We start from the raw sequence: 56,675 nt of genomic DNA, 5'->3' as shown, positions 1-56,675 counted from the left end.
TTACATTCAAGATAGCATTAATGCTGTGGAATTTGATTTAATCTTGGGCGCATTTTTGGCTGTTTTTATTGTTTTTTTCTTTTTAAGGAATGAAAGAATTACTTTCATTTCAAGCCTTAGCATTCCTGCTTCAATTCTAGGAACTCTTGCTTGTATGCAGTTTTTTGGAATGACTTTAAATTTGGCTACGATGATTGCGCTTACTTTAGCCATTGGGATTATTATTGATGATGCTATTGTGGTTATTGAAAACATTTATAAAAAGTTAGAACTTGGGTTATCAAAGACAGAGGCAGCCTATCAGGGGGTAAAAGAAATTAGCTTTGCCTTGATTGCTATTTCTGCAATGCTCTTAGCGGTGTTTTTTCCTATTGCTAATATGAGTGGTGTAGTAGGAAGGTTTTTTACTTCTTTTAGTGTTACGCTAGTAGCGGCTATTCTTATTTCTTATTGTATTGTGATTACTTTTATCCCTATGCTTAGTGCTAGAATTGCTAATTCTAAAAGGAGTCTTTTTTATTACAAAAGCGAAAAATATTTTAAAGCTCTGGAATCTCTGTATGTGCGTCTTTTAAAATGGGTTTTAGCGCGATATATTTTTGTTATTTTTGTTATTTTTGGTCTTTTTTTGATTTCTTTGTTTTTAATTACAAGGCTTGGAGTAGAGTTTTTGCCTTCAGAAGATAAGGCGGAATTTGATATAAAAATTCTTGCAAAACCGGGAATTTCTATGGAGGAGATGCAAAGGCAAACTTTAGAGATTCAAGAGTTTTTAGAAAATATGGAAGAAGTCGAATATAGCCTTTTAAATATCGGCTTTACCGCAGAGAAAAAGGTCTATGAAGCAAAGATTTATGTGCGCTTACTGCCCTATAACAAAAGAGAGAGAACGCAAAAGCAAATCCTAGAATCGCTAAGGGATTCTTATAAAGCCTTTTCTGAAAAGTTTAATTTAGAGATTGCCTTGATTGAAATCCCTCAAATTAGCTTAGGAGAAGATGATTCACCCTTTCAAATGGCAATGTATTCTTTAGATGATGAAAAGCTTAAGGAGAGTTTAGAAAAGCTTTTGGAGTTTATGCGCTCTAGCGGAAAGTTTCGTGATATACATACGGATATTAAGGATAAAACACCCGAATATAAAATCTCTATTAATCGTGCAATAGCGAGTGAATATGGGTTTAGCGCAAAAGAAATAGCCCTTGCTTTTAATAGTGCTTTTAGCGGAACTCAAAGCATTTCTTATTATAGAGAAAATGGAAAGGAATATGCTATTGTTTTGCTTTCTCCGCAAAAAAATCAGATTTTAGATTTACAGACTTTGAGTTTGCGTAATGCTAGGGGTGAAAATGTATTTTTGAATGGTTTAGTGGAGATAGAAGAAACTAGCGGTGTTACTTCTATTAAGCATTATGATAGGCAAAGAAGTGTGATGGTTTATGCTAATTTAAGTGATAACATTAGTTTAGGGGAGGCAACAAAGGCTATTGAAGAGCAAAAGAAAGAGTGGTTGGGCAAGGGTGTAAATTATAAAATTGAAGGTTATGCCAAATATCTAAAAGAAACAAACTCTGCTTTTATTATCGCAAGTTTAACCGCTTTTATCCTCATTTATTTTATCTTAGCAGCTTTGTATGAATCTTTATTGCAACCTTTTATTGTTATGGTTACTTTGCCTCTAAGTTTTACGGGAGCGTTTTTGGCATTATTTTTAAGTCAAGAACCTTTAAGTCTTTTTAGCATTATGGGATTATTGCTTTTAATGGGATTGGTAGGGAAAAATGCGACTTTAATTATTGATGTGGCTAACCAAAAAAGGGCAGAAAAAATCGCATTAGAAGATTCTATTTTACAGGCGGGAGAATTGCGTTTGCGCCCTATTTTGATGACGACTTTTGCGATGATATTTGGAATGTTGCCCCTTGCTTTAGCAGCAGGAGCAGGAAGTGCGATAAAGTCTCCTATGGGAATTGCTATGATTGGTGGGCTATCCCTTTCTATGTTTTTAAGCTTACTTATTGTACCTGCATTTTATAAGCTTTTAGCACCCCTTGATGATAAAATGAGAAAATTTTATTAAAGAGTATTATTTTAGTTTAAGTTATAACTTATTGATATTTTTTATTAAGATATTTTTTACAAGAAAAGAAGTAATATTCCTGTCGATATTTAATTGAAAAAATAAGGAATTTTTATGTTCCCTATCAGCAAAAAGTTAAAACTTATTGGTAGTGTTCTTGGTATCTCTACTAATAAAACTTCTATTCTTTGTATTGATAATTTTTATAGTATTTCAACCTTTTTGCTAGAGAATAAAGTAATTGATAAATATTTACAGCTTTCAAAAAAGTTAGAACCCCTCCATCACTTTAGTAAAGCCGTTGCTATTTCTTATGAAACCTCTAGGATAGTCGTTGGTTTTGCTAAAAATAATGATGGCATTGTTTTAAAAGTAGGGAAAAATATTGCTCCCGTTACTTCTTTAACTTGGCAGAAATTACCAATTTCTAATATAGTCTTTTCTCCAAAAGATGGATATATTGCTGTTGGAGGAGAAGATGGAAGGGTATTGGTGTATTTTGGTGCGAATTGCCAATTACTTACTAGCTTCCCTCCTGTTTCTGATGGGACATCTTCCCTTAGTTTTAGTGATGATGAGATGCTATTATTTGCGGCTTCTTTTAACAAAAGTGCTTTTATTATTAATTTGTTAAAGAATGTGGAAATTGCTCATATAGATTTTGATTCTGTGATTGAAGATGCGGTATTTTATGATAATGATACGAAAATTTTCTGTATTACTAGGAATGGCAAGACTATTATTTATGATATTTTAAAAAAAGAAATTATTAATGAAAATTTCTTAGGCAAGTATTGGCTTACTATTGCTAGGAAGCTATCTAATGGGAAATTTGCTCTTGTGGGAGGAAAAGATAATATTTTACACATCGTGAGCCTTACTTCTAATACCTTAGTGGATAATGTTGTTTTAAAGCATACGGGTGTTACTTCTATGTTCGTTTCTGGCAATATCCTTTATGTGGGGTATAGTGATGGGGTGATTGAAATTGTTAATATAGATGAGGCAAAAGAAGAGATGTTAAAGGCATTAGAGGAGAATGACTTAAAAGCGGCTATTAAGATCATTCAAGAAAAAAATGTTTTTTTACAACTCTTAGAAGAATTTACCACAAAAGTTGAAACATTGTGGAAAGAGATTTTAGGACGAGCTATTGAATTGTTGGCTAAGGATAATATTGATGAAGCAACCAAACTTGTAGAACCTTTTATGTATGATAGAAAGAAAAGAGAGGAATTTGATTATTATTGGCAACAAAAGGAAAAGGTCGCAAAATTTATGGATAACATTGATGCAAAGAATTATGCGGGAGCTTATGTATTAGCGCAACAATATCCTTATATCAAAAACACGGTGGCTTATGAGGAGCTAGAAAGTCTGTGGGAGAAATGTTTTGCTGGAGCTAAGAAATTGCTTATTGCGGATCATAAATTAAACTTCCCTAAGGCTCAAGCTTTGCTAAAAATTTTTAGCAATGTTAAGCCCAAAAGAGACATTGTTGCGATGCTTTTAAATAATACGGATAAATTTTTAAAAGCTGAAGCAGAATATAAAGCAAGAAATTATGCAACCTATTTCAAGATTTGTGAAAAATTTATTTTTTTAAAAGAAACTTCTCTTTATAAAAATGCCTTGTATATAGGTGAGCAGATACTACAAAGAATTAATGCCTTAGAAAATCAAGCGAATTATAATAAGGCTTTAGAGCTTTGTGAATTACTTGCTTCTATGGTTCCATTTACAAATATTGCTAATGAAAAAATTAAAACGATTGAAAATAAAAATCATTTCACAGAGCTTTGCAAGGAAAGAAGACTCATAGAAGCTTTTGCTATGATAGAGGCTAATTATGAATTGTATTCTTTGCAAGAGTGTAAAAGTCTTTATAGTGATTTTAAAAGCGTTGCTAAAGTGGCTTTTGAATCTGCTGTTAATGGAGATGGAGAATCAGTGCTTCACACCTTAAGTGATTATCTTGGTATTGAGACTTTTCGCGATAAAATTGCTTCATTAATGAAGATAGCGTATTTAGCAGAGTTTAAATTACATGCTCCTAGTGATGAGAAAGAGGGACCAAATATTGATTGGAGGGAAACTTTTAGGCATTATATTCAACGTTATGGTAAAGATGAGGAGTTAAAGCAAGTGGCTGAAAGTTTGGGGCTTACAGATGTGCTTGAGAGTATCTCCGATGATGGAAACCCAAAGGGTTATTTAACGGTAATAGTTGCGATTTCTTTGCTTAGTATTGATAATACACCTTTGCAATCTTATGAGGAACAATATAGGATGAGTGAATAATGCAAACTTTTAATCGTTACCCTACTAGAGAAATACAAGTTGGAGGGGTTAAAATAGGTGGAGATTCGCCTATTTCTGTGCAAAGTATGACTTACTCTAAGACTGCTGATATAAAAGCGACTAAAGAGCAGATAGATCGCTTAATGTTTGCGGGTTGCGATATTGTTCGGGTGGCAGTGAGTGATGAAGAAGACGCTAAAGCCTTAAAGGAATTAAGGGCTTGTATTTCTCTTCCTTTAGTTGCCGATATTCATTTTCGTTATAAATTTGCGCTTATTGCCGCAGAGAGTGTAGATTGCATTCGTATAAATCCCGGAAATATTGGTTCAAAAGATAGAATAAAAGCGGTTGTGGATGCTTGTAGAGAGCGGGATATACCTATTAGAATAGGGGTAAATGCTGGGAGTTTGGAGAAAGTTTTTGAGAATAAATATGGCGCTACTCCTAAGGGAATGGTGGAATCTGCGCTTTATAATATTAAGCTTTTAGAGGATTTTGGTTTTAATAACCTTAAGGTTTCCCTTAAAGCAAGTGATGTAGAAAGAACCTTAGAGGCTTATAGAATGCTTCGTCCTCTTGTGGAGTATCCTTTTCATTTGGGGGTTACAGAGGCGGGAGATTTAGAATCTTCTATGATAAAAAGCTCTATGGCTCTTGGAGGTCTTTTGTTGGAGGGTATTGGTGATACGATGAGGGTTTCTATTACTGGAGAGTTAGAAAAAGAAGTTGAGGTAGCGCGTTCTATTTTGCGTTATAGTGGCAGACAAAAAGAGGGTATTACTTATATTTCTTGCCCAACTTGTGGGAGATTGCAAGCGGATTTAGTGCCTTTGCTTCAAGAGATTAAACAAAGAATGCCAATCATAAAAACACCTATGCAACTTTCTATTATGGGTTGTGCCGTGAATGCTTTAGGGGAGGCTAAACACGCTGATGTAGCTATTGCTTTTGGCAGTGGAGATGGGTTGATTATCAAAAGGGGTGAGATTGTTGGAAAATATAAAGAATCCGAGCTTATTGATGTTTTTATTCAAGAAGTTTTAGCAACAGAAAAGGAGTTAAAAAAGCTAGAGGCTTGAATTTATTGTTGTCTAATCGCTAATTTTAGGATTCTTCTATCCTTAGAGTTTCTGTAGTAATTGCTAAATGTTCGTTATAATTGTTTTTACTAAGTTTTAAAGGAAAATAGGGAGCAAAAATGCTTGAAGATTTAAAGCCTCATATACAAGATTTGCGTAAATGTCTTATTAATATCACCATTGCTTTAATTTTGACTTTTGGCGTTTCCTTTTATTTTTGGGAAATTATTTTAGAATGGATGATAGCCCCTCTTAGTGCATCACTTCCTAATGGACAAGAAAGTGTTATTTTCACGCAAGTAGGAGAAGCTTTTTTTACGGCTATAAAGGTGGCTTTTTTTAGTGGTTTTATTTTTGCTTTACCGGTTATCTTTTATCAAATTTGGGCATTTGTAGCACCGGGTCTTTATGAAAATGAGAAAAAAATGGTAGCCCCTTTTGTTGTCTTTGGGACTTTTTTCTTTTTATGTGGTTGTGCGTTTGCTTATTATGTCGCTTTTCCCATTGGGTTTGCTTATTTGATTAACTTTGGGACGCAGCTTTTTACAGCATTGCCTAGTATTGGGGAGTATGTGAGCTTTTTTGCTAAGCTTATGATGGGCTTTGGAATCTCTTTTGAGCTTCCTATCATAACTTTCTTTTTGGCAAAAATTGGACTAGTTACTGATAGAACCTTAAAGGAGTATTTTAAGTATGCCATTGTTTTTATCTTTGTTTTAGCGGCGATTCTAACGCCTCCTGATATACTCTCCCAATTTTTAATGGCGGTTCCTCTAACTTTACTTTATGGGTTATCTATATTGATTGCAAAAATTATTAATCCTTATAAGGAAACTCAAGAATAAGGTTAATGTAATGGATGTGTTATCTTTGCAAAGTTATGATTATACATTGCCCAAAGAGCTTATCGCTAAATATCCTGCAATTCCTAAAGAAAGTGCTAGGCTTTTGGTTTATAACCGCAGAGATAAAAGCATTATTCATAGCGATTTTTGGAATTTTGCTAGTTTTTTACCTAAGGATACACTCTTAGTTTTTAATGATACAAAAGTCATTCCTGCTAGATTCTATGGAAGAAAGATACTAAAAGATTCTAAAATGGGCAAGGGAGCAAAGATTGAAGCCCTCTTTCATAAGGAGTTAGAATATTCTTATTTATTGCAATGCAAGGGAAGACTTAAAGAGGGGGCAAGGATTGCTTTTGCAGGAGGCATTGTAGCAGAGATTATAAAAGATAGGGGAATGGGGTTTAAAGAGGTGAAGTTTTTTGAAGTGATAGATAATGTTTTTAACCCTTTAACAAAAGAAAAGTTTTTTGCCTTTTTAGAGCAGTATGGGGTTATTCCTCTGCCTCCTTATATCAAAAGAGAAACCAAAGAGCAAGATAGGGAGGACTATAATGCGGTTTTTGCTAGACATTTGGGAGCTATTGCAGCTCCAACGGCTTCTTTGCATTTTAGCCAAGAATCTTTTGAGGCTTTAACCCAAACATTTAACTATGCTTATGTAACCTTGCACATAGGGGCTGGAACTTTTATGGGTGTGAGTGTTGATAATATTTTAGAGCATAAAATCCATAAAGAATCTTTTTATCTCTCTCAAGAAAGTCAGCAAAAAATCTCTAAGGCTACCCATATTACAGCTATTGGCACGACTGCTACAAGGGTTGTAGAATATTTCGCTAGAACAGGATATATGTGTGGCGAATGTGATTTATTTTTGCACTTACTTAATAAGCCTATTTTAACCCAAGCAATTCTAACCAACTTTCATTTGCCTAAAACCACCCTTTTGATGCTTGTGGCTTCTTTTGTGGGCTTAGAAGAGATGCAGAGGATTTACAAAGAGGCTATTAAAAAGCAGTATCGCTTCTATTCTTATGGAGATGGAATGTTAATCTTATGAGCTTGGAATTATCTTTAGAGATGTTACAAAAGTTAGAATCTTATAGGGAGTTTTTGCATAAATGGAATAAGATTCATAATTTAAGTGGGGCTAAGGATTCTAAGGAGATTTTAAAAAATATAGAAGATTCTTTGTATCCTTTAAGCCTACAAGCACTCAATTTACAAGAAAAAAAAATACTTTTTGATGTAGGAAGTGGAAATGGCTTTCCTGCAGTTCCTCTTGGAATTGCCCTGCAAATTCCTGTGGTTTTGTGTGAGCCTAATGCCAAAAAGGCTGCCTTTTTACAAAATTTAAAAGCGCAATTAGCCTTAGAGAATTTTGAAGTTTTGCGTCAAAGGGTAGAGAGTGTTAAGTATCATAAAAAAATAGACTTCATAACTTCTAGGGCGACCTTTGAGCTTCCTTCCTTTTTAAAAAAGGTGAGGCATTTAATGCATAAGGAGACTTTGGTATTGCTTTATAAGGGAAGTAGTGTCCAAAGTGAAATGATTGCGTCTTTGGAAGTTCAACAATACAAAAGAGGTTTAAGGCATTATCTTGTATTTAAAGGAGAGGCATTATGCAATGGTTAATAGTCATAGTTTTAATTATGGGTGTTTATTATTTTTTTATCCGAAAATCTCCTAGAAAAGAAACACCAAAAAAGCAAGAAGAAATTATGATTGAGTGCGAAAAATGTGGGATTTATGTTTCTAACAAAGAAGCTATTATTCAAGATGGTAAATATTACTGCTCCAAAGAATGTTGCAAAGGAAAATAATGTTAATTTTAAACCATTTTCTTATTAAGCCCTTAGAGATTGTTTTAATAGAGAGTAAAGAGGATATTCAAAATTCTCTACCCACAGATTTTTTGGTATTGGAAGAAAATTTAGAGTTGGCAAAATTTTGTTTGGAATCTGGTGTGGAATATGCTTCTATAATAACTGATATTACAAAGGCTTTGTTATTAGTCAATTTAGGGGTAAAGTTTTTAATGGCTAGGGATTTAGAGATGGCAAAAGATTTGCAGCATTTAGCAGAAACTTATCTCTTTGATTCCAAAATTTTGCTAGTCATTACCAAAGATGAGGAGATAAAAGAGGCTGCAAAACAAGGTATTGATGGAGTAATTTTTTGGAAGCTTTAGAGAGTTTTTATCCTTTTTGCTCTCTATCTAAGGAAGAGATTCTAGCCTTAAAGGAGATTGTGTGGCTTAAAAAATACCAAAAAGGAGAATTGATTGTTTATGAAGAGGAGAAAATCTCCTCTCTTTATTTTTTATTGCAAGGTGAGGTTAAGCTTTATAAGGTTAATCGTTTTGATGGGGAGGTTTTTTTAGGGTTTTTAAAGCAAGGATTTTTGATTGATTATAAGCAAGGTTTTGATGCAAAATCCTTTGCTAATGCAGAATGCAAAACATCCTCTCTTGTTGCTTGTTTTGATGCGGAAAAATTTAATCTTCTTTTAGAGGCTTATCCAAAAATCTTACAAGTTTTCTTCAAGGAATTATTAAAAAAGATGGCTTTATATGAAGAGCTTATTCAAAGGGAATTAGTCTTTGATAGCACAGCTAAAATCGCCTATGTGTTAAAGTTTCATTTAAGAGATTTTAATATCCACAAAAAGAATGAAAATGCAGCTTTTTTAAATATCCAGCCAGAAACCCTCTCGCGAATCCTTAAAAAACTTCATCGTGAAGGAATTATAAGAACCAATAAAATAGGGAAAATTGAAGTCTTAGATGAGGATAAACTCCAAATGATTTTTAAACAGGATGCAAAATGACAAAAATTACGACGCGCCTTATTGTAATTGGCATACTTACTGCAGTTTTTGTGGGCGTTATGATTGTTTCTGTTGTATTTATTAATCAAAGAAGTCTTAATGATGGTTATTTGATTAACATAGCCGGACAAGAGAGAATGCTTACGCAAAAAATTGCCAAAGAAGTGTTTATGATAAACTCCCAAAATAGCAATGACTTTACGCATTTAAATGTTGCTTTAAAGGAATTTGAAGCTAATCTTAATATTTTGCGCTTTGGCGATAAAGAGAAGAATCTTAAACCCCCAAACAGAGCCATTATAAGCCGACAATTGGATTCTATTTTTGCTAAATGGGTGCATTTTAGAAGCTCCATAGAGGACTTTAAAACCTTATCAAATGAGCTTTATGATAATAAACATTTTTTAGAGGCTAATTATTCAAAAATATTGAAATTATCAGATGATATTGTTAAAGAAATGGTGCAAACTAAAGTATCTCCGGTGCTTATAGATGTTGCTGGTAATCAAAGAATGCTTATTCAAAGAATGGCTTACTTTTTAATACATTATGCTAATTGGTGGGATCTTGTATCTTATGATGAGTTTAAAGAAAGTTATCAGAAATATGACCACACATTAGTGGAGTTTTATCATAATCTAGCTTTTAAGCAATCTCCTAAGCTTTTTCAAAACATTAAAGAGACTTATGAGTTCTGGCAAATTTATAAGCAGCATATACAGGAGATTTTAGCCAAACAAGAAAAGATTGTAGAAGACTTAAAAAGCATTGCAGATAATAACACAGAGATTTTAAATGAGTTGGATTGGGTGGTGAATTTATATGCCGATATTTCTATACATTCTCGCTCTTACTTAGAAAAGTTTCAATATGTGGCAGCTTTTATTTTATGCTTTTTAGCCCTATATGCTATAAAAAATGTTTTAAGTATTAATACCCAACTGAAAAAATTTGTTAGAAAAACACAGATTCTAGCTCAAGCTGAAGCCCAAGAAAATTTGGCAACTATGATTGAATTAGAGGGTGAGAGCGAATTGTCTTTAGCGTCTCAAAACCTTTCAAAGTTTTTGCATAAAATTGATATTACCAAAGAAACTTCCAAACGCGCAAGGGAGTTAAGTGAGGCTATTAGTGAAGAAGTGGCGAACATTAGTGAAGAGATTTTAGCAAAATTAGAAATGACAGCTTTAAGTGAAGCTAAGAAAAAAAGCATCCTAAAAGCTATTAATTTAAGTGAAGATATTGCTACTCAATCTAGTGAGCAACTGATTGTAGCTGCACGATTATTGGAGAAACTGCATAAGATTTTAAAAGAAATTAAACTTGTAGAGAAGTTTTAGCTCTAACGATTCATTAATGTTAAGAGGCTTTCTTTGGGGTTTTTTCCTTGTATGATTAAAACAACTTCTTTGGCGATAGGCACATAAATATTGTGTTTTTGGGCTAAGGAATAAATCTCTTTAGCAGTGTGGATACCCTCTGCTGTCTCTTGAATTTCCTCCAAGATGGTTTCTAAAGATTTACCTTGCGATAGTCCAAGACCTACACGAAAGTTTCTTGATAATGTAGAATTGGAGGTTAGAAATAAATCTCCAGCACCTGATAATCCTAAGAAAGTTTCTTCTTTAGCTCCAAAGAATTGCCCAAAGCGAGACATTTCTATCAATCCTCTAGCTATTAATGAAGCCTTTGCGTTATTACCAAGCTTTAAGCCTTCACAAATCCCGCTAGCAATAGCAATAACATTTTTATAAGCTCCAGAAATCTCTCCACCAATTACATCATCATTAACATAAGGTTTGATAAAGTGTGGGAATAAAGGTAGCCATTCTTCTGCGTATTCTAATTTGTGGGAGTGGATATTAAGCGCACAGGGTAAGCCATTTAACACTTCTTTGGCAAAACTAGGTCCTGCTAAAAAACTTCGTTTTGCTTGTTTGTAAAACTTTTCAAAAATATTACTCACAAATAGCCCATTGGTGATACCCTTGGATGCGACTAAAATTTTAGAATCTTTGGGTAGAGGAGAGGTGCTAAGCCAAGAGGGAAGAGCATTAGAGGATATTGCAATGATAAAAAAATCACTTTTTTGTGCCTCCTCTTGGGTGATTTGGTAGGGGAGATTAAGGTTTCTTCTTGAAATGATAAAGGTTTCATTTGTGTGCCTAAAAGCAGAAGCTAAAGCTCTCCCCCAAGCACCACCTCCAAATACACTAATTGTCGCCATAATTGTCCTTATTGCTTTTATAGAAGAATTTTAATAAAAATATATTAAAATCCTTCTTCATTGTGATTTTGTTAAAAAGAACGGAAATGGCATTAGAAAATATCAGAGAAAAGCTAAATAGACTTAATCTCTCTCCCTCTTTTGGCGTGATTATCAAAGTCGAGCAAGGATTCTTATTAGCTAATGGATTGTCCCCTAGTATCGGCGATATTGTCAAGATTGTGAATGAATATAGCTCTACCATAGGAATGGTAACAGCTTTAGAAGAGAATAGTTTTAAAGTAACGCCCTTTTCTTTTGTTGAGGGGACTAGAGTTGGAGATAAGGTTTATCTTAATACAAAAGGATTGCAGATTCCTGTTGGAAATGAGCTTTTAGGGCGAGTGATTAATCCTCTAGGAGAACCTATTGATGGCAAAGGAGAATTAAGGGTAGAAGGCTCTATGCCTATTATTCGTCCGCCTATTGCTGCGATGAAAAGAGGAATGATTGATGAGGTGTTTAGTGTAGGGGTTAAAAGTATTGATGGGCTTTTGACTTGTGGAAAGGGGCAGAAGCTTGGAATATTCGCTGGAAGTGGGGTTGGAAAATCTACTTTAATGGGAATGATAGTAAGGGGTGCAAGTGCTAAGATTAAAGTGATTGCTTTAATTGGTGAGAGAGGAAGAGAAGTTCCAGAGTTTGTAGAGAAGAATTTAGGGGGAGATTTAACGAATACCATTTTGGTAGTAGCTACAAGTGATGATTCTCCTTTGATGCGTAAATATGGTGCATTTGCCGCAATGAGTGTTGCAGAGTATTTTAAGAATAAGGGCGAAGATGTGCTTTTTATGATGGATTCTGTAACGCGCTTTGCTATGGCACAAAGAGAGATTGGATTATCCTTAGGTGAGCCACCTACTAGTAAGGGTTATCCGCCCTCTGTTTTAACATTATTGCCACAACTTATGGAGAGGGCAGGGAAAGAAAATAATCAAGGCTCTATTACGGCTTATTTCACGGTTTTAGTAGAGGGTGATGATATGAGCGATCCTATTGCTGATCAAAGTCGTAGTATTTTAGATGGGCATATCATTTTAGATAGGGGTTTGACAGATTTTGGTATTTATCCACCTATTAATATTTTAAATTCTGCTTCAAGGTTGATGAATGATATTGTAACGCAAGAACATATACAAGCAGCAAGGAAGTTTAGGAGGCTTTATTCTTTATTAAAAGAAAATGAGGTTTTAATCCGCATTGGTGCTTACCAAATGGGGAGTGATAAAGAATTAGATGAAGCTATTAGCAAAAAAGAGGGAATGGAGAATTATTTAAAGCAAGATTATAATGAAGCACTTGGCTATGAGGCAAGTATCAATGAGCTGATTGCACTTATGCAGTGATTAAATTGATAAGGGAATAAAGAGCTGTGGTATATTAGAGAATTTAATGCTTAGGCTCTCCGCATCGGTTAGGGATGACCAAATAGATTTTTTGGTATTTTTAAGAGGGAGGATTTGTAGAATCTGCTTTTCTCTATTAAGCCAAAATATTGGATTTATCGTATTAGAGCGTAAAATTTCTATTTTTTTATTAAAGATTTTTGCAGTGTGTTCATAATAGTTGATGGCTTCTTTGTGGTAGTTTCCATCTGGGTCAAAATCATAAAGTTTTATTTGTAAGCCTATTTGTGTCGAAAAATCAAAAACCACAGGAGAGATTTTTTCTGCTTCTTCTGTATTTTTAGGGATAATAACCACACTAGCTTTAAGGGTATCTAAAGCCATATTGCTAAGTTTAAGCAGGGGAATTCCTAGATTAAAGAGAAAGGTTTGGTGCTTTTTTAAAAGGGAATTTTCTAATAAAATCAATCCGATATTTTTTGTCTTTCTGTCTTTTTGGATGATTTTTATAAGTGATGTTTCATAAAATTCTACTCCCCAAGTAATATTGTCTTTATTTAAGGCGGGATTGTCTTTTAAATATTGGAGATTTTCAAAAGAGTTCGCATTAAAAAAACACAAATGTAGTCGCTTATTTTTAAAATTCTTAAAAAGCCATAAGGTTTGTTGAATACAAGAATCTAAGCATTGGCAATGGAGCATATCAATATATAAAACAATATCTCGCCCAAAAGGTGTGGGGAATTGCCCTACCTCTTCTTTGATTCGGTGGTAAATATCCCAAAGTGTTGTTGGTTCGCCCACTAAAAGCAAAGAATCATTAGGGAGTATGGTTGTAGAATATTTAGGCAAGATTAGCTCATTGGAGCGATAAATTGCGGCAATTTTCCATTTTTTTTGCTTGATGATACCAAAAGGGCGGTAAGCATAGGGGCTACCAAAGGGGACATTAACTTGCACAATCTCCCCTTTTTCTAATCCGATATTCTTTGCAATCCTAGGTGTATTGGGGAAACTTTCAAAGAGTTTTGCGCTTAAAAAGGTAGCTTCATTAATCATTGTGAGATGATTATCCTCTTCTTCTAAAGGGATTTTACCTAAGAGATTAATTTGGATATTTTTGCTAAATCTGCGAATAATCGTGTAGATGATAGCTCTTTCTTTGATTTGATCTGTAATGATGTAGCAATCCGTGATTTGGGGGGTTAGAATCTCTTTTAATCGGTGCGAAGAGCAGGGGTCAAATTGGTAAGATTCGTTATATTTTGAGTGAGTAGGCAAAAGATCCTTGTCCAAAGAAACAAAGATATACGAGTTTTTATCAAAATGCTTATGTGTAAGAGTAGCTACAAATTCTTTTGCTACAATTCCATCTAAGATTAAAAGCACTTTTCTCATTAGTTTAAACCTTAGGTCAGAAAATTTCGAAAATGTAGCAAAAAAAGGTTAAAAATGGAATTTAATTTACAGCAAGTCTGTGGTAATGCTAGAGCTGGAATTTTAAAATTGGCTCACGGAGAGGTTCCAACTCCCATTTTTATGCCTGTTGGGACACAAGCAAGTGTAAAGGCTTTGGACTTTATGGATTTATTAGCCCTAAAAGCACCTATTATTCTAGCCAATACCTACCATCTTTATTTGCGTCCTAATGATGAAGTTATTAAGCAATTGGGTGGATTGCATAATTTTAGTCAATTCCCTAAAAATTTCTTAACCGATAGCGGAGGATTCCAAGCCTTTAGCCTCTCTAGTAATGCTAAAGTTTGTGAGGAAGGAATTTTATTTAAAAGCCATATTGATGGGAGTAAGCATTTTTTTACACCTAAGAAAGTCTTAGATATTCAATATAATTTAAATAGTGATATTATGATGGTTTTGGACGATTTGGTAGGCTTACCAGCCCCCGCAAAAAGAATTTTAGAATCTATTAATAAAACGAGCTTTTGGGCAGAAGAATCTATTCAATACCATAATCTAAAAAAATATCAGGCACAAGAAGAGGGGAGGGAATTTAATAATCATATTTTTGCTATTAATCAAGGTGGGGTTGATAGGAAGTTAAGAGAGATGAGTGCAAGAGATTTAAGCGCAATGGGTGATTTTGATGGATACGCTATTGGTGGATTGGCTGTTGGGGAATCTAATGTAATGATGTATGAGACATTAGACTTTACGATTCCATTTTTGCCAAAAGATAAACCGCGTTATTTAATGGGTGTTGGGACACCTAGGGATATTATAGAAGCTATTGCAAGAGGTGTGGATATGTTTGATTGTGTGATGCCAACAAGAAATGCAAGAAATGGCACTCTTTTTACCAATGAAGGAAAGATGGCTATTAAATCTACAAGATTTAAGCTAGATGCAAAGCCCTTAGATGAAAAATGTTCTTGTTATACTTGCACAAATCATACAAGGGCTTATTTGCATCATCTTTTTAGGGCAGGAGAGATGAGCTATTTTCGATTGGCAAGTATTCATAATTTAGCTTATTATTTAAGTCTAGTAAAGAATGCTAGAGAGGCTATTTTGCAAGGAAAATTTGAAGAATTTTATAAAAAGATTGTAGAAATTACTTAAAAATATTTTAGATAATTATAAAGAAATATTATATAAAATGCCAACTTTAAATTATTATTAAGGATACATTATGGTGGAATGGAGTCAAGATTATAGTATTAGAAATCATCATCTTGATGCTCAACATCAAGAATTAATGAAATGTGTGGGTTTATCAAAGGTAATTATTGATATGGAACCTGCTGTAAAGGAAGATAAGCTAAAAAAACTCATTCCAAAGCTTTTACAATATGCAAAAGAGCATATGAAAGATGAAGAGGAGTATATGAAACGCATTAATTATCCTTTCTTTAAAGAACATCGTGCTTCTCACCAAGTTTTTATGAAAAAGCTTAAAGAGATTGTTGCTGGTTTTAATGATATTGATAAAACAAGTGTAAAGCTTTTTGAATTCCTTGATAATTGGCTTTTAAAACATATTTTAGAAGAAGATAAGAGGATAGAATCTTTTAGGAATTGCTTGACAGAGATTAATGAATTGCCTTATAATTTGCAACAAAAGACAAAAATATTAGATGAAAGATATGATGTTTCCAATGAGGTTAAACATCGTTATGTTTGCCTTTGCCATTTGAAAGTTCATGAAGTTTGTGATACTTTAGATAAAGAATTACAAGCCAATCATTCTTATATTTGTTGTGTGAGTTGCAAAAGCCCTATTATTAAACTTAATACTGAATTAGAAAAAAATGAAAGTAAATTTGATGACTTATTGAAAAAATATTATATTGAATAGGAAGTAGTAAGTGGCAATATCCGAAAGAATGCGATTTGATAGAGTCGATAATGTTCCTTTGTTCTTGCAACAAAAAGAAGAAGAATTAGGTGTAAAGCTTGATTTTGATTTATTAAGCACTAGAACGGTATGTATTAAAGATGATGGCAATATCCCAAAATTGGTTCCTGATACTCGCTTATTTAATAAAGATGCAAATTTTACTGCCAATGTAGAAATTAAGCAGCTTCATACCATAGAGATTTATGAAGCCTCACAAACAGAGAAACCATTTTATTTCGAATTAAAAGATGCTCCAAAATATGGTCTTAATGCTACTTTAATTTGTTGCACTCCTTTAGTGTTCCATACCACTTTAAAGGCTGATATTTATCATTTGCTTTATAAGATAATGTTGCTTAATGGGTATTTGATACAAATTAGAGAATACAAGCAATTATCGCTTCAAATTAATGAGTTTCTCAAGCAAGTTATTGGTGGTGTTTATCCTGCAAAAGTTTTATTTAATGTAGCAGTAGGTGTTGCCCCAATACCAAGAAAAGAAGGTAGCGTAAATTTTTGCTTTGATAAAGAGAATTTTGCTTTTTCAAATATTCCACGAACTATAAACCATAAAAATTTTTTAATGCCCTTTAAGATGGGGGATTTATTGTTCGAGTATATTAAACCAATACCTTCTAAGTCGGGCAGGAATCTAAAGGGAGAAAAAATTGCTTTAGATGAGAAAGCTTCTCCTTGTCCTATAAAGATAAAAAATGGGATTCATAGTAGGGAAGATGAGGTTGCTATTAACTTCATTGCAGCACAAGATGGGTTTTTAAAAGAAATCGCTCCTTATACTTACACAATAAGTGATAATTTAGTTCTCTCTAATAGCTTTAACCATATTCGAGAGGTATCTGTTGATAAAATGGTGAGAATTGACAATGTTGTTGATTCTAAATCCACTATCTGTGCGGATATTTGTTTTATCGCTACACATCAGGGTGATGTCAAAGCGCATACGGTTGTTATTGATTCTTTAGAGAAGGGTAAGGTAGAAGCAAGAGTTGCCTTTATTAATGCCTCTGTGGGTGGTATTATCAAAGCAGATTATGTTTATATCAAGGAGATGCGCTCTAGCAATCAAGTCTATACGCGTTATTCTTTGATTATTGATAATATTATTGGGGATTTTAATATTTTAGGAGTTGATCCAGAAAATTTTGTTTTTTTATATCGGGATAGGATAGGTTATATAAGATTAGTTGATGAGATGAGAAAGAAAATGCGGTTTTTTCGTCAAAAAATGACGAATCTACGCAATTATTTATTTACCTCACAATCTAAAGCATACGCCGTGAAAAATCAAGATCCTGATAGATCAGCTCCAAAGGGTTCTGCAGATATTGCAAAGCAACGCGAGAAGACTTTAGAGGAATACAAAGAAGCCCTAAAGGAATATGATAATCTTGCTAACTTATGGTATATCAGTGAAAAAAAATTAAAAGATATTAATGAAGCAGCCCTTCACGCAAGGGTTATTATACGTGGTAGCTCACAAGGACAAGAAACTTTATTAAAGCTTAAATCTTATGAACACGAGATTGAAAGATCGTTTAATGCTGTTGTGCCTCAAGCTAATAATGCCCTTACCTTTAAGGTGGTAAAAGAGGGTGAGGTTGCAAATTTGCGTCAAATTGATAATATTATTGAAGCAGGAGATGTTCAATGGATAAATGATTGGAATCCTCACCCTCCTAGCAATAATGATGAAAATGATGGGGAGGATGAAGAGCAAAACGAAGACAATGATTCAAAACCCGCTAATTCTCAAGATTTGTAGCTACTAGTATGCGTTTGATTTTGTTATCTCAATCATCCTTTTAAGCTAGGGGTTATTGTTTTTTTAATACAATAGCAACTATTCTCTAAGTGAGAAATTTTGTAGGAAGGAGCATATATGCAATCAAATTCTGCATTAGAGTATGATTACTCCATTGCAAAGTTATTTCTTTTTGCAACTGTCGCATTTGGGATTGTTGGGTTGTTGTTGGGTGTTGTGATAGCCTTTCAAATGGCTTTTCCAAATCTTAACTATTTAGCAGGAGAGTTTGGAACTTTTGGGAGACTTAGACCATTGCACACTAATGGTATTATTTATGGTTTTACATTAAGTGGTATTTGGGCTACTTGGTATTATGTAGGACAAAGAGTCTTAAAGATTTCTTATAATGAATATCCTTTTTTGAGGTTCATTGGGTATTTGCATTTTTGTCTTTATATTATTTTGATGATTCTAGCAGTTATTAGTTTATTTGCTGGATTGACACAATCTAAAGAGTATTCAGAGCTTGTTTGGCCTTTGGATCTTTTGGTGGTTATTGTTTGGGTTTTGTGGGGGGTTAGTCTTTTTGGGTCTATGGCTTTAAGAAGAGAGCAAACAATTTATATTACTTTATGGTATTTTATCGCGACTTTTGTTGCGATTTCTGCGCTTTATATTTTTAATAATCTCTCAATTCCTACCTATTTCATCTCAGGCGTTGGTTCGGTGTTGCATTCGATTTCTTTTTATGCCGGAACTAACGATGCGATGGTTCAATGGTGGTTTGGACATAATGCGGTTGCCTTTGTCTTTACTTCAGGGATTATCGGGATTATTTATTACTTTTTGCCTAAAGAATCAGGACAGCCAATTTTCTCTTATAAGCTTACTTTATTTTCGTTTTGGGGGTTAATGTTTGTTTATATTTGGGCTGGAAGTCATCACCTTATTTATTCTACGGTTCCAGATTGGATGCAGACAATGGGATCAATCTTTTCTGTGGTTTTGATTTTACCTTCTTGGGGAACTGCTATTAATATGCTTTTAACTATGAAGGGGCAATGGCATCAGCTAAAAGAATCGCCACTGATAAAATTTTTAATCCTTGCTTCTACTTGGTATATGCTTACGACTTTAGAAGGTCCTATTCAATCCATTAAATCTGTGAATGCTTTGGCTCACTTTACGGATTGGATTATCGGGCATGTCCATGATGCTGCTTTGGGGTGGGTTGCTTTTACAATTATTGCCGCTTGTTATCATATGACACCAAGATTATTTAAACGTGAGATTTACTCCAAAAACCTTATGGATATTCAATTTTGGATTCAAAGTGCAGCGATTGTATTGTATTTTTCAAGTATGTGGATTGCAGGTATCACACAGGGTATGATGTGGAGAGCTACTGATGAGTTTGGTTCTTTAGCCTATTCTTTTATTGATACAGTTGCTGTGCTAATGCCTTATTATGTTATTAGAGCTATTGGTGGTGCATTATATTTCTTAGGGTTTATTATATTTACTTATAATATTATTATGACAATTGTTGCAAGTAGAGAGCTTGAAAAAGAGCCAAATTATGCAACTCCTATGGCAGCGTAAAGGAGGATTAGATGTTTCATTGGTTAGAAAAAAACCCATTTTTCTTTACGGTAGTATTTTTGTTAGTATTTTCTATTGCAGGATTAGTGGAGATATTACCTGATTTTGCAAAGGCATCGCGTCCAACAGAGAATCTAAAGCCTTATACTTTGCTTGAGACTGCTGGGCGTCAAATTTATATTGCTGAGAGCTGTAATGCTTGTCATTCGCAGCTTATTCGTCCTTTTAAAGCAGAAACTGATAGGTATGGCGCTCATAGTCTTAGTGGGGAATATGCTTATGATAGACCTTTTTTATGGGGTTCTAAAAGAACTGGTCCAGATTTGCATCGCGTTGGAGATTATAGAACAACAGACTGGCACGAACAGCATATGTTGGATCCTGCTGGTATTGTTCCGGGTTCTATTATGCCTGCCTATCCTCATCTTTATAAGAAAAATATTGATGTTGATACTGCTTATGCAGAGGCTTATACCCAAAAAGTCGTCTTTGGTGTGCCTTATGATACAGAAAATAATCCTAAATTAGGAGATTTAGAGGCTAGTAGAGCAGAGATTTTAGCAGAAGCTAAATTGATTGTTGAAGATATGAAAGATCCAGAAATAAAAGCTGCATTGCAAAGAGGCGAAATTAGGCAGATTGTTGCTTTAATCGCTTATTTAAATAGTTTAGGACAAAAAAGAAGGACTAATTAAAGTGGATTATGAAACTATACGAATCATTCAAGGTTATGCTTATTGGTTTATCACGCTTTTATTGGTTGTTTTGCTTTATAGTTATGTGTATCATTTATATAAAAGCCAAAAAACTGGAAAGATTGATTATGAAAAATACGCAAGACTTGCCTTAGATGATAATTTAGACGATGATCTCATAGAAATTAGAAATAAAAAAGAAGGAAAAAAGGAAAGCTAAATGGAATGGTTTAACTTAAATGATAGTGTAAATCAACTCGCGCTTGTTGGTGCAATATTAATCTTAGCTTTGACTATTTTTATTGCTGGTAGTTATATTAGGAAAATGAAAAATAGCAAGGCTGAAGGTGAGCTGACAAGTGAAGAATGGGATGGAATTAGAGAATTTAAAAATGATATTCCAGTTGGTTGGGGGACGGCGTATTTAGTGCTTATTATTTGGGCATTATGGTATTGGTTTGTAGGGTATCCGCTAAACTCTTATTCCCAGATTGGCGAATATAATCAAGAAGTTAAAGTTTATAATGCTAAATTTGAAGAGCAGTGGAAAGATGCCGATGTAGAAACGCTTGTTAAAATGGGGCAAAATTTGTTTTTAGTGCAATGTTCGCAATGCCACGGAATCACAACAGAGGGTATCAATGGTGTAGCGGCAAACTTATTAGATTGGGGGAGAGAAGAGGGAATTATTTTAACTATGAGAATGGGTAGTAAAGGTTTAGGCTATCCATTAGGCGATATGCCACCTCTTAATCAAATATCTCCAGAAATTGCAGATAATGAAGAATCCAAAAAAGCAATTGCGGCTTATATAATGGCTGAAATTTCAGAGGTTAAGAAGACAAAATATCCTGAGCTGGTTCAAAGAGGAAAAGAGCTTTATATGGCTACTTGTAGTGCTTGTCATGGAGATGATGGCAAAGGTATGGGTGGATTGGCACCAGATTTGAGTAAGTATGGGACTATAACTTTTGTGGCGGAAGTATTAGAAAAAGGTAAAAAGGGATATATAGGCAGTATGCCATCTTTTAAAAATCAAATGCTAACCGATATTCAAAAAGAAGCATTAGGGTATTTTATTTATTCGGATAAAAATTAAGGAGTGGTTTATTATGAATGGATTATTTGGAATTAATGGGCTTAGTGGATATTTTCTCTCGGTTGTATTGTTATTAGTTATTGTATTTATTTTGGGTTATTTGGCAATAACAACCCAAAGAAATCAGGTTAATCATCCTTATGTTATTGAGAATCTTAATACATTAGAAAAGAAAAGTATCAATAATGCTAAGCATTATAAACTACAATAAAGGGTAAATGATGATTCGATTTAGCGGTTTAGAGAAAGTTTTGTTTGCAGCACATATTGTTATAATTATCGTTTCTATTGCGGTTGCGTTTATCCCTGATATGCTCCTTTATGTTGGTTAGTAATGAGTTATAAGCTAAAAATAGGGTTTTTTGCCCTATTTTTTGCTATAAATTTATATAGCAAATCTTATGTTTTAGAGAATCAAAATCAAATTTTGGATAAAACTGCAGATTTTATTGAAACATTATCTAATGAAGTTTATAAAAAGACAGGTGTGGATTTATATATCGTTGCTCTTGAAAGTTTAGAGGGAATGAATCTCCAAGAAAGAGAATGGTTTTACCAAAAGAATCTTAACAATCCCTATGTTATTTTATTTTTTGCCAAGAAAGAAAAAAAGATTGATATTATCACCACTTATGAGACTCAAACAATGTTTGATAAAAAAGAAGTTTATTGGGATTATATTGTGCCATTGATTCCAAATTCTGATAAAGAGCTGACCCAACAGAATGTTTCGGCATTTTTATTAAATGGTTTTATGGATATTGCTGATAGGATAGCACAATTCCATAAGGTGGAATTAGAGCATAGTTTTTCTACTACGAATAAAGGCATTGAGGTAACTACTAAGATGATACTTTATTTGATGCTCTTTGTTTTATTGGTTTTATTTGCATTTGTATGCCTAAGAAGAAGTAAATGAATAAAAATTATTGGCCTTTAGGAATTTTTTTGTTTGCTATGGTAGTTGTAGGTTTGATTGTGCTTACGATTAAAACTGCTATCACAAATCCTGTTGAATTGCAAAGAATGTGCCAAAGAAGTTCCCAAGATGTCGATGAAAACATTAATGAAATCACAAAGCTACGAACGGAGTTTTTAAAAAAATATGTTATTAGCTTTGAAGGCGCAAGAGAGCAAACTCCAAAGGAGTTTCGCCAAGCTTTTATTAGGATAATCTCAAAAGAGAGTGGAGCTATACAAAGTGATGCTAATGTGAATTTCTATCTTACTCGCCCTCATACGGCTAAAGAAGATAAGGATTTAGGCAGGGCAGAATTTGTAGATGGTTTGTGGCAAAGTCCTAGTTTTAGTGTTGAGGGTTTAGGGCGATATGAGATTGAAGCTTTTGTGCAAATTGGTGAAGATTCTATTTGTATCTCCCAAAAATATAGAATCCAATAATTTATGCAAAATACTTTGATTTGCTAGTTGGCTTATATCCTTAGGCTTTCTATCCTTTTTTTATAATCTCCGCTGAAAATATAACTTCCAGCCACTGCAATATCTACCCCACATTTTTTTAATTCCACGATATTTTTATCACTTACTCCACCATCGACTTCAATAAGGCATTTTGGATTGCGCACTTCAAGCACATCCTTTAGTCGTTTGATTTTATCTAAGGTATTGGGGATAAATTTTTGTCCCCCAAAGCCCGGATTCACACTCATAACTAATACCATATCAATATACTCTAAGAGGTAATAGATGCAATCCAAATTCGTATGAGGATTAAGCACGATAGCAGGAGAGATTCCATAGTTTCTAATCTTTTGTGCAAGGGAGTTTGGGTGTTTTTCTTCTTCAATATGAAAAGAGATGTATCGGGGTTTAAAGGGTGCAAATAAATCTACAAAAAAATTATTGTTTTGCACCATTAAATGAATATCAAGAGGCTTGGTGGAAGCTTTTGCGACAGATTCTACAACAACTGGACCTATGGTGAGATTTGGGACAAAATGCCCATCCATAACATCAATATGCACTAAATCACAGCCACATTCACAAATGGATTTTATTTCTTCTTCGAGATTTCCAAAATTTGCTGAGAGAATGCTAGGGGCTATCAACATAAAAATTCCTTAGATTTTAATCAATGTATTGTAGAAATTGTAGCAAATAATCATTTTAACCTTGTAAATTGTTAGCGAATAATCATTTAAAAAACTATAAAAGAGTTATTTTTAGCTATAATTTAAAACTTTAATTTTTGGAGTTTAATATCTATGCAAGATAATCTAGCGCAGGATTTAGAAAAAATTTTTGCCATTCTTAAAGACTCTTCTTTACTTATTTATCAGATTCTCAAAAAAAACATAGGAGAAACCACCCAATCAAAAAATTCAACAGGTGATGTGCAATTACAAGCAGATGTCTTAGCGGATAAAATTTTATGCGAGGCTTTTAAGGGTTTGGAATGTGTTAAAGAAATTTGCAGTGAAGAGCAAGAGCAAGCCATAGAGCTTCATAGTAATGGAATCTATAAAATTGCTTATGATCCCCTTGATGGCTCTTCATTAATGGGAGCAAATCTAAGTGTTGGAAGTATTTTTGGGATTTATCGTGGAGAGTTTTTGCCTAAAAATCTTGTTGGGGCAGCTTATATAATCTATGGAATGGTAGTTGGAATAGGAATTGCATCTAAACTTAAAAAAGGTGTTGATTATTTTGTGTTTAATGGAGAAAGCTTTGAACTCCAAAAGACTTTGTTTTTAAAAGAAGAAGGTAAGCTTAATGCCCCCGGTGGGACGCAGAGATATTGGAGTAAAGCCCATAAAAATACAATAGATGATTTATTCCAAAAAGGCTATCGTTTGCGTTATAGTGGAGGAATGGTTCCTGATTTGCATCATATTCTAATAAAAGGTGGTGGATTGTTTTCTTATCCCTCTACGAGTGATGTCCCAAAAGGTAAATTGAGAATGCTTTTTGAAGTCTTTCCCTTTGCATTTATCTTTGAGTGTGCAGGAGGAGGGGCGATTGATGGTAAGCAAAGGCTTTTAGATTTAATCCCCAGCCATTTACACGATACAACACCTTGTTTCTTTGGGAGTAATAAGGAGATAGAAATTGTCAAGAGATGATAGTTTTAAAGAAGTATTAAGAGAATTAAAAGAATGTCAAGCTAAGCATCAAGTAACGAGTTGTTTTCTTTGTGATAAAGCAATGGATTGCGATAAAAAAGGGGATTTTGAAGATTCTGTTATGAGGAATTTAGATGCAAAAATACATTCCTTGCAAGATTGTCAAAGGGAACGCAATATAAGAAGTTGTAGTGTTTGCAAGGAATTATTGAATTGTGAGCTAAGAAACACCTATGTTGATGCCGTTTATCTAAGTATGAATAAAGGAAGTGGAGGAAGTTTTGAGTTCTAAATTTTATATCACTACACCGATTTATTATGTTAATGATATTCCCCATATTGGACACGCTTATACAACTATTATTGTTGATGTTTTAGCTAGGTTTCACCACTTATTGGGACAAGAAGTCTTTTTTTTAACAGGGACTGATGAGCATGGGCAAAAGATTGAGCAAGCAGCTACTAAAAAAGGCAAGAATCCTAAAGAATATGTGGATGAAATTTCTAAAAGCTTTAAAGATATTTGGGAGAATTTTGAGATTAGTTATGATAAGTTTATTCGCACCACTGATTCTTATCACCTACAAACAGCGCAAAAAGCATTTTTAAAAATGTATCAAAGAGGAGATATTTATAAGGGAGAATATGAAGGGAATTATTGTATTTCTTGTGAAGCATTTTTTACGAAATCTCAACTTATAGAAGAAAAGAAATGTCCAGATTGTAAAAAAGAGACGACTTTAGTAAAAGAGGAGAGTTATTTTTTTAAACTAAGTGCTTATCAAGATAGGCTTTTAGAGTTTTATAAACAGCATAATGACTTTATTCTGCCAAAGTCGCGTTATAATGAGGTAATAAAATTTGTAGAAGCTGGTTTAGAGGATTTATCCATTACAAGAACGAGTTTTGATTGGGGGATTAAGCTTCCTAGTGAAATTGCTAGTAAAGATTCTAAAAAACATGTAATGTATGTTTGGTTGGATGCGTTAATTAATTATTTGAGTGCTTTAGGCTATCAGAATACATTAAATAATAAAATGGATTTTTGGCCTGTGAATTATCATATTGTTGGAAAAGATATTTTGCGATTCCACGCGGTTTATTGGCCCGCATTTTTAATGAGTTTGGAGTTGCCTTTACCTCAACATATCGCAGCACACGGATGGTGGACTAGAGATGGACAAAAAATGAGTAAAAGCGTTGGGAATGTGGTTAATCCACAAGAGGTTGTCAATGCTTATGGTTTGGATTGTTTCAGATATTTTATATTGCGTGAAGTGCCTTTTGGGCAAGATGGAGATTTTTCACAAAGAGCATTGATAGAGAGGATAAATTCGGATTTAAGTAATGATTTGGGGAATTTATTGAATCGTCTTTTGGGTATGAGTGCTAAATATTTTAACAACCACTTAAAGGTGGATATTCAAGCCTTTAGAACGCATTATAAAGAAGAGTTAGAAAGTATCCACAGGACTTTAATGGGATTAGAAACACTAATGCAAAAAGTGCAAATTAACCGCTATTTAGAGGAGATTTGGAAGATATTTGCTCTTGCTAATGGAATGATTGCTAAAAAAGAGCCTTGGAGATTAGCCAAAGAAGATAAAATGCAAGAAGTTGCAGAACTTTTGGTTTTTATAGCTAATCTTTTAATAAAGTCTGCTATTTGCCTCTCTCCCTGTATGCCAAAAACTGCTGAAGAGATTCTTAGTGTTTTTAATCTCTCATTAAAATCAAAGTATTATTTGGAGTTTATTAGGGATAACCAGATTGTATCAGAAGTAGTTTTAATGCCTATTTCGGCACTTTTTCCTAAGATTGAAGCACCTCTTTTAGAAGAGAAGCAAAAGGAGGAAAAAACTCAAAACTTCATCACTAAAGAGGAATTTTCTAAAATAGAGATTAAAGTTGGGACTATTATGGGAGTAGAGGTTATGCCAAAGAGTGAAAAGCTTTTAAAGTTGCAAGTAGATTTGGGAGAGGAAAGAGAGCGTCAGATAATAGCAGGGATTAAGCCTTATTATAGCGCACAAGAATTGGTTGGTAGGCAAGTATGTGTCTTAGCTAATTTAAAACCAGCAAAGTTAATGGGTGAGTTAAGTGAGGGGATGATCCTAGCTGTTAAAGATGAAGAGGGTTTAAGCCTAATACAGCCACAGATGATAAAGAAAAATGGAAGTCCAATTAGTTAGCGGGGGGGGGGGATTTTATGAATAAGAAAGGAATACGCATTAGCGTTAATGAGATTGTAGAAATTACTTTTGGAACACTTTTAAATAAGCCTAGCATCTCCTTTTTTGAGCAGCTTTGTTATGAGGTAGAATCTGTTGAAAAAGGTGCTTTATTTATTGCTTATGATGCAAAAGATATTGAAGTAGCTATTCAAAAGGGGGCTTTTGGAATCCTCTTTAGCGGTGAAATAGCAATGAGTGATGAGGAAGTAGCTTGGATTAGTGTAGAGAGTTTAGAGGAAGCATTGTTTAGGATTTTACGCCATTATCTGATAATTCATAATAAAATATTATTTTCTCTCTCGCAAGATGAATACGAATTAAGCTCACAAATCTTTCTTCCAAAGAAAAATTTGAGCTTTTTTAGTGGCTCTTTAATTGAGTTAATCAATCATATTTTGAAGACTTCATCTGTCTATATATTGGCTCTTTTGCCTCTAAGCTATCAGAACAAATTACAACAACAACAAGAAATCAAAGTTTTTTCTAATAAAAAAATTAGCGAAGAATCCCTGCCTTTTATGGTAACTTCTTATTCCTTGTTTGGGATAAAGATTTTTTATCATTCTATGGATTATGAACTTCCTTTGCCAAAACCTTTTTTTCAGCTTTTAGCAAGAGTATTGAATTTTGCTGAAGAATATTCTTTGTCGGTAGATTTAAATAAATTAGAGGGGGTTTCAAGTTTTAAACCCCTCTATCTTGATGAACGCGGGTTTATTTCAAAGCCGGGAGCTACTAATCGTGTGCTTTTGGCTTGTGAGGATGTGAAACTTTATGAACAATATCTTGCTTATTTTACGATGTATGCAAAGTGGGCAAAATTAATGCTGTTTGTTCCTAATATTTATCACGAGATTTACTCACCTTATGGAGAAGTTTATGGTTATGAGGATAAAGAGGCATTATTTGGGCTACTTTTAGAGAAACATTATAATTTTGCTTTAATTTTAGGCGAGAATACTAAAGTTTTTGAGGAACGATTCCAATCTTGTGAATTAGAGCAGAATCTTTTTGATTGGGTTGAGAAATAAATCTAGTATCTTGCCATCACGATAATGATTGAATTGCCTTAATCTTATATCTAGCTATTTGAAAACTTATAATGGGGTTTTAGCTTCAAGTTTCTAAAAAGATTTCTAAATAAAAATAATTTAAATTGACATTCTCCCTTATAAAATTACGAACTTTACAAATATTTTACTTATCGCATTTTTTCTTTTTACAAAGCCGTTTTATAATTTTGTATCTTAAAACTATCAAAAAAGGATTTTGTATGAAAAGACGAGAGTTTTTGAAGGGAAGTTCCGCAACACTTGCTTATATTAGCTTTTTTGGGCTATCACCTTTAAGTGCAAAAGAGCAAAATTTACTAGGATTTAAGGCAATTCCAATTAGCACACAAGATGCAGTGATTGTTCCAGATGGCTATGAAGTAAAGCCGCTTATTAGTTTTGGGGATGTTTTATTTAGTGATGCGATGCCCTTTAATGAGAAAAAAAATATAAACCAAGCAACAATTGCCAATGCTACAAGGGTTTTTGGCGATAATAACGATGGTATGTCATTGTTTCCATTGGATAACAATCGGTATATTTTAGCGGTAAATAATGAATATATTAATCCCGAATTGATTTTTGCGGACAATGGTAAAAATATGGATTCTCATAAGGTGGCTTATGAGCAGAACTCATTAGGAGTGAGTATTTTTGAAATAAGACAAGAAAAAGATGGTTTTAGGGTTGTCCTTGATTCTCCATATAATCGCAGGATTACAGCACATACGCCAATGCAGATTAGTGGTGTGGCAAAAGGGCATAAAAGTATGCAAACACAGGCAGATAAAAAAGGCGAGCTAGTCTTAGGGACACTCAATAATTGTGCAAATGGTCAAACCCCTTGGGGGACCTATTTAACTTGTGAAGAAAATTTTGATGGTTTTTTTGGTGCAAGTGATGCCGATTACAAATTTACAGAAAGTCAAAAACGTTATGGAATTGGGGTTAAAAGTAATTATGGTTGGGAGCTTGATCCACGTTTTGATATTTCTAAAAATCCTAATGAACCCAATCGGTTTGGCTGGATTGTGGAAATTGATCCTTATAATCCTAACTCTATCCCCATTAAACGCACTGCATTAGGTCGTTTTAAACACGAAAACATTGAAATTGTCTTAAGTAGAGAGGGTTATGTTGTCGCTTATATGGGAGATGATGAGGCTAATGAGTTTTTGTATAAATTCGTCTCTAAAGAAAAATTTGATTCTAAAAATCCACAGAAAAATAAGAATCTCTTAGAGGATGGGGTGCTTTATGTCGCAAGAATACAAGGAGAGAATTTGAGTGGAGAGGGAGAGTGGATTGCATTAAGCTATGGTCAAAATGGATTGGATTCTAAAAATGGATTCCACTCCCAAGCAGATATTTTAATTAATGCACGACTTGCAGCAAGTATTGTCGGTGCAACACCAATGGATCGCCCTGAATGGATTGCCGCTGATCCTAAGGGAGAGTTTATTTATGCGACATTAACTAATAATAAAAAACGTGCAATCCCAAATGGAGCAAACCCTAGAGAGAAAAATATGTATGGGCAGATTATTCGTTGGAGACCCAATAGAAAAAACCACTTAAGCACGAAGTTTAAATGGGATATTTTTTTACTTGCTGGTAATCCAATGCAATACCCAAATGATTTGCGTAAGGGAACAAGCAACATCACTAGTGAAAATATGTTTAACTCCCCTGATGGCTTAAAATTTGACAAATTTGGTAGGCTTTGGATTCAAAGTGATGGTGATTATTCTAATAAAGGAGATTATGCGGGAATGGGAAATAATCAAATGCTCTGTGCTAACCCAATTACAGGAGAGGTTAAGCGATTTTTAACTGCACCTATTGCATCAGAAGTTACAGGAATTGCTTTTAGCCAAGATTATAAAACAATGTTTGTAGGAATCCAACATCCCGGAGAAAAGCTTGCTCCAAGTCATTATCCAGATGGTGGGGATTCCACACCTAGAAGCACGATTGTGCAAATTACCAAAAAAGATGGCGGAGTGATTGGTAGCTAAAAGATTTGTGTGTATTGATGATACAGATAGATAAGTATCAAATACCGCATACCCTTGCCAAGAGTAATAAAAACGATAGTTTTTAATACAGGATAGCGATACACTCCTAGAGCAAGTGCAAAGACATCGCCTAAAATTGGCAAAAAGCTAAGGAAAGCATAAAGAGAACCTCTTTTTTGAATCTTATTGGCATAGCGGTGGATTTTTTGGTGTGTGTTTTTAAAATATTTCAGATATAGAGAGTCTCCTGCATATCCGATTGCATAGGTGCTTAATGCACCTAATGTATTGCCAAGTGTCGCGACAATCCATACCCAAAACCACATATAATCAAAGGCTAAAAAGGCAATCACAAAAGCTTCTGAACCTAAAGGATAGAGACTACTTGCTAAGGTGCAAATCAAAAATAATCCAAAAAGCCCTAAGTTTTCCATATAAGTGTCCAAAATTATCACCAAAGTAAAAAATAAATGCAAATTCTATTAATACTTGTTTTTCAAAATAAATGAGGATTTTAACCTATTTCAATATGAAATTTGGAGGAATGCAAGAATTTTTGGACTTTTTTAGGAATAAAGTTTGGATTAATGTCAAAGATGGTTGTTAAAAGATAGTTGTTATAGGGGGATTAAAAACTATTGAGATTACTATTGTGGTATTAATCTTTAGTGGGGTTAAAGCCCACTTTTGTTTATTGCGATTTATTAGAAAGCTTATTATGAAGATTATGCAAAATTATTGTAGAATCTTAGAGTTTATAATAAGGAGAGGAAATGAAGATTGCTATACCCGTTTATAACGAAGCATTAGATATTTTTGGAAATACAGGACATACGCCCTTTTTTGCTATTTTTGAGCAAAAAGGTTCTGGAATGTTTAAAAAAATTGATTTTGTAGAATTAAGGCAGAATCCTCGTGGGAATTTGGAGGCTAGTGGGGGTTGTTCGCATAAAGATGAGGATATGAATGAAGCAGAGCAAATAGCCCATAAAAATGAACATAATATTTTAGGGGAGATTATCCAAGATTGCGAGATTGTGCTTGTTAAAAAGGCTTGTAAAAATACAGCAAAGGTTTTTCAAGAGCGTGGGATTAGAATCTGCAAAATGGAACAAAATTGTCAGAATGCTAAGGATTCTTTTAGGTATATTACTTTTTAGGGTGGAACAGCTATTGCTTTAAGCTTGATATTTTATGGAAAGGTTTTAGTATGCAAGGTGGATATTACAGCTCTGTTGGTGGTATAGCAACGCAAATTAATCGGCTTGATGTGATTGCTAATAATATTGCAAATGCTAATACAACGGGTTTTAAGCGAGACGATGTAATAATCGGTGATTTTTTACGACTTTATGAACAACATAAAGATTTTCTCCCCATTAAAGAACAAACCAAAGATGCAGCCAAATTTTATAATCGTTCTTTAAATCGTGTTCCACAGATTGTTGAAGAATTCACCGATAGGACTTTAGGTAGGATGATGATGACAGAGAATACCTTTGACTTTGCATTAGGTAGAGAAGATGTTTATTTTATGGTTGAGACCCCTAGTGGGATTCGCTTTACCCGTGATGGTTCTTTTGTATTAAATGAAGAGGGCAGATTGGTAACTAAAGAGGGTTTTCCCGTATTACCTCGCGAATATATGAATGCTCCCCAATATATTGATTTTATTAATGGTTTTCAAGTAGAGGTGGATACCAATGGGAATATTTTTACACGTTCTTTAAACAATGAGGAGATAAATGAAACCCTTTTGTTCTCAAATTTGGCTGTGGCTTCTTTTGAAAACCCAAAGTATTTAAAAAAGGTAGGCAATAACCTTTATGAGTATCCCCAAGAGCGTTATAATGAAATACAAATGTTGGAGCAAAGCGGAGCTATTAGGCAAGGATTTTTAGAAACAAGCAATATTAATGTTGTTTATGAGATGACAGGATTAATTGAAACTAATCGTTTGGTGGAGGCTTATTCTAAGGTGTTAAAAACACATATGGATGAGTTAAATACGGAAGCCATTACAAAATTAGCTACAAAAGCATAAAAAGGATTTTACAATGATGAGGGCACTTTATACCGCAACTACCGGAATGTTAGCACAGCAATTACAAATTGATGTAACTTCTAATAATATTTCTAATGTTAATACTTTTGGGTTTAGAAAAGAGAGAGCAGAGTTTGCAGACTTATTTCATCAAGTTTTGCAATATGCTGGCTCTAGCACTTCAGAGACTACTCTTTCTCCTACTGGTATGGAAGTGGGTTTAGGAGTTCGTCCAACAGCGGTGCAGAAGATATTTTCTCAAGGAAACTTTAAAAACACCGAGCAAAACCTTGATATTGCTATTACAGGAGAGGGATTTTTCCAAATAGAATTACCTGATGGAACGATTGCTTATACAAGAGATGGGTCTTTTAAAAGAAATAGCGAAGGGAATATCGTGAATTCACAAGGTTATTTATTAGTGCCAAATATTACAATTCCTAGTGAAGCCACACAGGTAAATATCGGAACAGATGGGACTGTAAGTGTTGTGGAAAATAATCAAACTAATGAATTAGGGCAAATTGAAATAGCAAATTTTATTAATCCTGCAGGACTTCACGCTTTAGGGGATAATCTTTTTTTGAATACTAATGCTTCAGGGGATCCTGTTACAGGAACTCCTGGTTTAAATGGTTTTGGACAATTAAGACAAGGCTTTGTTGAACAGAGTAATGTGAAATTGGTTGAAGAAATGACAGATTTAATTGTAGGACAAAGAGCTTATGAGGCAAATTCAAAATCAATTCAGACTGCAGATTCTATGCTACAAACCGTGAATGGATTAAAGAGGAATTAATAGTTTGACTAAGTCAAACTATTGACATTTGGGGCAAATCCCAAATAGTGCCACAGAAGCATCTTTGATTTTATAAAGTGTCTGTTTTTCGCAAATTTTTTGTAAGGCTTTTACAGAAGAATCAAAATGTACATCTTGAATGTTTCCACATTTTTCGCATACAAGATGAACATGGGGTTGTTTAATGAATTCATATTTTTGTTTTTGGTTAGGTAATTTTACTTCGACGATAATACGAGCTTCTTGCATAGAAGTTAGATTCTTATAAATAGTCGCTAAGGACATTGAAGGATGAGTTTCTTTAATATTCTCATAAATCTCTTCAATGCTAATATGTCCTTTTTTTTCAATTTCTTTTAAAATAGCCATTCTTTGAGGGGTGATTTTTAAATTATTTTCTTTTAAAATTTTTTCAAACATAGCTTAACCTTAATTAAATACAGAATTGTTTATTTGGAGGTTTTCAAACGATACTTTTATATAGAATAAATACTTAAAATAACCTACTTCATAGAGCGCAATTCTATGATAATTACTTTTTTTTGTCAATAAAAATTTTCCAAAAGTTGGGATAAATTAACCACTTTAGATGGAATAATTTTAAAAAATTTTATTCCATTTAAAGTTCATATATTATAAAATAGTCCAAGTTTTAGTAATGAAATCCACATTAAAGTTTTGAGGTTTATAGAATTGTTTGGTGTTATTACAGAGAGCTTCCAAAGTGCTATTAACAAAATTCGTTTTCAAGATGATGAGAAGGCTTTAAAAAAAGCTTTAGAAGAGCTTAAAAAATCACTTTTAAAATCTGATGTGCATTATAAAGTTCTAAAGTATCTTTTAGAGGAAATAGAACAAAAAACTAAATTAGCAGGCATTGGCAAAGATAGTTTTTTAAAAGCATTAAAAGAATCTTTGGTAAATATTTTAACGACTTCTGGTAATTATGGATTTATCTTTGCACCAAAACCCCCTACTATTGTTTTGATGGCTGGTTTGCAAGGGAGTGGAAAAACAACAACAACGGCAAAATTGGCTAATTATTTGAAAACAAGACATAAAAAAGTTTTGCTTGTAGCTTGTGATTTGCAAAGGTTGGCAGCTGTTGAGCAATTACGGCAATTAAGTCTCCAAGCAGAAGTTGATTTTTATTATGAGGAGCATAAAACACCTGTTGAAATTGCTAGAAATGCAAAAAAGAAAGCCATTGATGGGCTTTATGATGTTTTGTTGGTAGATAGTGCAGGGCGTTTGGCTATTGATGAGGCTTTAATGGAAGAGTTATATTCTATAAAAGAGGCGATTAATCCTAATGAAGTTTTTTATGTAGTTGATAGTTTAAGTGGTCAAGATGGTGTTAAAAGTGCTGCATTGTTTCATCAAAAAGTGCATTTAAGCGGAGTTATTTTGAGTAAATTTGATGGTGATAGTAAGGGCGGTATTGCTTTATCTATTGCGCACCAATTGGGTATTCCGCTACGATTTATTGGTGTAGGAGAAAAGATTGTTGATTTAGAAGTCTTTATCCCCGATAGAATCGTTGGACGCTTAATGGGTGCTGGGGATATTCAATCGCTTGCAGAGAGGACAGCAGCAGTTATCAGTGAAAAAGAAGTCAAAGATATTTCTAAAAAGATTAAGAAAGGGAAATTTACTTTTAATGATTTTTTAACACAGCTTGATAATGTTAAAAAAATTGGTTCTATGCAATCTATAATCTCAATGTTGCCGGGTCTTGGTAATATGGCAAATGCTTTAAAAGATGTTGATTTAGATAATTCTAAAGAAATTAAACAGATGCGAGCAATGGTAGCTTCTATGACACCTAAAGAGCGGGATAATCCAGATTTGCTTAATGGAAGTCGTAAAAAACGCATTGCGCTTGGAGCAGGTGTAGATGTAAGTGATGTGAATCGCTTCTTAAAACAATTTGAAAATGCCGCTAAAATGGCAAAGAGATTTTCTAATAAAGGGGGTATGGCAGATTTGATGAGTCTAATGAAAGATGCTAAAATGGGACAACTAAGGCATTGATTTTAAGTAAATTTGTTGAAAGTAGAAATAGCTTCTTTTTTCAACAGATTTATTGTCTGTGATGAATTTTTTTTTAAGGAGTAACCTTTGGCAACAGTTATCCGTTTAACAAAAATGGGACGCAAAAAAAAGCCTTTTTATAGGATTGTAGTAACAGATAGCAGGAAAAAACGCGATGGTGGATGGATTGAATCTATTGGCTATTATAACCCTTTAGTAGAGCCTTCCATTGTAAAGTTTGATAAAGATCGTTTGCAGTATTGGGTTGGTATTGGTGCTAAGATGAGTGAGAGGGTAAAAACTATTACAAAATAATGGTAGAGTATTTTATCAAAAGTTATGTGCAAAAAATCGTTACACAACCAGAAAGAATAGAAGTAACCAAAAAAGAGTTAGATACTAATTTTTATGAGATAGAGATTATTTCCTCAATGCAAGATGCTGGAAGATTGATTGGCAAAGATGGTAAGATGATAAGTGCTATTAAGATATTTATTTTAGGTTTAAAAGCAAAAGAAGGTAATTCTTATCGGATTATTGTAAAATCGCGAGAATGAAAAAAAATATCATACAAAAAGATTGGGTAGGTGTTGCAAAAATTGGCAAATCTGTGGGTGTTAAGGGTAGAGTTCTTTTGCATCTGCTAAGTGATTTTCCAGAAACATTGCAAGAAGGTGTTTCTTATCTTACAAAAAATGGTGAATTAACAATAGAAACTTATGATTTAACCAAATCTATTGCAAAATTTATGGGTATTGATTCTAAAGAAAGTGCTAAAACAATTACTAATTTAATCCTCTATACTACGCAGGAGACTACTAGGCAGCATTGCTTATTGAAAGAATATGAATATTTTTGGTTTGAAATCATAGGTAGCTTTATTGTAGAAAATGGGGAGATTTTGGGCAGAGTTCAAGAGATTGAACGTTTTTGTAAAGAGGATTTTTTATGGATACAAACCAGTGATGAACTCCAAAAGCAAAGTTATCCTAGACGCTTTTTAATCCCCTACACAAAAAGATATATTCTAAAAGTAGAATCAACCAATCCAAAAAGCATTTATACGCAATTTTGTAAAGATATTTTAGAAAATAGTTAATGGAATTTACATTTGTAACTTTATTCCCGCAGTTAATTCAATCATATTTTGGTGATTCTATTCTTCATAGGGCTTTGAAATCCCAAAAAATTAAGGTGGAGTTTTGTAATCCTAGGGATTTCAGTCAAAATCGTTATTTCAAGGTTGATGATTATCAAGTAGGAGGTGGGGCTGGATTGCTTTTAGAGCCTCTGCATTTAAGTCTTGCTTTAGATTTTGTTTTAAAAAAGCATCCCCAGACACATATAATCTTTTTAACTCCTTGTGGCAAAACCTTTAATTATAAAGATTCAAAACGATTAGCACAAAAAAGTCATATTACTTTTGTTTGCGGGCGTTATGAGGGATTTGATGAACGTTTAATTGAAACTTATGCTAATGAGGTTTTAAGCATAGGAGATTTTATTCTAACAGGTGGCGAGTTGGCTGCACTATGTCTTTGTGATAGCATTTCTAGGCAAATACATGGGGTTTTAGGGAATGATGAATCTTTGCTTGGAGAGAGTTATGAAGATTCTTTGCTTGAAGCACCAAATTTTACAAAGCCCTATGTTTTTAAAGGTTTGTCTATCCCTTCAGAGTATTCAAAGGGAAATCACACTAAAATTAAAAATCTAAAATTAAAAGCATCAGAGGCAAAAACTAAATTTCACAGGATTGACCTCTATAGACAATATCAACAAAGGTTAAAAAATGAGAAATAGATATATTCAATATTTCGAAGACGCACAAATTAAAGGAAAAGAAATCCCTCAATTTAAAGCAGGTGATACTTTAAAAATTGGTATTAGAATTTCTGAAGGGGATAAAACAAGAATCCAAAATTTTGAAGGTGTTTGTATTTCTTTGCGTGGAGTAGGCACAGGAAAGACTTTTACTATTCGAAAAATTGGTGCAAATGGTGTAGGGGTTGAGAGGATTTTTCCTATTTATTCTGATAGTATTGAGAGTATTAAAGTGCTTAAAATCGGTCGTGTTAGAAGAGCAAAACTTTATTACTTGCGCACTAGAAGTGGTAAGTCTGCAAGAATTAAAGAAGTTAGAAAACAAGCTTAATTACTGAAGAATCTTTACCTCTTCTTGCAATAAGATATTATGGCTTTTATAAACCTTTTCTTTTGCAAGATTAATAAGTTCTATGGCTTCTTGAAAGCTAGAATACCCTGCATTAATTAAAAAATTTGCGTGTTTTGGACTGAAATACAGATTTTTGCTTTTTCCAAACCTCTTGCCTTTTAACCCAACGCTTTCAATAAGAAAACCTGCATAATTATTGGGTGGGTTTTTGAAACAACTTCCAAAACTTGGTTCTTTTGGCTGGTTGTTACGCATAGTTTTTAGGACTTTTACTAAATCTTTGTTAAATCCCTCTTCTTTTTTAAAAATACCTGCAAAGATTAAGGTGTGAATTTCACTATTGCGGTAGCTTAAGTGGAGATTTTCAACCGCCGTAAATTCTAAGATAGGGGAATATTTGATTGAGAGGATTCCTAAAAGCGTGGATTTTATTTCATAGCTCTTTAAACCCGCATTCATTTTGATAATTCCCCCTATGCTTCCTGGTAACTCTCCTAAGATTTCAAAACCCTTTAAATTGTGTTTTTTGGCATAAGAAAAAAGTTTTCCACTAGGAGTTAGCGCTCCTACTTCTAAACTATCTCCATAATCTTTAATATAGTCAAAATTTTTGCTAAGTAAAATGAGATTTTTTGCTAATGGAGAAATTAGGAGATTGTTAGCTTTACCTATAATTTGTGGAGTAGAGTGTTGTAGAAGCTGGAAGTAATCTTGAGGGGTTTCTATGATATTAATAGTGTGTAAAGTGCCTATTTTAATGCTGGAATAAATGCTAAAATCAATGGATCTTTGGAACATTAAAAGATAAAAGTTGGAATCATATTAAAGATTTTGGTTGTGAAATCTATAAGCATATTTAACATCCAAGGCATTGTAAAGATTATGACAATAATAACTGCCAAAATTTTTGGGACAAAGGTTAAAGTCATTTCATTGATTTGGGTAGTAGCTTGGAATATGCTAATCATTAAACCAACTACTAAACCAACAAGCAACATAGGTAATGATAGAATAAGCGTTATTTTATAAGTTTCAACAGCAAGACCTATAAGTTGTGCATCCATTAATATTCCCTTATTAATTGCATTAATCTTGCATAGATTATTTCTCTAAGGAGTTTTCTAAAATCTGTTTAAAGCTTTCAAGCTCCCAACTTGCACTTCCTATAAGCACACCATCAACACTTGGAATCTTTAAGATTTCTCGTATATTTTGAGGCTTCACACTTCCTCCATACAAAAGGGGGATTTTACCTAAAATTTGCTTCAAATTTGTGTGAATTTGTAAAATTTCTTCTAAGGTTGCACTAATGCCTGTCCCAATAGCCCAAATGGGTTCATAAGCAATAAAAAGTTTGGGATAATTTAAGTCAATTCCTTGAAGCTGGGTTTGCAAAAATTCTAAAGTTTTCTCTAATCCCTCCTTTTTTGTTAAGAGAGATTCCCCAATACAATAAAATATTTCAAAATCTCTTTGGCTAAAGTATTCGAATTTTTTTGCACAAAACAATTGTGTTTCTCCTAAATATTCTCGTCTTTCGCTATGCCCTATGAGGAGGGATTGAATCTGAAATTCCTCTAGCTGTTCTTCCCCAATCTCTCCTGTAAAAGATCCATTTTTTGTAAAATAGGCATTTTGAGCCCCTATTTTAAAGTTTTTAAAATTGTTTTCTAAAAGAGCAGTATTTGGAGGAAAAAGTCTGATTTGATGAGGAATATTTTTGTTGTTTAAAAAAAGCTCTAAGTGATTACAAAACTCCAAAGTAGTTTTTCTTGTATGATTAGTTTTAAAATTGCTTGCAATAATTTTTGGCATTTTCTCTCCTATCCTTAATAAAGTATTTTAAGATTATATCAAAGTTTAAAATTATGTATTCTATGACATTTTAGAAAGTGTTATAATTGTGTCTTTAAAGGAATGGTATGAAGTTTTTAGTGCTACTTTGCAATGGGGCGAAATTAATTTTTAGTTGGAACAAAAGCGATAGATTATGGCAAATGCCATTTTTTGCCGGACTTGGAATAGCAATGATTTTATTTGTTGCGGCATTTTTGGGTCGTTCTGATTTAGGATTGATAGCAATTATTGGGGCGAATATTTTTTTATATGTTCCTGATACTCCTCTTTATCACAAAATGATTCTTTGTATGGCTTGTTCTTTTGGTATTATTACCTCTTTTGCTTTGGGGCTTATTGGCAATACTTTTCCTTCCCTTATCCCTATTATTGTGTTTTTAGTTACGATGATAAGTGCGCAAGTAGTGCGGTATTTTAGCATAGGAGCTCCGGGATTCTTCTTTTTTACTTTTGCGATGATTTTAGGTACTTATATTCCTTTAAAAGTGGAAGATTATCCAATGGCTATTGGTCTTGTAGCATTAGGAACGATGGTTGCAAATGTTATGGTGTTGTTGTATGCTCTAAGTGTTATTTATATCTTTAAATCCCATATTGCAAAACATATCCCAAAGATTGGGGAATTTGGTTTTGGTGTTATTATTATTGATCCAATCATTATTGCTTTTTTTGTAAGTTTTGCTATGGCTTTACAGGGGTTTTTAGAGTTAGACAGAGGGTATTGGGTGGGTGTTAGCTGTGCAGCAGTTTTAACCGCAGTAACTTTTAAACAGATTTGGATTAAGCAATTCCAGAGGATTTTGGGGACTATTGTTGGTGTAAGTTTAGCTTATATTCTTTTGCATTTTACTTTCACACCTTTTGAATTTGCACTTTTAATGATGGTTTTAATGTTTTGTGCAGAATTCTTTGTGGTTAGGAATTATGCTTTAGCAATGGTTTTTTTAACCCCTTATTCTACTTATTTAGCTGAAATGAGTAGTTTTATGGATTACGATCCTGATGTTATTATTCAAGCAAGGGTGCTTGATATTAGTATCGGGAGTATTATAGGGCTTATAGGTGGGGCTATGATATATTGGAGTGCATTGCGTAGAGTCTTAGAAAAAATTGCCTATAAAGTTTTTCTTAAATGGTAGAAAATAAATGATTGACTCCTCATATTTGTTGTTTTGTTTTTAGTATAAGCGGTTTAGTGGGATTCCTTAGTAGAGATTGGCTACTTTTGAAAAAATTATTATTTTGTTGTGCTTATTTGGTAAAAGTTTTGAGGTTTATTTGAGCTGTGAAAAGAAAGATATTTTTGATATGTATATAAGCAATTATAGTAATGAAATGGGAGTGTTCAATCCTTTTAAATTCCTAAAAACACATATACTAAAGACTTGGGAGGCTTGAATGGTTGTGAGAATTTTAAAAAGAAGAATAAAGGGGTTTATGAATATAGTTTAGGGGAGAATCTTTGGAAGAGTGATGCCTCTTTGAGCTTGATATTTGCCCTTTTTATCCTTATAGCTTACCTCACAATTCCTATCTCCTTCTAAAAATAATACTTGTGCGATTCCCTCATTGGCATAGATTTTTGCAGGGAGTGGAGTAGTATTGCTAATTTCAATAGTAATATGTCCCTCAAACTCTGGCTCAAAGGGTGTAATATTGACGATGATGCCACATCGTGCGTAGGTGCTTTTCCCCAAACAAATAGCCAAAACATTTCGCGGAATCTTGAAGTATTCAATGGTTCTTGCAAGTGCAAAGGAATTTGGAGGGACGATACAAATATCGCCAATAAAATCCACGACATTAGCAGAATCAAAATTCTTAGGATCAACCACCATTGCGTTGATATTTGTAAAGATTTTAAATTCATTGCTTACACGAATATCATAACCATAACTTGATAACCCATAGCTTACAACACCTTTGCCAATTTGATTCTCGCAAAAAGGTTCAATCATTTTGTGTTTTAGAGCCATTTCCCTTATCCATAAGTCCTCTTTAAGTCCCATATTCTTCCTTGTTATTTTTTATTGAAATTATGCTATTATAGCAGATAAATTAACACTCCCAAAAAGTGTTTGTGAAATTTATTGATAGATTAAGGTTTTTATATGGATTTTAAGGAAATAAAAGAGCTTATTAAGATCTTTGATGAAAGCAGTCTAAGCGCACTTAGTATTACAAGGCAAAATGCCAAAATTAAACTCGAAAAAAAGGAATTAGCTCAAGCTATTTCACAATCTCCCGTTTCTCATAATACTTCACAGAGTGTATCACAAAATACTCCCCAAGAAATTCCTGTGGTAGCTTCATCTCCAACCGCAAGTGGAGAGAGTATTAATTCTCCTATGGTCGGTACTTTTTATCGTTGTCCATCCCCTGATACTCCAGCTTATGTGAATGTTGGCGATAAGGTTAAAAGGGGGCAGACTTTAGCAATTATTGAAGCAATGAAGATTATGAATGAGATTGAGGCAGAATTTGATTGCGTGATTAAAGAAATTATTCCTAATGATGCGCAGCCAGTAGAGTATAATTCCCCTTTGTTTATTGTGGAGAAGCTCTAATGCCCAAACAAAAAGAAATCCATACTATTTTGGTTGCTAATCGTGGAGAAATTGCATTAAGAGCTATTCGCACAATTAAGGAGATGGGTAAGAAAGCTATTGTAGTTTATTCTACCGCAGATAAAGATGCCTATTATTTAGATTTAGCCGATGCGAAAGTGTGTATTGGTGGAGATAAATCAAGTGAAAGTTATCTTAACATTCCAGCAATTATTTCTGCTGCTGAACTTTTTAATGCGGATGCTATTTTTCCCGGATATGGTTTTTTAAGCGAAAACCAAAATTTTGTAGAAATTTGCAAGTATCACGATATTGAATTTATTGGTCCAAATGCTGATGTAATGGCTTTAATGAGTGATAAAAGTAAAGCCAAAGAGGTTATGAAAAATGCAGGAGTTCCTGTAATTCCCGGAAGTGATGGTCCTATTAGGAGCAAAGAGGAAGCTTTAAGTCTTGCAAAAGAGATTGGTTATCCTGTTATTTTAAAGGCTGCCGCCGGGGGTGGGGGAAGAGGAATGCGTATTGTAGCCAATGAGGCTAGTATGTTTAATGCCTATCTTGCAGCAGAAAGTGAAGCTATTAGTGCTTTTGGTGATGGCACTATTTATATGGAAAAATTTATTGATAAACCTAAGCATATTGAAGTGCAAATATTAGCCGATAAACAAGGAAATGTTTTGCATGTGGGCGAGAGGGATTGTTCGTTACAAAGGAGACACCAAAAACTCATTGAAGAATCTCCAGCTCCAACATTACAACCAAATATAAGAGAAAAGCTTTTAGAGACTGCTATTAAAGCTACTAAAGCTATCGAATATGTGGGTGCTGGGACTTATGAGTTTTTGTTAGATTCTAATCAGAATTTTTATTTTATGGAAATGAATACGAGGTTGCAGGTTGAACACCCTGTGAGTGAATTAGTAAGCGGTTTAGATATTATTGAGTTAATGATAAAAATTGCCGAGGGCGAAACATTACCCAAACAAGAAGAAATCACCTTTAAGGGTTGTGCGATTGAATGTAGAATAACTGCAGAAGATCCTGTGAAATTCTATCCCTCTGCAGGTAAGATTACCAAATGGATTGCTCCAGGAGGCAATAATATAAGGCTTGATACACACGCGTATGCAGGATATATTGTGCCAATGTTTTATGATTCAATGATAGGTAAGCTTATTGTGTGGGGTAGAAATCGTAATGAAGCTATTGCTAGAATGCAACGCGCTTTAGATGAGTTTTGCATTGAAGGGATAAAAACTACAATACAGTTTCATCAAGATATGATGAAAAATGACGATTTTAAAAAAGGCACTATTCATACAAAATATTTAGAAGAAAAATTAGGAAATGGAACAAAAAATGCTTGAAATTTATAACAAGCAAGGAAGCAAATCTTAAGATTTAAGAAGGATAAGATGAAAATCAGTAATACGCAAAATAATGAATCTTTAGTTAGTCTTAATAAAGCAAAGGAAGAAGAAAAATCGGCATTGAAAAAAATTGCCTCCCAACGTCCTATTGAAGCTACTAATGGGGCTTCTTTGGCTATTGCTAATGAGCTTTTAGCACAAGCAAGTTCAATGTCTCAAGGTATAAGGAATGCTAATGATGCCTTAGGTGTAATGCAAATTGCCGATGGGGCATTATCTACTATTACAGATTCTGCTATTAAGATTAATGAATTATCGGTAGCTTTAGGGAATCCTGCTTTAAACAGCTCCCAAAGGGCTATGATTGAAAGTGAAGCAACGGCACTTACCCAATCTATGAATGATTCTATTAATCAAGCTACTTTTAATGGCAAAAATGTCTTTAGTGGGAAAATGACTTTTGTAACAGGCAATGGGACAGACAGTATCAATTTACAAGCCCCTAATACGGATTCTTTAAATGTGGATAAACGACAAAGTATTTTGGACTTTATTAATAATGTCAATCTAAAACGCGCTGATATTGGTGCTGCTATGAATGGGGTGCAATCTGGAATCAATGCGAGTATGAATACCATCGTAAATTTAAAAGTAGCAGAGGGTAATTTGCTATCTGATGATTTAGCAGAGAATTACAATGAATTAAATAATGCAAAACTTAAAGAAAATGCAACCCTTTATGCTAATGCCTTTAATACACAGAATTTATATAATCGCCTTGATTTATTATTGGGGTAGGGTATTTGTTGGGAATATTTAGGAGGTATTCTATTGTATTATAGAAACTTCTAAGCTCTAGTTTCAAATACTTTTACTTAAAGGGGGAAGCTATGTTTTTTAGCAAATATTCTGCAAGTGGAAATGATTTTCTTATTACTCATATTTTTAGATACCAAACAGAATCTTTTCGTGATATTGCTAGGATAATTTGTCATCGCCAAAGAGGTATTGGTGCTGATGGTTTGATTGTGCTTAAGCCTCATAATACTTATGATATAGAATGGGAGTTTTATAACTCCGATGGCAGTGATGCTAATATGTGTGGGAATGGCACAAGGGCTACTGCAATGTATGCTAGAGATTTTGGCTTGGCAGGAGAGAAACAAAAGATTTTAACAAAAGCAGGTGTGATTAATGTAGAGTTACAAGGGGATATGGTAGAGAGCGAATTAACACAGGCAGTAATCTTACAAAAAGATATTATAGAGTTTAATACGCAATGGTGGCTCATTGATACAGGAGTTCCTCATTTGGTTTGTGAAAATACGAATCTTAGCAAAGAAGATTTAAGGGGTTTGCGCCATAAGTATAATGCCAATGTAAATATTGCTAAGTTAGAAGAAGGAAGGGTTATTGCAAGGACTTTTGAAAGGGGCGTAGAAGATGAAACCTTAGCTTGTGGAACAGGAATGGCAGCAATGTTTTATTATCTTTTAAGGCAAGAAAAAGTTTCTAATCCCACCCTTTTTAATCCAGCTAGTAAAGAAGATTTATACCTTAAAGAAGAAAAAGGAAAAATATTTTTAAAAGGAAAAGTAGAGAAGATTTGCGATTTTATTTATCAAATTTAATGACAAATCTTTCATTTTCTAGGACAATAGGGAATTGTTCTCTTGTATTTAAATCAATTAAAAAACACTCATCACTATTTTCTAGCTCATAACGTTCTTTTGGGTAGAGAGAAAGCCTACGTTTAACTTCTTCCAAATCTTCACAAAGGGCACTAAAGCCAAACATTATAAGCTTATAAGAAAAATCTTCCATTAGAGACTCTTAATCCTTGCAACACCGCTATCAATAGCAGCTTGAGCTACAGCATTAGAAACAAAATGCTTTAACCTTGTATCAAAGGGTGAGGGAATAATATATTCTTTACCAAATTCAAATTTTCTCTGATGAATTTTTTCCAATTCTGCCTTTAGATCTGTAGGAATTGTTTCTCTTGCAAGTTCTGCTAGGGCATTAGCTGCGGCTAACTTCATTGCTTCATTGATACATTTTGCTCTAGCTATTAACGCACCTTTGAAAATATAGGGGAAGCCTAAAACATTGTTGATTTGATTGGGGTGATCACTTCTTCCTGTAGCAATGATTGCATCAGGTCTAGCTTTTTTGGCTAATAGGGGATCAATTTCTGGAATAGGGTTTGCCATAACAAAAATCATAGGATTCTTATTCATATTTTCAATATCCTTAACTTCTAGAGTATCTCCTCTTGCCAATCCTAAGAGAACATCGGCTCCATTTAGGGCTTCTTGATAGCTATTAATCTCTTGATTTACTATAAATTCTTTTTTAAAGCTGTTGAGTGCATCTTTTCTATGAGTGGTGATCGCACCTTTGCTATCAAACATAATAATTTCTTTTACCCCAAGTGTTTTAGCGATTTTTGCACAAGCAATAGCGGCTCCACCAGCACCTATAACGACAACTTTTAAATCTTTAATAGCTTTATTGGCAATTTTTGCCCCATTAATAATGCCAGCAGCAGAGATAATGGCTGTTCCGTGCTGATCGTCGTGCATAATGGGAATATCTAAAATTTCCTTTAGTTGCTTTTCAATATAAAAGCATTCTGGGGCTTTAATATCTTCTAAATTAATACCGCCAAAAGTAGGTGCAATGGAGCGAACAATATCTACAAATTTGTCAGGATCTGTTTCATCAATTTCAATATCAAAAGCATTAATATCTGCAAATTTCCTAAATAAAACAGCCTTTCCCTCCATAACAGGTTTTCCGGCTAAAGCACCTATATTGCCTAATCCTAAAACAGCAGTTCCATTGGAGATAACAGCAACAAGATTGCTTTTTGTCGTATAGTCATAGGCAAGATTAGGATCTTTTTGAATCTCTTTACAAGGAACAGCGACACCTGGGGAATAGGCTAAAGATAAATCGTGTTCATTTTCTAAGGGCTTACTAGGCATAACTTGGATTTTTCCTCCTTGGTGATAGGGGAGGGAATCGGGGTAGGTTTGCTTTAAATCTTCCATTGTAAGAAATCCTTATTTGATAGTTTAAAATTTGTGAATTTAAGCAAAAATCTAATAAAAAAACTTTTAAATTTAGATATTAAAGTAATAATTTAAATATTTGGTTTCTTTAAATGAAAAACCTTAAATTTCGCATAAATAATGCTTTTTTAAAAGTCTATAAGATAAAATTAACAATCTAAATCTGCTAAGTTTTAAGGATTGTTATGGATTATAAAGACACTTTAGAGTTACCTGCTACAAGCTTCCCTATGCGTGGAAATTTGCCACAAAATGAACCTAAAGCCTATCAGCAATGGAAAGAAGGTAAAGTTTATGCAAGGATGTTGAAGAATCGTCAAAACGCTAAGGAAACTTTTAATCTTCACGATGGTCCTCCTTATGCTAATGGACATTTACATATTGGACACGCACTTAATAAAATTTTAAAAGATATTATCAATAAATATCATTATTTTCAGGGTAAGAGATTTTTCTATACTCCCGGTTGGGATTGCCACGGGCTTCCTATTGAACAACAAGTGGAGAAAAAACTAGGAAAAGAAAAAAAAGATTCTCTTTCTAAGGTTAAAATTAGAGAGCTTTGCAGAAAACACGCACAAGAATTTGTAGGGATTCAAAGTGCAGAATTTTTAGAACTTGGGGTTGTGGGAGATTTTGATAATCCTTATAAAACAATGGATTTTGCTTTTGAGGCAGATATTTATAAAACACTTTGTAAGATTGCCAAAAAAGGATTATTAAAAGAAAGAAGTAAGCCTGTGTATTGGAGTTGGGCTTGTCAAACAGCATTAGCAGAAGCTGAAGTAGAATATGAAGAGAAAGAAAGCGATTCTATTTATGTAGCCTTTGCTTTGCAAAAAGATGCCCTTGAAGTTTTGGGAGTTAAAGAAGCTTATTGTGTGATTTGGACAACAACACCTTGGACTTTACCTGCTAATAGCGGAATTGCTCTTAATCCTAATGAAGAATATGCTCTAACGAGTGATAATAAAATTATTCTTGCTTCTTCTGTGCAGAAACTTTTTGAAGAAGGAATAGTTGAAGCTAAGATTATTAAAACCTTTAAGGCACAAATTTTAGAAAACAAACACGCTATTAATCCACTCAATGGAAGAGATTCTAAGATTGTCTTAGGGGAGCATGTTGCAGCCAATGAGGGGAGTGGTTGTGTGCATACCGCACCAGGTCATGGGGAGGATGATTATTTTGTCGGATTAAAATATAATCTCCCTGTGTTAATGCCTGTAGATGATAGGGGTTGTTATGATGAGACTTTAACGAGGGAAAAATTATTTTTTAATCCTGAGGAATTTGTAGGTCAATTTGTCTTTGATACGCATAAAAGAATCTTTGAACTTTTAGGGGATAGTCTTTTGAAGCATCGAAAGATTAAGCATTCCTATCCTCATTGTTGGCGTTCTCACAAGCCCATTATTTTTCGTGCTACAAAGCAGTGGTTTATAGTATTAGATGAACCCTTTAGCAAGGAGGGTAAGACTTTGCGGCAGATTGCTTTAGAAGCAATTAACCAAACGATTTTTTATCCAGAACATGGCAAGAATAGGCTTTATACGATGATTGAAAATCGCCCTGATTGGTGTATATCACGGCAAAGGGATTGGGGAGTGCCTATCGCATTTTTTAGAGATAAACGCAGTGGAGAGGTGTTATTAGAAGATGAGGCTTTGGATTTTATCGCGAGTATTTTTGAAAAAGAAGGTTGTGATTCTTGGTGGAGTAAGAATGTAGAAGAGCTTTTAGCACCAAAATACAGAGAGAACGCTAAATATTATGAGAAGATTCATCATATTTTAGATGTCTGGTTTGATAGTGGAAGCACTTGGAGTGCTGTCTTAGAAAGCAAGAGGTATGAAAGTGGAAATTACCCTGCTAGTATGTATTTAGAGGGAAGCGATCAGCATAGAGGTTGGTTTCATAGCTCTTTACTAGTGAGCTGTGCAGTTAATGAGAAAGCCCCTTATAAGAGCATTCTAACACACGGATTTACGATGGATGAGAGGGGTGAGAAGATGAGTAAATCCAAGGGAAATGTAATTGCCCCCAAAGATGTTTTAAAAGAATTTGGAAGTGAGATTTTGCGATTATGGGTGGCTATGAGCGATTATCAAAATGATCAGAGAATTTCTATAAATATTTTAAAGCAAGTTGGAGAGAATTATCGCAAAATACGGAATACTATTAGATTTTTACTAGCAAATACTAATGGATTGGAAACCTTAGAAATGGAATCTTTTAATGCTATTGATTTGTGGATTTTGCAACGAGCTAAAGAAACTTTTGAGGTTGTTAATGAATATTTTAAGGCTTATGAATTTTCTAAGGGTTTGCAAGAATTAAATTTTTTCTTAACAAGTGAGTTTAGTGGAATCTACCTAGATTTATGCAAAGATAGTCTTTATTGTAATGCACCAACTTCTAAAGAGAGGAAAGCTATACAAAGTGTTATGGCACTTATTGGAGGCAGACTTTTTGGGCTTTTAGCACCTATTTTAACTTATACGATTGATGAGGCTTTAAGTTATGCTCAAAGCAAGGCTCTTTTAGAATCTTGTGGCATAAGTGTCAATAAGGATGTCTTTGAAATACTTTATACACCTTTGCCTACCTTAAAGATTCCCAAGCAAGATTTTACTTATTTGCTTGCTCTAAGGAGTGCATTTTTAGAGCAAATTGATAGCTTAAAAAAGGATTCTAAAATCAAATCTACCTTAGAGGTTGATTTGGTATTGCCCAGAAGCTTAGATTTTGTGGAACTCAATACTTGGCTTATGGTAAGCTCTGTTACGCAAAAAGGTGAAGGAGAAGTGTTGGGAAGTTTTATGCTAGAGGGCGAAGAATACCTTCTAATAAAAGCAAGAGGGCATAAATGCCCTAGATGTTGGCAATATACCGCAAATAATGAAGGAGATGTTTGTTTGCGTTGCAGGGAAGTTCTAAAGCATAAGGGCTTTGATGTTTGAAAATTTTTTTGATTTAACCAAGCCCGTTGGATTAGAGGAAACTTGGGTAAGTATTTTTGTTGTTTTGTTATTTATGTGGGGTTTATATAAAGTTTTTAAAAAAAGGTAAATATTCTTTTTATAAATTTTTGGAGATTTTAGTAGTCTTCAAAATATTCTAAGCTTTTTTAAGCTAAAAGCTAGAAGCAATTATTGCATAATAAAAAAATTTATAATTTATAATAGAGATTTGAAAGGATAATAAATGGGAGAACCTAATAAACGGGTTTATTTGGATAATAACGCTACGACGATGCTAGACCCAAAGGCAAAAGAATTAATGGATTCTTATTTCTGTGAGAAATATGGCAATCCTAACTCATTGCATCTTTTTGGGACAGAGATTCATAGTGCTATTCGAGAGTCTTTTAATCACCTTTATGAGGGGATTAATGCTAGAGATGAAGATGATATTATTATTACTTCTTGTGCGACAGAAAGTAATAATTGGGTGTTAAAAGGTGTATATTTTGATATTTTACGTTTTGGTGAGAAAAATCATATTATTACCACAGAAGTAGAACATCCAGCAATACTATCAACTTGTAAGTTTTTAGAAGATTTAGGTGTTGAGGTTACTTATTTGCCAATTGGCGAGAACGGAGTTTTAGAAATTGAAGCATTGAAATCTGCTATTACAGAAAAAACTGCTTTAGTAAGTGTAATGTGGGCAAATAACGAAACAGGCATTATTTTTCCTTTAGAGGAAATTGGTGCGATTTGTAAGCAAAGAGGCGTTTTGTTTCATACAGATGCTGTGCAGGCTATTGGAAAGATACCCGTAGATGTGCAAAAGATTCAAGCAGATTTTTTGAGCTTTAGTGCGCATAAGTTTCACGGACCTAAAGGGATAGGAGGGCTTTATATCAGAAAAGGTATAGAATTAACCCCTCTTTTTCACGGCGGTGAACATATGGGAGGAAGACGAAGTGGGACTTTAAATGTCCCTTATATCGTCGCTATGGGTGAGGCTATGCGACAAGCAACCTTACATTTAGATTTTGAACGCAATAATGTGCGCCGTTTAAGGGATAAACTAGAAGACGAGCTTTTAAAAATCGAAGATGTCTTTGTAGTTGGAGATAGAGCCTTAAGAGTTCCTAATACGATTTTGGTAAGCATCCGAGGAGTAGAGGGCGAAGCTATGCTTTGGGATTTAAACAAATATGGCATTGCCTGTTCTACGGGAAGTGCTTGTGCGAGTGAGGATTTGGAAGCAAATCCTGTAATGACTGCTATTGGGGCAGATAAAGAGTTAGCGCATACAGCGGTTAGAATCTCTTTAAGTCGTTTTAACACCGAAGAAGAGATTGATTATACAATTGACGCTTTTAAAAAAGCTATTAAACGTTTAAGAGCAATTTCAAGTAGCTATTAAGGAGAGATTATGGCAAAAAATGAATTATTAGGTGGCGCATTGTGGGATGCGTATTCTAAAAAGGTTAGCGAAAGGATGGATAATCCTACCCATCTTGGGGTTATTACTCAAGAAGAAGCAGACAAAAGAGGATTGAAGCTTATTGTAGCCGATTATGGGGCAGAAGCTTGTGGAGATGCAGTAAGACTTTATTGGTTAATAGATTCTGAAGATACTATCGTAGATGCGAAATTTAAAAGCTTTGGCTGTGGGACGGCTATTGCAAGTAGTGATATGATGGTAGAGTTATGTTTGGGAAAAAAGGTTCAAGAGGCGGTGAAAATTACTAATATTGATGTAGAAAAGGCTTTAAGAGATGACCCAGATACTCCAGCGGTTCCGGGACAAAAGATGCATTGTTCGGTTATGGCTTATGATGTAATTAAAAAAGCAGCTGCTTTATATTTAGGTAAAAATCCCGAAGATTTTGAAGATGAAATTATTGTTTGTGAATGCGCTAGGGTAAGTTTAGGAACTCTAAAAGAAGTCATTAAGCTTAATAATTTACAAACTATTGAGGAAATCACAGAATATACCAAAGCAGGAGCATTTTGTAAAAGTTGTGTAAAGCCCGGAGGACACGAGGAGAGAGAATATTATTTAGTAGATATTTTGCGTGAAGTTCGTGCAGAAATGGAAGAAGAATCTTTAAAAAGTAAAGCAGATTTGGAGAGTAAGGGGAGTTTAGCATTTGCTGATATGACCTTAGTGCAGAAAATCAAATCTATTGAAAGTGTGATAGATGAGAGAATTCGCCCTATGCTTATGATGGATGGGGGAAATATGGAGATTATAGAACTAAAAAATGCAAGTGATGGCTATACAGATGTGTATATCCGCTATCTTGGTGCTTGCAGTGGTTGTGCCAGTGGTTCTACCGGGACACTTTTTGCTATTGAATCAGTTTTGCAGGAGAATTTGGATTCTAGCATTCGTGTATTTCCTGTATGAAGTGATTTATAGCTTTATTAAAGTTTTATCTAAAATACTTTATCATTCCAACGCCTTTCTTGAGACTTGTGCAATAGCATCTTTAGATAATGCTTCAGGGTGGGAACACAGCAGAGCCTCTAAAGATACTATGTGCCGCAAGTATCTTAAGGAGGGTTTTTCTTCTAGTTTCTCATTCTATTGATTTACCTCTTATTTATTAGACTAAAAGCAAGAATAATAGAATTTAATCCAATACTAACTTTTATTTGATGATTTACGGGAATTAATGGAGATTGTTTTTATTAACAGAGGAGGTTTGGAGTGGGTCTTGTATTTTGAGGGAGTGTAATGGCTGAAGAAATTCAAGATGAGAACTTGCAAGGATTATAAAGAGATGTTTTAGGCATTGAGAGCAATATGGCAAAAGCAGAGGTTCCACATAGCAATTAGCGGTAGATTCTAAGCCTAGATTTGCTAGACTTAGCAAATATCAAAACTTAATAATTTAATATGGTGGGAGAGGAAATGGAAAATGAACAAATTTTAAATATTTATTTGGGACAAGAAGAGCATTATATTACACTTGAGGAAATGAATAAAATTATTCAATCCATAAATGATATTGGTGATAGTCTTACTAAAAAACTTTTTATGAACTCATCAAAAGAACTTTTTATTGTTTATCCTTATGAAAAAGGTTCATTTAAAATTAAAATAGGAATTATTAGTGCTACTTTGATAATTATAGGTTGGCTTAGTGAAAGCGATTCAGGAAAAGCTTTTGTGAAAGGATTGATAGGCAATGAAACTCCTTATTATTATGAAAGAGAAGGAGAACTATTAAGAGATGCAATCAAAGGGGTGCTAGAAAAAAATGTGGATACTCTTGAAATTCTCAATAATAATACAGATGGAAAATATTTTTTAGATAAGTCAATAAAGGAAAAAAGTGAGCTTTATACTTTAATAAATAAGAGCAAAACTATTAAAAGTATAAGTTTTAATCCTAACAATGAAGAACCTATTGAGAAAAATAGTTTTTATGCACATATTAGAAAAGGAGATATTGTTCGGCAATTAGAGCCAGAATATGAAATATGTGATTTAATTATTTTAAAATCAATAAATACAAGAGAGCAAGGGAAATGGACTTTTGGGTTACTTCATAATAACAAAAATATTAAGGCTGAAATATTAGATAAAGGTTTTATTTCAGGATTTTTAAGCGGACAATATCCATTAAAGGAAGAAAATCAAGATGATGTTATAAAAGCATTAGTGCATGTAGATACGATAATGAAAAATGGAAGCAAAGAAAATGGACAATATTTTATACAAGAAATTTTTAATTTTAATGAAAATAAAATAAAAGAGATTCCAAAAGATTTGGAAAAATATCTAAGAATAAAATATCAACATAATCAACCAACACTTTTTGATAATATACAAGGGGAATAATATGCCTAACCTCCTCCTCTACACTACACAAGATAAAAAAGTCAAGGTTGAACTCTATGAGCTGGGTGAGAGTGTGTATCTCAATCAAGATTCTATTGCCAAACTTTTTGACACCTCGCGAGAAAATATTACAATGCACATTAGAAATATCCTTAAAGATGGGGAATTGAGCGAAGATTCAGTATGTAAGAATTACTTACATACTGCCACCGATGGCAAACAATACAAGGTGAAATTTTATTCTTTAGAGATGATTTTAGCTATTGGCTTTCGTGTGCGAAGCAAGCGAGGGGTGCAGTTTAGAATCTGGGCAAATGAGCATTTGGCAAGCTACCTGCAAAAAGGCTTTGTGATTGATAGTGAGCGATTAAAAAATCCAAATGGTAGAACAGATTATTTTGATGAACTCTTGGAGCAAATCCGCGATATAAGGGCAAGCGAGAAAAGATTTTATCAAAAAGTGCGAGAGCTTTTTACTTTGAGTGTAGATTATGACCCAAGCGACAAAGCGACACAAATGTTCTTTGCACAAACACAAAACAAGCTTTTGTATGCGACTACATATAAAACCGCAGCAGAGCTGATTTGCGAACGGGCTAATGCGAACAAACCAAATATGGGGCTAACAAGCTGGAAAGGTAATGTTGTGCGTAAGGGCGATGTGATTATTGCTAAAAACTATTTGAGTAAAGAGGAGCTAGATAGCCTTAATCGTTTAGTCAATGTGTTTTTAGAATCCGCAGAGCTTAGAGTGAAGGACAGGCAAACTTTAACAATGGACTTTTGGAAGCAAAATGTAGATTCTTTGCTTGAATTCCAAGGCAAAGAAATTTTAAAAGACAATGGTAGCATTTCCAATGCACAAATGGAGCAAATCGCTTATAAACAATATCAGCTTTTTGAGGAGCAGTGCAAAAAGGAGGAATTGCTTAAGGCTCAAAAAGAAGATGAGAAAATTTTGGAATCCACTTATAAAGCATTGAAAGATAAAAACACTTAAAGCAAGTCTAGCATCCAATGGCTACAAAAAATGAATTAAAATTATTGCCAACAAGATTGAGGTGAATCTTTTTGAGCGAAGCGAAACATCTCTTTAGAATCTTTAAGAGATTCTACATCTTGGTATTCTTCACCCTACAAGCAAGATTCAAAATGACAAATGGAGTTCTGGGATTTTTTGGTCGCACTTCGCTTGAGATACGACAATTATCTTTGCCTTGTCGTGTTAAGGGCAATACCTTAAACGCTTCATAGAAGTTGTGTTTTAACTATGTTATTGTAGTTTGTTTTGTGATAATTTGCTAAAAAATATAAACTATCACTATATAGGATATAGGCTATTTGGAAGCATTTGTATTGGGTTTTAGAGATGTTATATTTATTTTAGTATCATAAGGAGATTTTGAAAAAAGGAGAGTAATATGGCAGAGATGAAGACTGAGCGTAAAAGCGTGTTAGATTATTTATCTAAGAATAAATTTCTGATTCCAATCTATCAAAGGGCTTATGTTTGGAGCGATAATGAATGCGAACAATTAACAGAAGAAATAGATAGTATCATTAAAAATCCTCATCAAGTTATGAGAAAAACTACTTATTTTTTGTGAAAAAGATTGATGAATTAGCTGCAAAACAGCCAGCTGATTGGTTTAATTTTTGTCTTTTACTTCTTGAGCGATGCATCTTTACCTATTGAATGTGATGGGCAGGAGAATGCTTTAAGAATTTTTAATACCCTTAATAATCGCGGAGTGTCTTTAAGTATGTCTGATATTTTTAAAGGATTAATTTATCAGAGTAAAAATAATAAAGAAAATAGAGATAGATTTGCTATGAAGTGGAAAGAGTTAGAAAATAAAATTACTAACTCTCCCTTATCTTAAAGATGAAAATATAGGTTTTTTTATTTATACAATACGAGCATATTATTAGAGCTTTAAAAAATGAAGTAGATACGGTAATTCCTGGCATTTTGGAATTTTTTACCAAGAAAGATAAAGAAAACTCTAAAAAGAAAAAGGTAAATTTTGCAGCTAATGAGGACTTATTAACCAAAGAGGAAACATTTATATTTATACAAGAGCTAGCAGAGTTTTGGTGCAATCCTAAGGAATATATGTCTAAATGTGCACAGAAATATTTTGATATTTTGAATATCTATCAAAATAAGCTTTGGTAAATGGTTTTGAGTATGTGTTTTTATGTATATAAACCACAAAAAAATAGCAATAATGAAAGAAATATTTTTGATGAGATTCTCCCGCAAGTTGCAAGTTATTGCGCTTTGGGGCTTATTTATGGAAAAGGGGGTAGCTCTGGTTTATTTTGGGGGTTTATGAAAGCAAATACGATATTGAAGAATCAAGAGAATAACAAAAAAGAAAAAATCTTTATACCCTCACTTAATATCCCAGATTTAAAAATGCCAACATTAGAATATTTTACAGATTTTTGCATCAAGGATTTGCCAAAACAGATTAGATATATTCTAGCAATTTACATATTGATTTATAATGAAAATCAAGAATGGGAATGGAATTTGAATGGAAAAAATTATAGCGTCATTAAGGGTCAGATAGAGCATATCTTTCCTAAGAAATGGATAGAAGCAAATTATATTGGGCTGGAATGAAAAAGATGCTAAAAAATTTTTAGAATATATTGGTAATAAAACCTTGCTTGAGAAAAAACAAAACATTCAGGCTAGCAATGAATATTTTGTCAAGAAAAAGAAAATATACCTCAAGTCTAATTTCTTGGAAATAAAACATTTAGGCAGTAGCAACAAAACAGATTGGCTCAAAAAAGATATAGAATCAAGAAATGAGGAAATTTATAAAAGATTGAAAGAGTTTTTTGAGAAAAACCTATAATAAATGAAGTTTTTCGAAATCTCATTGATTTATTGCATAAATAGCAAATGCAAATTGTTTTGAAAAATGAACCAAAAAGATAATAAGTCTAGTGTGAATTTTTGGGTGGTTGGTTTGTAAGCATTGAAAGAGAGTTCGTATTGTAAGCTTGTTGGTTGGATTCTTAGAAAGAATAAGGAGAGCAGAATGAATCCTGTGGATATTTTTACACAGGTGAAAGAATGTGTTTATAAAGGAAACCATTATTCCATAAGGGATAATGGAGCGGTGTTTCGCCACACAAAAGGCAGGATTTCTAAAGGCGATAATTGTTGGAGCTTAGAATCAAAAGAGGATTCTAAATTAGGAGATTATTCGCTTTCTTGAGACAATCTAAGAAATAACAAATTTTTATCTTTGTCATATTGAGCGTAAGTGATTAAATTCCCGCAGGGATAAACAACTTTAGAATCCTTAAAAATCTTTATTTGCGTTGCTATCTATCCTTATAATGTCCGCCAACTTGGATGATTTCGCAAGAGGTTTCTTCGATTTTATAAATAATGCGATGCTTCAAATCAATCCTGCGAGAATAATATCCATTTAAATCTCCCTTAAGCCTTTCGGGCTTGCCTAGTCCGCTTTCAGGGTTTCTGGCAATATCCTTTAAAAGTGTGTTGATTTTCTCGCACATCTTTTTGTCTTTTTGAAAGGACATGTATCCAAAGAGGGCAATTGGCGTGAATGCAATCTTATACATTACTCCAACCCCTTTGTGCTCTTTGGATTAATGCTTCTTTCTCCTCTTGGGTCTCAATCTTAGCAGCAGCCTTTGAAAAATCCTCAAACTCCTCCCAAGTAAAGGTAATGCCCTTGCCCTCTTTGAGTTCTTTTATGGATTCTTTCAATCGCGCCATATTTTCTTTGCTATAAAATGGGTCTTTTTCTTTTCTTGTGAGTTTAAAAGGGATTTTTTGCTCCCGCACAGTCGCCTTTAGAAACATTCTTAACGCAGTGGTAATGTCTAAACCCAAATCATCAAAAAGCCTTTCAGCCTCTTCTTTGAGCTCTTTATCAACCCTCACTTGTATCAAACTTGTCATCTTTGCTCCTTTGGTATGAAATAATATATATTATACATATTAAAACAATAAAAAGTCATTAAAGATTATGATTTATCCCATAAAGTTTAAGTGCTGTCTTAAAGGTTTTTTGGATTCTATTTTTGTCGTGTTGAATCTCTTTTGTCCTATTTGCAAGTGTGGGCAAAATCCTTGCGGATTGTGCGAGGGATTTATCTCGAAATATCTCATAGGATTTCAGCTAAACCACTCAACACAACAACAAATAAAATCGCAATAACAATTACCCTTGCAAAAGCCTTGATTATTAAACCTTTTTTCTTAAAACCCTCAATAATAAAGAATATACAAGCAC

General features: G+C 33.7%; 64 protein-coding genes and 1 other RNA gene (1 of these 65 running past the window's edge). 52 read left to right on the top strand and 13 right to left on the bottom strand.

What is annotated here, in order from left to right:
* The 10 genes from C6H18_RS06750 to C6H18_RS06705 form a co-directional block, all read left to right on the top strand.
* On the top strand, positions 1-2,080 hold the 3' portion of the coding sequence (locus C6H18_RS06750) for an efflux RND transporter permease subunit (protein WP_104722351.1). Its footprint begins 968 nt before the window's first position; 2,080 of the gene's 3,048 nt are visible here — the last part of the coding sequence; its start codon lies off the left edge, out of view; the stop codon is at positions 2,078-2,080.
* A 114-nt stretch (positions 2,081-2,194) separates the two neighbouring features.
* Complete coding sequence (locus C6H18_RS06745) at positions 2,195-4,381, top strand: WD40 repeat domain-containing protein (protein WP_104722350.1); 2,187 nt, start codon at positions 2,195-2,197, stop codon at positions 4,379-4,381.
* The gene (gene ispG, locus C6H18_RS06740; protein WP_104722349.1) at positions 4,381-5,460 is read left to right on the top strand and encodes a flavodoxin-dependent (E)-4-hydroxy-3-methylbut-2-enyl-diphosphate synthase; all 1,080 of its coding nucleotides are present in this window, start codon (positions 4,381-4,383) and stop codon (positions 5,458-5,460) included. The genes C6H18_RS06745 and ispG overlap by 1 nt, the downstream gene beginning before the upstream one ends.
* 119 nt (positions 5,461-5,579) lie before the next feature.
* Positions 5,580-6,305: a twin-arginine translocase subunit TatC gene (tatC, locus tag C6H18_RS06735; RefSeq protein ID WP_104722348.1), complete on the top strand. Its 726-nt coding sequence runs from the start codon at positions 5,580-5,582 to the stop codon at positions 6,303-6,305.
* Positions 6,306-6,315: 10 nt separating this feature from the next.
* On the top strand, positions 6,316-7,365 hold the full coding sequence (queA, locus tag C6H18_RS06730) for a tRNA preQ1(34) S-adenosylmethionine ribosyltransferase-isomerase QueA (RefSeq protein ID WP_104722347.1): 1,050 nt from the start codon (positions 6,316-6,318) through the stop codon (positions 7,363-7,365).
* Positions 7,362-7,940, top strand: a complete 579-nt coding sequence (rsmG, locus tag C6H18_RS06725) for a 16S rRNA (guanine(527)-N(7))-methyltransferase RsmG (protein WP_104722346.1) — start codon at positions 7,362-7,364, stop codon at positions 7,938-7,940. The genes queA and rsmG overlap by 4 nt, the downstream gene beginning before the upstream one ends.
* Complete coding sequence (locus C6H18_RS06720) at positions 7,928-8,128, top strand: PP0621 family protein (protein ID WP_199770156.1); 201 nt, start codon at positions 7,928-7,930, stop codon at positions 8,126-8,128. The genes rsmG and C6H18_RS06720 overlap by 13 nt, the downstream gene beginning before the upstream one ends.
* Positions 8,128-8,496 (top strand): hypothetical protein, encoded by a 369-nt coding sequence (locus C6H18_RS06715; RefSeq protein WP_104722344.1) that lies wholly within the window; start codon positions 8,128-8,130, stop codon positions 8,494-8,496. The genes C6H18_RS06720 and C6H18_RS06715 overlap by 1 nt, the downstream gene beginning before the upstream one ends.
* Positions 8,484-9,134, top strand: a complete 651-nt coding sequence (locus tag C6H18_RS06710) for a Crp/Fnr family transcriptional regulator (RefSeq protein WP_104722343.1) — start codon at positions 8,484-8,486, stop codon at positions 9,132-9,134. Before C6H18_RS06715 ends, C6H18_RS06710 begins: the two co-directional genes overlap by 13 nt.
* Positions 9,131-10,474, top strand: coding sequence for a type IV pili methyl-accepting chemotaxis transducer N-terminal domain-containing protein (locus tag C6H18_RS06705; RefSeq protein WP_104722342.1), 1,344 nt, complete (start codon positions 9,131-9,133; stop codon positions 10,472-10,474). The genes C6H18_RS06710 and C6H18_RS06705 overlap by 4 nt, the downstream gene beginning before the upstream one ends.
* Positions 10,475-10,476: 2 nt before the next feature.
* Here C6H18_RS06705 and C6H18_RS06700 read toward each other — a convergent pair whose 3' ends face one another.
* Entirely contained in the window at positions 10,477-11,361 is an 885-nt protein-coding gene (locus C6H18_RS06700) for an NAD(P)H-dependent glycerol-3-phosphate dehydrogenase (RefSeq protein WP_104722341.1), read from the bottom strand.
* Between the two features lie 86 nt (positions 11,362-11,447).
* On the opposite strand from C6H18_RS06700, the gene fliI reads away from it, so the two are divergent.
* On the top strand, positions 11,448-12,746 hold the full coding sequence (gene fliI, locus C6H18_RS06695; protein WP_104722340.1) for a flagellar protein export ATPase FliI: 1,299 nt from the start codon (positions 11,448-11,450) through the stop codon (positions 12,744-12,746).
* Here fliI and C6H18_RS06690 read toward each other — a convergent pair whose 3' ends face one another.
* Positions 12,747-14,144 carry a hypothetical protein gene (locus tag C6H18_RS06690; RefSeq protein WP_104722339.1) on the bottom strand — a complete coding sequence of 466 codons (1,398 nt, stop codon included), beginning with the start codon at positions 14,142-14,144 and terminating at the stop codon, positions 12,747-12,749. It abuts the gene before it with no gap.
* Between the two features lie 54 nt (positions 14,145-14,198).
* Between C6H18_RS06690 and tgt the strand changes: the two genes are divergently transcribed.
* The 10 genes from tgt (at position 14,199) to C6H18_RS06640 (ending at position 22,666) form a co-directional block, all read left to right on the top strand.
* Positions 14,199-15,326 carry a tRNA guanosine(34) transglycosylase Tgt gene (gene tgt, locus C6H18_RS06685; protein ID WP_104722338.1) on the top strand — a complete coding sequence of 376 codons (1,128 nt, stop codon included), beginning with the start codon at positions 14,199-14,201 and terminating at the stop codon, positions 15,324-15,326.
* A gap of 70 nt (positions 15,327-15,396) precedes the next feature.
* Entirely contained in the window at positions 15,397-16,062 is a 666-nt protein-coding gene (locus tag C6H18_RS06680) for a bacteriohemerythrin (protein WP_104722337.1), read from the top strand.
* A 10-nt stretch (positions 16,063-16,072) separates the two neighbouring features.
* Positions 16,073-17,887, top strand: a complete 1,815-nt coding sequence (locus C6H18_RS06675; protein WP_104722336.1) for a flagellar assembly protein A — start codon at positions 16,073-16,075, stop codon at positions 17,885-17,887.
* A gap of 117 nt (positions 17,888-18,004) precedes the next feature.
* On the top strand, positions 18,005-19,471 hold the full coding sequence (ccoN, locus tag C6H18_RS06670) for a cytochrome-c oxidase, cbb3-type subunit I (protein WP_104722335.1): 1,467 nt from the start codon (positions 18,005-18,007) through the stop codon (positions 19,469-19,471).
* Between the two features lie 11 nt (positions 19,472-19,482).
* On the top strand, positions 19,483-20,166 hold the full coding sequence (gene ccoO, locus C6H18_RS06665; RefSeq protein ID WP_104722334.1) for a cytochrome-c oxidase, cbb3-type subunit II: 684 nt from the start codon (positions 19,483-19,485) through the stop codon (positions 20,164-20,166).
* A 1-nt stretch (position 20,167) separates the two neighbouring features.
* Positions 20,168-20,386 (top strand): cytochrome c oxidase, cbb3-type, CcoQ subunit, encoded by a 219-nt coding sequence (locus tag C6H18_RS06660; RefSeq protein WP_104722333.1) that lies wholly within the window; start codon positions 20,168-20,170, stop codon positions 20,384-20,386.
* The gene (locus C6H18_RS06655) at positions 20,387-21,265 is read left to right on the top strand and encodes a c-type cytochrome (RefSeq protein WP_104722332.1); all 879 of its coding nucleotides are present in this window, start codon (positions 20,387-20,389) and stop codon (positions 21,263-21,265) included.
* A 13-nt stretch (positions 21,266-21,278) separates the two neighbouring features.
* On the top strand, positions 21,279-21,476 hold the full coding sequence (locus tag C6H18_RS06650) for a DUF4006 family protein (protein ID WP_104722331.1): 198 nt from the start codon (positions 21,279-21,281) through the stop codon (positions 21,474-21,476).
* A 123-nt stretch (positions 21,477-21,599) separates the two neighbouring features.
* Positions 21,600-22,184, top strand: a complete 585-nt coding sequence (locus tag C6H18_RS06645; protein WP_104722330.1) for a TPM domain-containing protein — start codon at positions 21,600-21,602, stop codon at positions 22,182-22,184.
* On the top strand, positions 22,181-22,666 hold the full coding sequence (locus tag C6H18_RS06640; RefSeq protein ID WP_104722329.1) for a hypothetical protein: 486 nt from the start codon (positions 22,181-22,183) through the stop codon (positions 22,664-22,666). The genes C6H18_RS06645 and C6H18_RS06640 overlap by 4 nt, the downstream gene beginning before the upstream one ends.
* Positions 22,667-22,698: 32 nt before the next feature.
* Here C6H18_RS06640 and rpe read toward each other — a convergent pair whose 3' ends face one another.
* Positions 22,699-23,337, bottom strand: coding sequence for a ribulose-phosphate 3-epimerase (rpe, locus tag C6H18_RS06635; RefSeq protein ID WP_104722328.1), 639 nt, complete (start codon positions 23,335-23,337; stop codon positions 22,699-22,701).
* A gap of 153 nt (positions 23,338-23,490) precedes the next feature.
* On the opposite strand from rpe, the gene C6H18_RS06630 reads away from it, so the two are divergent.
* From C6H18_RS06630 to C6H18_RS06610, 5 genes are all read left to right on the top strand, one after another.
* Positions 23,491-24,348, top strand: a complete 858-nt coding sequence (locus C6H18_RS06630) for a class 1 fructose-bisphosphatase (protein ID WP_104722327.1) — start codon at positions 23,491-23,493, stop codon at positions 24,346-24,348.
* Entirely contained in the window at positions 24,335-24,640 is a 306-nt protein-coding gene (locus C6H18_RS06625) for a hypothetical protein (RefSeq protein ID WP_104722326.1), read from the top strand. Before C6H18_RS06630 ends, C6H18_RS06625 begins: the two co-directional genes overlap by 14 nt.
* Positions 24,630-26,540, top strand: a complete 1,911-nt coding sequence (gene metG / locus C6H18_RS06620) for a methionine--tRNA ligase (protein WP_104722325.1) — start codon at positions 24,630-24,632, stop codon at positions 26,538-26,540. The genes C6H18_RS06625 and metG overlap by 11 nt, the downstream gene beginning before the upstream one ends.
* A gap of 17 nt (positions 26,541-26,557) precedes the next feature.
* Complete coding sequence (locus C6H18_RS06615; protein WP_104722324.1) at positions 26,558-27,613, top strand: hypothetical protein; 1,056 nt, start codon at positions 26,558-26,560, stop codon at positions 27,611-27,613.
* A 242-nt stretch (positions 27,614-27,855) separates the two neighbouring features.
* Positions 27,856-29,652: a PhoX family protein gene (locus C6H18_RS06610; protein WP_104722323.1), complete on the top strand. Its 1,797-nt coding sequence runs from the start codon at positions 27,856-27,858 to the stop codon at positions 29,650-29,652.
* On the opposite strand, the gene C6H18_RS06605 is transcribed toward C6H18_RS06610, so the two are convergent.
* Positions 29,649-30,098, bottom strand: coding sequence for a YqaA family protein (locus tag C6H18_RS06605; RefSeq protein ID WP_104722322.1), 450 nt, complete (start codon positions 30,096-30,098; stop codon positions 29,649-29,651). The two genes, C6H18_RS06610 and C6H18_RS06605, sit on opposite strands and share 4 nt — an antisense overlap.
* A 327-nt stretch (positions 30,099-30,425) precedes the next feature.
* On the opposite strand from C6H18_RS06605, the gene C6H18_RS06600 reads away from it, so the two are divergent.
* From C6H18_RS06600 to flgG, 3 genes are read left to right on the top strand one after another with little or no spacing between them, the layout of a single operon-like run.
* The gene (locus C6H18_RS06600; RefSeq protein ID WP_104722321.1) at positions 30,426-30,812 is read left to right on the top strand and encodes a NifB/NifX family molybdenum-iron cluster-binding protein; all 387 of its coding nucleotides are present in this window, start codon (positions 30,426-30,428) and stop codon (positions 30,810-30,812) included.
* Between the two features lie 50 nt (positions 30,813-30,862).
* Positions 30,863-31,696: a flagellar hook-basal body protein gene (locus C6H18_RS06595; protein ID WP_104722320.1), complete on the top strand. Its 834-nt coding sequence runs from the start codon at positions 30,863-30,865 to the stop codon at positions 31,694-31,696.
* 13 nt (positions 31,697-31,709) lie between these two features.
* On the top strand, positions 31,710-32,495 hold the full coding sequence (gene flgG / locus C6H18_RS06590; protein WP_104722319.1) for a flagellar basal-body rod protein FlgG: 786 nt from the start codon (positions 31,710-31,712) through the stop codon (positions 32,493-32,495).
* An 18-nt stretch (positions 32,496-32,513) separates the two neighbouring features.
* Here the strand turns inward: flgG and C6H18_RS06585 are convergent, their stop codons facing one another.
* Positions 32,514-32,915, bottom strand: coding sequence for a Fur family transcriptional regulator (locus C6H18_RS06585; protein ID WP_104722318.1), 402 nt, complete (start codon positions 32,913-32,915; stop codon positions 32,514-32,516).
* Positions 32,916-33,188: 273 nt separating this feature from the next.
* Between C6H18_RS06585 and ffh the strand changes: the two genes are divergently transcribed.
* The 6 genes from ffh to rplS all read left to right on the top strand — a co-directional run bounded on the left by ffh (position 33,189) and on the right by rplS (position 36,684).
* On the top strand, positions 33,189-34,529 hold the full coding sequence (gene ffh, locus C6H18_RS06580; protein ID WP_104722317.1) for a signal recognition particle protein: 1,341 nt from the start codon (positions 33,189-33,191) through the stop codon (positions 34,527-34,529).
* Between the two features lie 87 nt (positions 34,530-34,616).
* On the top strand, positions 34,617-34,844 hold the full coding sequence (gene rpsP, locus C6H18_RS06575) for a 30S ribosomal protein S16 (protein WP_104722316.1): 228 nt from the start codon (positions 34,617-34,619) through the stop codon (positions 34,842-34,844).
* A complete protein-coding gene (locus C6H18_RS06570) occupies positions 34,844-35,086 on the top strand; it encodes a KH domain-containing protein (RefSeq protein WP_104722315.1) in 243 nt (80 codons plus the stop codon). The genes rpsP and C6H18_RS06570 overlap by 1 nt, the downstream gene beginning before the upstream one ends.
* Positions 35,083-35,628, top strand: a complete 546-nt coding sequence (rimM, locus tag C6H18_RS06565) for a ribosome maturation factor RimM (RefSeq protein WP_104722314.1) — start codon at positions 35,083-35,085, stop codon at positions 35,626-35,628. The genes C6H18_RS06570 and rimM overlap by 4 nt, the downstream gene beginning before the upstream one ends.
* On the top strand, positions 35,628-36,332 hold the full coding sequence (gene trmD, locus C6H18_RS06560) for a tRNA (guanosine(37)-N1)-methyltransferase TrmD (RefSeq protein ID WP_104722313.1): 705 nt from the start codon (positions 35,628-35,630) through the stop codon (positions 36,330-36,332). The genes rimM and trmD overlap by 1 nt, the downstream gene beginning before the upstream one ends.
* Positions 36,322-36,684: a 50S ribosomal protein L19 gene (gene rplS / locus C6H18_RS06555; protein WP_104722312.1), complete on the top strand. Its 363-nt coding sequence runs from the start codon at positions 36,322-36,324 to the stop codon at positions 36,682-36,684. The genes trmD and rplS overlap by 11 nt, the downstream gene beginning before the upstream one ends.
* On the opposite strand, the gene C6H18_RS06550 is transcribed toward rplS, so the two are convergent.
* The 3 genes from C6H18_RS06550 to C6H18_RS06540 are packed head-to-tail and all read right to left on the bottom strand — an operon-like array spanning position 36,685 to position 38,520.
* Complete coding sequence (locus C6H18_RS06550) at positions 36,685-37,503, bottom strand: UDP-N-acetylmuramate dehydrogenase (RefSeq protein ID WP_104722311.1); 819 nt, start codon at positions 37,501-37,503, stop codon at positions 36,685-36,687.
* Positions 37,503-37,769 carry a flagellar biosynthesis protein FliQ gene (gene fliQ / locus C6H18_RS06545; RefSeq protein WP_034552406.1) on the bottom strand — a complete coding sequence of 89 codons (267 nt, stop codon included), beginning with the start codon at positions 37,767-37,769 and terminating at the stop codon, positions 37,503-37,505. The genes C6H18_RS06550 and fliQ overlap by 1 nt, the downstream gene beginning before the upstream one ends.
* A gap of 37 nt (positions 37,770-37,806) precedes the next feature.
* A complete protein-coding gene (locus C6H18_RS06540) occupies positions 37,807-38,520 on the bottom strand; it encodes a triose-phosphate isomerase (protein WP_104722310.1) in 714 nt (237 codons plus the stop codon).
* Positions 38,521-38,627: 107 nt separating this feature from the next.
* On the opposite strand from C6H18_RS06540, the gene C6H18_RS06535 reads away from it, so the two are divergent.
* Positions 38,628-39,701, top strand: coding sequence for an FUSC family protein (locus C6H18_RS06535; RefSeq protein ID WP_104722309.1), 1,074 nt, complete (start codon positions 38,628-38,630; stop codon positions 39,699-39,701).
* Between the two features lie 309 nt (positions 39,702-40,010).
* Here the strand turns inward: C6H18_RS06535 and dcd are convergent, their stop codons facing one another.
* Positions 40,011-40,571: a dCTP deaminase gene (gene dcd / locus C6H18_RS06525; RefSeq protein ID WP_104722307.1), complete on the bottom strand. Its 561-nt coding sequence runs from the start codon at positions 40,569-40,571 to the stop codon at positions 40,011-40,013.
* 102 nt (positions 40,572-40,673) lie between these two features.
* Here dcd and accB point away from each other — a divergent pair, with 102 nt between their 5' ends.
* The 4 genes from accB to dapF all read left to right on the top strand — a co-directional run bounded on the left by accB (position 40,674) and on the right by dapF (position 44,130).
* The gene (gene accB / locus C6H18_RS06520) at positions 40,674-41,129 is read left to right on the top strand and encodes an acetyl-CoA carboxylase biotin carboxyl carrier protein (RefSeq protein WP_104722306.1); all 456 of its coding nucleotides are present in this window, start codon (positions 40,674-40,676) and stop codon (positions 41,127-41,129) included.
* On the top strand, positions 41,129-42,496 hold the full coding sequence (locus C6H18_RS06515; RefSeq protein ID WP_104722305.1) for an acetyl-CoA carboxylase biotin carboxylase subunit: 1,368 nt from the start codon (positions 41,129-41,131) through the stop codon (positions 42,494-42,496). The genes accB and C6H18_RS06515 overlap by 1 nt, the downstream gene beginning before the upstream one ends.
* 48 nt (positions 42,497-42,544) lie before the next feature.
* Positions 42,545-43,297, top strand: coding sequence for a flagellin (locus C6H18_RS06510; protein WP_104722304.1), 753 nt, complete (start codon positions 42,545-42,547; stop codon positions 43,295-43,297).
* A gap of 92 nt (positions 43,298-43,389) precedes the next feature.
* A complete protein-coding gene (gene dapF / locus C6H18_RS06505) occupies positions 43,390-44,130 on the top strand; it encodes a diaminopimelate epimerase (protein ID WP_104722303.1) in 741 nt (246 codons plus the stop codon).
* Here the strand turns inward: dapF and C6H18_RS06500 are convergent.
* Both C6H18_RS06500 and C6H18_RS06495 read right to left on the bottom strand, forming a co-directional pair.
* On the bottom strand, positions 44,114-44,323 hold the full coding sequence (locus C6H18_RS06500) for a hypothetical protein (RefSeq protein ID WP_104722302.1): 210 nt from the start codon (positions 44,321-44,323) through the stop codon (positions 44,114-44,116). The two genes, dapF and C6H18_RS06500, sit on opposite strands and share 17 nt — an antisense overlap.
* Positions 44,323-45,555: a malic enzyme-like NAD(P)-binding protein gene (locus C6H18_RS06495; protein WP_104722301.1), complete on the bottom strand. Its 1,233-nt coding sequence runs from the start codon at positions 45,553-45,555 to the stop codon at positions 44,323-44,325. Before C6H18_RS06495 ends, C6H18_RS06500 begins: the two co-directional genes overlap by 1 nt.
* 206 nt (positions 45,556-45,761) lie before the next feature.
* On the opposite strand from C6H18_RS06495, the gene ileS reads away from it, so the two are divergent.
* The 12 genes from ileS to C6H18_RS06455 all read left to right on the top strand — a co-directional run bounded on the left by ileS (position 45,762) and on the right by C6H18_RS06455 (position 55,625).
* Complete coding sequence (ileS, locus tag C6H18_RS06490) at positions 45,762-48,539, top strand: isoleucine--tRNA ligase (RefSeq protein WP_104722300.1); 2,778 nt, start codon at positions 45,762-45,764, stop codon at positions 48,537-48,539.
* Between the two features lie 244 nt (positions 48,540-48,783).
* Positions 48,784-49,956 (top strand): NifS family cysteine desulfurase, encoded by a 1,173-nt coding sequence (locus tag C6H18_RS06485; protein ID WP_104722299.1) that lies wholly within the window; start codon positions 48,784-48,786, stop codon positions 49,954-49,956.
* Positions 49,957-49,965: 9 nt separating this feature from the next.
* The gene (locus C6H18_RS06480; RefSeq protein WP_104722298.1) at positions 49,966-50,946 is read left to right on the top strand and encodes an iron-sulfur cluster assembly scaffold protein; all 981 of its coding nucleotides are present in this window, start codon (positions 49,966-49,968) and stop codon (positions 50,944-50,946) included.
* A 57-nt stretch (positions 50,947-51,003) separates the two neighbouring features.
* Positions 51,004-51,101, top strand: an RNA gene (gene ffs / locus C6H18_RS06475) — signal recognition particle sRNA small type.
* A gap of 352 nt (positions 51,102-51,453) precedes the next feature.
* Positions 51,454-52,386, top strand: coding sequence for a hypothetical protein (locus C6H18_RS06470; RefSeq protein ID WP_104722297.1), 933 nt, complete (start codon positions 51,454-51,456; stop codon positions 52,384-52,386).
* A 1-nt stretch (position 52,387) separates the two neighbouring features.
* The gene (locus C6H18_RS06465; protein WP_104722296.1) at positions 52,388-53,386 is read left to right on the top strand and encodes a virulence RhuM family protein; all 999 of its coding nucleotides are present in this window, start codon (positions 52,388-52,390) and stop codon (positions 53,384-53,386) included.
* A 71-nt stretch (positions 53,387-53,457) separates the two neighbouring features.
* Positions 53,458-53,640 carry a hypothetical protein gene (locus C6H18_RS09460; protein ID WP_158654883.1) on the top strand — a complete coding sequence of 61 codons (183 nt, stop codon included), beginning with the start codon at positions 53,458-53,460 and terminating at the stop codon, positions 53,638-53,640.
* 167 nt (positions 53,641-53,807) lie between these two features.
* Positions 53,808-53,993 carry a DUF262 domain-containing protein gene (locus C6H18_RS09645; RefSeq protein WP_233704091.1) on the top strand — a complete coding sequence of 62 codons (186 nt, stop codon included), beginning with the start codon at positions 53,808-53,810 and terminating at the stop codon, positions 53,991-53,993.
* Positions 53,994-54,056: 63 nt separating this feature from the next.
* Complete coding sequence (locus tag C6H18_RS09640) at positions 54,057-54,269, top strand: DUF262 domain-containing protein (protein ID WP_233704090.1); 213 nt, start codon at positions 54,057-54,059, stop codon at positions 54,267-54,269.
* 308 nt (positions 54,270-54,577) lie between these two features.
* Positions 54,578-55,018: a hypothetical protein gene (locus C6H18_RS09635; RefSeq protein WP_233704089.1), complete on the top strand. Its 441-nt coding sequence runs from the start codon at positions 54,578-54,580 to the stop codon at positions 55,016-55,018.
* The gene (locus tag C6H18_RS09630) at positions 55,005-55,259 is read left to right on the top strand and encodes a GmrSD restriction endonuclease domain-containing protein (protein ID WP_233704088.1); all 255 of its coding nucleotides are present in this window, start codon (positions 55,005-55,007) and stop codon (positions 55,257-55,259) included. The genes C6H18_RS09635 and C6H18_RS09630 overlap by 14 nt, the downstream gene beginning before the upstream one ends.
* 186 nt (positions 55,260-55,445) lie before the next feature.
* The gene (locus C6H18_RS06455) at positions 55,446-55,625 is read left to right on the top strand and encodes a hypothetical protein (RefSeq protein WP_104722295.1); all 180 of its coding nucleotides are present in this window, start codon (positions 55,446-55,448) and stop codon (positions 55,623-55,625) included.
* Positions 55,626-55,734: 109 nt separating this feature from the next.
* On the opposite strand, the gene C6H18_RS06450 is transcribed toward C6H18_RS06455, so the two are convergent.
* Together C6H18_RS06450 and C6H18_RS06445 are read right to left on the bottom strand one after the other, a co-directional pair.
* Positions 55,735-55,998: a Txe/YoeB family addiction module toxin gene (locus C6H18_RS06450; protein WP_104722294.1), complete on the bottom strand. Its 264-nt coding sequence runs from the start codon at positions 55,996-55,998 to the stop codon at positions 55,735-55,737.
* A complete protein-coding gene (locus C6H18_RS06445; RefSeq protein WP_104722293.1) occupies positions 55,991-56,341 on the bottom strand; it encodes a type II toxin-antitoxin system RelB/DinJ family antitoxin in 351 nt (116 codons plus the stop codon). Before C6H18_RS06445 ends, C6H18_RS06450 begins: the two co-directional genes overlap by 8 nt.
* Positions 56,342-56,675 lie beyond the last annotated feature (334 nt).

It is taken from the genome of Helicobacter mesocricetorum, assembly GCF_900198605.1.
Classification (GTDB): domain Bacteria; phylum Campylobacterota; class Campylobacteria; order Campylobacterales; family Helicobacteraceae; genus Helicobacter_D; species Helicobacter_D mesocricetorum.
Note: the sequence above shows the minus strand (reverse complement) of the source record. Positions and strands in the feature narration are given on the sequence as shown.

Coding starts and splice junctions, on each gene's coding strand:
- C6H18_RS06745 (WP_104722350.1), top strand. CDS start 2,195: ATGTTCCCTATCAGCAAAAAGTTAAAACTTATTGGTAGTGTTCTTGGT.
- ispG (WP_104722349.1), top strand. CDS start 4,381: ATGCAAACTTTTAATCGTTACCCTACTAGAGAAATACAAGTTGGAGGG.
- tatC (WP_104722348.1), top strand. CDS start 5,580: ATGCTTGAAGATTTAAAGCCTCATATACAAGATTTGCGTAAATGTCTT.
- queA (WP_104722347.1), top strand. CDS start 6,316: ATGGATGTGTTATCTTTGCAAAGTTATGATTATACATTGCCCAAAGAG.
- rsmG (WP_104722346.1), top strand. CDS start 7,362: ATGAGCTTGGAATTATCTTTAGAGATGTTACAAAAGTTAGAATCTTAT.
- C6H18_RS06720 (WP_199770156.1), top strand. CDS start 7,928: ATGCAATGGTTAATAGTCATAGTTTTAATTATGGGTGTTTATTATTTT.
- C6H18_RS06715 (WP_104722344.1), top strand. CDS start 8,128: ATGTTAATTTTAAACCATTTTCTTATTAAGCCCTTAGAGATTGTTTTA.
- C6H18_RS06705 (WP_104722342.1), top strand. CDS start 9,131: ATGACAAAAATTACGACGCGCCTTATTGTAATTGGCATACTTACTGCA.
- C6H18_RS06700 (WP_104722341.1), bottom strand. CDS start 11,361: ATGGCGACAATTAGTGTATTTGGAGGTGGTGCTTGGGGGAGAGCTTTA.
- fliI (WP_104722340.1), top strand. CDS start 11,448: ATGGCATTAGAAAATATCAGAGAAAAGCTAAATAGACTTAATCTCTCT.
- C6H18_RS06690 (WP_104722339.1), bottom strand. CDS start 14,144: ATGAGAAAAGTGCTTTTAATCTTAGATGGAATTGTAGCAAAAGAATTT.
- tgt (WP_104722338.1), top strand. CDS start 14,199: ATGGAATTTAATTTACAGCAAGTCTGTGGTAATGCTAGAGCTGGAATT.
- C6H18_RS06680 (WP_104722337.1), top strand. CDS start 15,397: ATGGTGGAATGGAGTCAAGATTATAGTATTAGAAATCATCATCTTGAT.
- ccoN (WP_104722335.1), top strand. CDS start 18,005: ATGCAATCAAATTCTGCATTAGAGTATGATTACTCCATTGCAAAGTTA.
- ccoO (WP_104722334.1), top strand. CDS start 19,483: ATGTTTCATTGGTTAGAAAAAAACCCATTTTTCTTTACGGTAGTATTT.
- C6H18_RS06655 (WP_104722332.1), top strand. CDS start 20,387: ATGGAATGGTTTAACTTAAATGATAGTGTAAATCAACTCGCGCTTGTT.
- C6H18_RS06650 (WP_104722331.1), top strand. CDS start 21,279: ATGAATGGATTATTTGGAATTAATGGGCTTAGTGGATATTTTCTCTCG.
- C6H18_RS06645 (WP_104722330.1), top strand. CDS start 21,600: ATGAGTTATAAGCTAAAAATAGGGTTTTTTGCCCTATTTTTTGCTATA.
- C6H18_RS06640 (WP_104722329.1), top strand. CDS start 22,181: ATGAATAAAAATTATTGGCCTTTAGGAATTTTTTTGTTTGCTATGGTA.
- rpe (WP_104722328.1), bottom strand. CDS start 23,337: ATGTTGATAGCCCCTAGCATTCTCTCAGCAAATTTTGGAAATCTCGAA.
- C6H18_RS06630 (WP_104722327.1), top strand. CDS start 23,491: ATGCAAGATAATCTAGCGCAGGATTTAGAAAAAATTTTTGCCATTCTT.
- C6H18_RS06615 (WP_104722324.1), top strand. CDS start 26,558: ATGAATAAGAAAGGAATACGCATTAGCGTTAATGAGATTGTAGAAATT.
- C6H18_RS06610 (WP_104722323.1), top strand. CDS start 27,856: ATGAAAAGACGAGAGTTTTTGAAGGGAAGTTCCGCAACACTTGCTTAT.
- C6H18_RS06600 (WP_104722321.1), top strand. CDS start 30,426: ATGAAGATTGCTATACCCGTTTATAACGAAGCATTAGATATTTTTGGA.
- C6H18_RS06595 (WP_104722320.1), top strand. CDS start 30,863: ATGCAAGGTGGATATTACAGCTCTGTTGGTGGTATAGCAACGCAAATT.
- flgG (WP_104722319.1), top strand. CDS start 31,710: ATGATGAGGGCACTTTATACCGCAACTACCGGAATGTTAGCACAGCAA.
- C6H18_RS06585 (WP_104722318.1), bottom strand. CDS start 32,915: ATGTTTGAAAAAATTTTAAAAGAAAATAATTTAAAAATCACCCCTCAA.
- C6H18_RS06570 (WP_104722315.1), top strand. CDS start 34,844: ATGGTAGAGTATTTTATCAAAAGTTATGTGCAAAAAATCGTTACACAA.
- rimM (WP_104722314.1), top strand. CDS start 35,083: ATGAAAAAAAATATCATACAAAAAGATTGGGTAGGTGTTGCAAAAATT.
- trmD (WP_104722313.1), top strand. CDS start 35,628: ATGGAATTTACATTTGTAACTTTATTCCCGCAGTTAATTCAATCATAT.
- rplS (WP_104722312.1), top strand. CDS start 36,322: ATGAGAAATAGATATATTCAATATTTCGAAGACGCACAAATTAAAGGA.
- C6H18_RS06550 (WP_104722311.1), bottom strand. CDS start 37,503: ATGTTCCAAAGATCCATTGATTTTAGCATTTATTCCAGCATTAAAATA.
- fliQ (WP_034552406.1), bottom strand. CDS start 37,769: ATGGATGCACAACTTATAGGTCTTGCTGTTGAAACTTATAAAATAACG.
- C6H18_RS06540 (WP_104722310.1), bottom strand. CDS start 38,520: ATGCCAAAAATTATTGCAAGCAATTTTAAAACTAATCATACAAGAAAA.
- C6H18_RS06535 (WP_104722309.1), top strand. CDS start 38,628: ATGAAGTTTTTAGTGCTACTTTGCAATGGGGCGAAATTAATTTTTAGT.
- dcd (WP_104722307.1), bottom strand. CDS start 40,571: ATGGGACTTAAAGAGGACTTATGGATAAGGGAAATGGCTCTAAAACAC.
- accB (WP_104722306.1), top strand. CDS start 40,674: ATGGATTTTAAGGAAATAAAAGAGCTTATTAAGATCTTTGATGAAAGC.
- C6H18_RS06515 (WP_104722305.1), top strand. CDS start 41,129: ATGCCCAAACAAAAAGAAATCCATACTATTTTGGTTGCTAATCGTGGA.
- C6H18_RS06510 (WP_104722304.1), top strand. CDS start 42,545: ATGAAAATCAGTAATACGCAAAATAATGAATCTTTAGTTAGTCTTAAT.
- dapF (WP_104722303.1), top strand. CDS start 43,390: ATGTTTTTTAGCAAATATTCTGCAAGTGGAAATGATTTTCTTATTACT.
- C6H18_RS06500 (WP_104722302.1), bottom strand. CDS start 44,323: ATGGAAGATTTTTCTTATAAGCTTATAATGTTTGGCTTTAGTGCCCTT.
- C6H18_RS06495 (WP_104722301.1), bottom strand. CDS start 45,555: ATGGAAGATTTAAAGCAAACCTACCCCGATTCCCTCCCCTATCACCAA.
- ileS (WP_104722300.1), top strand. CDS start 45,762: ATGGATTATAAAGACACTTTAGAGTTACCTGCTACAAGCTTCCCTATG.
- C6H18_RS06485 (WP_104722299.1), top strand. CDS start 48,784: ATGGGAGAACCTAATAAACGGGTTTATTTGGATAATAACGCTACGACG.
- C6H18_RS06480 (WP_104722298.1), top strand. CDS start 49,966: ATGGCAAAAAATGAATTATTAGGTGGCGCATTGTGGGATGCGTATTCT.
- C6H18_RS06470 (WP_104722297.1), top strand. CDS start 51,454: ATGGAAAATGAACAAATTTTAAATATTTATTTGGGACAAGAAGAGCAT.
- C6H18_RS06465 (WP_104722296.1), top strand. CDS start 52,388: ATGCCTAACCTCCTCCTCTACACTACACAAGATAAAAAAGTCAAGGTT.
- C6H18_RS09645 (WP_233704091.1), top strand. CDS start 53,808: ATGGCAGAGATGAAGACTGAGCGTAAAAGCGTGTTAGATTATTTATCT.
- C6H18_RS09635 (WP_233704089.1), top strand. CDS start 54,578: ATGTGTTTTTATGTATATAAACCACAAAAAAATAGCAATAATGAAAGA.
- C6H18_RS06455 (WP_104722295.1), top strand. CDS start 55,446: ATGAATCCTGTGGATATTTTTACACAGGTGAAAGAATGTGTTTATAAA.
- C6H18_RS06450 (WP_104722294.1), bottom strand. CDS start 55,998: ATGTATAAGATTGCATTCACGCCAATTGCCCTCTTTGGATACATGTCC.
- C6H18_RS06445 (WP_104722293.1), bottom strand. CDS start 56,341: ATGACAAGTTTGATACAAGTGAGGGTTGATAAAGAGCTCAAAGAAGAG.